Consider the following 55,072-nt stretch of genomic DNA (forward strand, 5'->3'; position numbering starts at 1 on the left):
CTTCAGAAGTCCCAACCGCGCCTCAGCGCCGCCGGTGAAGGGGGTTCTAAGGGGAGTGATGCATGGGCGCAAGCGGAAAATTTAAAAAACTTACACATTTTGCATTCAGCCCCATTCATGCACAAAAAAACGGCGGAATTGGGGTGGTAACACTGCGAAGTTAGTCTGTATTTCTCACAAAATACGAAAGTTCCGTCAGCCACTCACCCCAAGGTGGCTATGCGCCGCGAATCCAATCCCGAATCTAGTTTGCTTTGATTCCTCTCAGCATCGCGTGGTATCGGGGCCTCTATGATGATTTATACTATATATATAGGCGCTGCTTTAGCAGAGATCGCTGGATGCTACTGTATTTGGCTATGGATGCGGCTGGATCGCACGGTTTACTGGACGATTCCCGGCGTGGCCTTACTCATCGGATTCGCAATTTTACTGACACTCATTCCAAATGACGTCGCTGGCCGCGCATATGCAGCCTATGGCGGTGTATACATCACTGCCTCTGTGGCGTGGATGTGGTTAATCGAAGGACAGCGCCCGAGCGTGACCGACATATCAGGAGGGTTGGTTTGCCTTTTGGGCGCAACCATAATTCTGGTCGGAGCAGCGCGGGCTAGCTAAAGGCGGGGGTCAACAACCTGACCAGTTTGTGCGGCCTCTTTGACTGCGTTGATAACCGATAGGGCCGCCAACCCATCCTTCCCTGTCACGACAGGTGTAGCTGTACCGCGAATAACCTTGGCGAATTGCGCGGCTTGACGCACCAAAGGATCATCAAAGCCGTGAATCAATTTCACCTGAGAGATTGGCTGCCACCAAGACTGCGCACCATTGTCCGTCCATAGACCCAACTGCGGTAACGACAGACTGCCGTTTGTCCCGCCAATCCAATAGCAAGCTTCGTTGGTCGCCGGATAAGCGGGGTTTTCACGGGCGGTCAATTCCCAGCTGATCGGCGCGACAATCGTGTCGCTGACGTTGACGGTACCCAAGGCACCATTTTCAAACCGCAGCAAAACTACTGCTGTATCTTCCACCTCATTATTGCGAACGGCATTGGATTCGATTGCCCGCACTTCGGTGATCGGGCCACATAGAAATTGCAAAAGGTCGATGTCATGGATCAGGTTCAGATAAATTGGCCCTGCACCTTTGCGTCTGCGCCAGTCCACGTCATAATAATAGTCGGGCTTCATAAACCATGTGGAACATTGGACCGATACGATCTGGCCGATATCCCCGTCGTCGATTGACTGTTTGGCACGCGCGATTAGCGGATTGTGGCGTCGATGATGGCCGGCTGCGACGGGCACGCCTTTTGCATCTGCGCGCTGTAAAATGTCCCGACCTTCGGCAATGTCCGTAAAGATCGGCTTTTCGATCAACACAGGCAACGCGGCATCGATACACATATTCGCGCCGGCCGCGTGCAATGTGTTGGGGGTCGCCAACAACACGCCGTCAGCCGCACCCGCGGCAATCATGTCCGACAACTCGGCAAACCATGTCACGCCAATACTGTCAGCAAAAGCACGCCCTTCATCAGATGGATCCACCACCGCGGATAAAGTGGCGCCATCGGCAATCTGCACCGCGCGGCAATGGCGCTGGCCTATCAGACCAGCACCAACAACGGCAATTCTGGCGATCTCATTTGTCATGGTTTGTCCTCCCTCAAACGCAGACAATCCATGAAAGCGGGCCCTGTCTATAAAAACTCGCGGGAACCGATTATTCGGATAAGAACGCGGTATTAGGTCAGTGCAGCGATGGCTTTGCTTAACATGCGCAGGGCGGTGAAAATCAAAAACACCCCAAAGACCCGTTTCAGTTTTTTAGAATCTAGCTTGTGGGCAAGCGCCGCGCCTAAGGGCGCGAACACAAATGTAGTGCAGGCGATAATGAACACCGCACCCAAATTGACCTGCCCCAGCATCAGCGGTGGTGCGCCTACCGGTGTCGGCACAATCATAAATCCGATTGCGGACGGGATGGCGATCAACATGCCAATGCCCGACGACGTTGCAACCGCCTGATGGGTGGTTTTGCCGAAATAGGATAGGAACGGGACAAAGAACGATCCGCCGCCGATCCCCATCAAGGCAGACAATCCGCCGAACAGCGTCGCGCTGGCAAAGGTCACAGGCGGACGCGGCAGAGCTGCACCGTCGCGCGCAACGTTGGGCGATAACACCATATAGATACCGACGCAGGTGCCCAGGACGCCAAACACCGCCATCATATGCGCGGACTGCAACACCTGCGCCAGCGCTGTCCCTGACAAAGCGCCGATCGCAACGGGCGCGATCAACCGTTTTAGCAGGGTCAAATCCACCGCGCCGCGTTTCCAGTGCGCCTGAACTGACCGCATTGAAGTTGCTATGATTGTCGTCAGCGATGTCGCAACTGCGATTTGCATCGCGAATTCACCCGAATACCCGACAGAGTGCAGAATGATCAAAAAGGCAGGAACCAGAACCACGCCGCCACCAACGCCCAGCAGTCCAGCCAGTATCCCCGCGACTGCACCGGCAGAGATCAAAATGACCAGCATATATAAGATGTCCGCACCAGCCATCGCCCTGCCCTTTCGTCTTTTGACGATAGGACTGATCAATGCAGTTTCGTTTGGCAAGGTTTATTTACCGCAGCAGACGTGTTGAACTGGTCTATACCTTTACGACAGCGTCAATCGGGGCAAAACTGATCGGATTACAGGGGGCGTTTATAGTCCAGCGATAGCTCCCGCCCCGTTTAGGTACCAAACAAGCTTATGACTATTCAAGACATCCCAAAAGTTGACTGCCATTGCCACGTATTTGATCCGGACCGTTTTCCCTACGATCCTGCGTCGCCCTATCACCCAGCAGGACAAGAGATTGGCACAGCAGCTCAGTTGAAAAATGTATTTGCAGCATATGGGGTGCAGCATGCGCTGCTTGTCCAACCCAACAGTGGCTATGAATTTGACAACGCATGTATGCTGGACGCCATAGCGCACAGCGACGGCAAATGGAAAGGCATTGCAATTGCCGAAGCAGATACGTCGCTAGATCAGCTGGCAGAGCTTAAGGCGCAAGGGATCGTGGGAATTGCGGCAAATGTAACCTTCTACGACAAAGGGTATTACAAAGAGTTCGGACCATTGTTCGACCGCATTGCACAGCAAGACATGTTTTTGCAGGTTCAGGTAGCGGGTGATCTGCTAATGGATATCGTGCCAATGTTAAACGACACAGGCGCACGGTTGCTTTTCGATCACTGCGGGCGACCTGACACCGCGGCCGGCCTTAGCCAACCTGCATTTCAACAACTGCTGAAATTTGGGGAAACAAAACGGGCCGCTATAAAGCTGTCGGGTTATGCGAAATTTGCGGCCCTGCCTCACCCTTTTGATGACGCGTCGCCCTACATCAACGCGCTGATCAACGCATTCGGCACCGACAATTGCTTGTGGGGATCGGATTGGCCATTTTTGCGCGCTACATCGCGGGTTGATTACGGTCCGTTGTTAGACGTCTTCGCCCGTTTCGTTTCCGACCCAACAGCCCAGCGCAAAATTTTATGGGACAATCCCAAACGACTCTTCAGCTTTGAAAGTGTCTAATGATCATCGTTTGATACAGCAAAACATTGGCGGAAACTCGTGATCTGACAGTGCCACCACGGTAATAGCCATTGGTTTGCACGTTGTGAAAATGCGCCTTGGTTTTCCAATCGAATTCAGGCGGCATGTGGTTGCCTGTTTTTAGCCCCCTCCGATTACGGCAGTCAGATTGGGGCCAACGTCGCCGACCGCGTTCACCAGAATGTCAAACTGGGCAGCCCGCTGGGATTCGTTGGCGTTACTTTCTAGGTGAGTAGAGGCAACGCAGATAGACCCCTGTTCGGTGTCCACCTCGGCCACCTGCCACTCGCAGGCAATCATGGGATCTAGATGGCAACGATTCAAATGCAGATTCGACTGAACGTGTGATCAACGCAGAAATTACAAAATTGACAGTCTGAAGAACTTTTCATTCCCGACCAAGTAAGTTGGGGGAATAATGACAAAGTCGACTTTGTTCGGAATTTTTAAGGAAGTGTAAGTGGCGGACTGGGGAGGATTCGAACCCCCGACCCCTTGATTCGTAGTCAAGTACTCTATCCAACTGAGCTACCAGTCCGCGGAGAGTGAGCGCCGTATAGCCCCCACGTTTGGGGGCCGCAAGGGCGAAAATGAAAGTTTTTACATTTCTTTTGCAGAAAGTTTGATTTCGGCCTTTGGCAGGGTGATGACAAACGTCGTTCCGGTTGGATCCGTGGATTGCAATGTCAACGAACCACCGTGCCCCCGCACCAATTCAGAGGCAATCACCAATCCCAGACCAGACCCACCTTTGGTCGCACCGCCTTGAAAAGCTTGAAAAAGATGGTCTTGGGCACGTTTTGGCAATCCGGGACCGGTGTCTGAAACACGAATCTGCCATGCATCGTCTGCATCGGCTGCACAGATGTTAATTTCACCCGATTTCCCCGTTGCCATAATGGCCTGACGTGCGTTTCTCACCAGATTTGAAATCACGCGATAGATTTGTTCGCTATCGGCGCGCAACATCAGGCCGGATGGGACGTCCTCGGAAAAGGACAAGTCATAATCCCCTGCGGAGAGACGCTCGCTGTCGATAACATCCGAAACGATGCCAGAAAGTGAAAAACGCTCTAACTTGGGCGGGGCTTCTTCGGCACGTCCAAAAGCCAGAGTATTTTCACATAGATGAACCGCGCGCGTGATGGAATTTACCAATTTTGGTGCAAGCCGTTGGACGACGGGGTCGCTCGACACTTCGATACGGTCAGTGAACAGCTGCGCAGATGTCAGAATATTCCGAAGGTCGTGGCTGATTTTTGCAACGCCTTCGCCCAATTGCGCCAGTCGGTCCTTTTGGCGCAACGCGCTGGTCAATTGCGTCTGCATGGATTTGAGCGCCTCTTCGGCCTCTCGCAATTCATTGATTCCAGCAGATGGTTCGATAATCCGCCGCGCATCTTCGGGACTGTCGGCATACAGGGTGATGTGCCGCACAACACCGCGAATGGGTTTCACCAAAAACGCGCGAACAGCCACAAATAGCAACAACGCCGTGATGATCGATATAACCGCAGACAAAGCCAGAATGTTCAGCCCGTAATCAATCATAGCGGCGCGTAGGGGGCCTTGCTCCATCGTGACTTCGATCAACAAGCCACCATCTTGAACGGGATTGCCGATGACACGGATAATTGGGTTGGCTGTGTTGTTTAACACCATGATCGCATCACGGATCAGCGTCAAAGCGCCAGGATCACGCATGTCATAAGTGGCTTCGATCTGTGCGGGAATTGGCGATGAGAGGACCAACTGCCTGACTTCATCACGACGCAGAACGACGTTAAAGACCCCAGCGTTCTCTAACAGTTCGGATTCTAGGTCCGCTGAAATCATGTCATCAGCCAATAGCGCCAAGGATGCGATTTGCGCACGCTCCAAACGCAACAGCAGGTAATCCTGACGGAAACGCGCCACGGAAGGCAGAAAAATAAAGATCTCTGCCAGCATGACAAATATGACGGTGAGGATCAGGAAACGTCCTGATAGAGTTTTAAACATGCCCCCTCCGATTTTAGGTCAGGGCAGGAACCGCTGAACCAACCCCACAACCCGTTTCACATTCGGGTTTTCAAATAGCTTGGGGGTAAAATAGGCGCTCGCAGCACGTTTGTTAATCTCTGCCATTGTTGGATATGGCAAAACGGTGTTGGAAATCGCCGAAAGTTTCAGATTGTTGGCAATCGCCATTGACCACATCGCAATCAATTCACCCGCATCTGGACCAACAATTGTCACCCCAACAGGACGACCTTTGACCACCATCACTTTGATGAATCCAGTCGTATGCCCTGTGGCAATCGCGCGATCAGAGCCAGTATATTCAGCGCGCGCGACTGTCACTTTTGACCCATATTCCTTGCGTGCCTCGTCCTCGGTTGGGCCGATCTGGGCCAATTCAGGGGCCGTGTAGGTTACGCGCGGGATATGATGGGTTTTTGCCTTAGCGGGCAGAGCCAGCAGCATCGACCGAATTATAACGCCTGCATGGTATCCAGCCAGATGGGTGAATTGCATCCCGCCGGCAACATCCCCAATCGCGTATACCTTTTTATTCGACATTGACCGCAGATCGTCGCCAACGGTGATTCCTTTGGCAGTGTGCGCAACATTTGCATCGCGCAGGTTCAAACGGTCGATGTTGACTTTGCGACCTGCGGCAACCAACAGGTGGCTGCCAGTAATGGCGCCGTTCGAGGTGTAAACAGTCACGCCGTTTTCATTGCTAATTCGCTCAACTGCTGTGCCTTCGTGAACCGTGATCCATTGGTCGCGCAGCGATTTCACTACAACAGCGCGCGCATCAGCATCTTCGCGTCCTAACGCTTGCGCAGCTTCGATCACAGTAACGTCGCAGCCCAAACCGCGGTGAGCTTGCGCCATTTCCATACCAATCGGACCGCCACCAATAATGATCAGATGCTCAGGCTTTTCTGGCAGATCAAAGATCGTTTCGTTGGTGTAGGCCGTCACAGAATCAATTCCGTCGATGGGTGGCACCACGGGCGATGACCCTGTCGCAACCACAAACCGGCGGGCACGAACACGTGTTTCACCTGCCTGCACGATGTTGGGAGACGCGAAACGCGCCCAGTCGCGAATGACGGTGCAGCCCAAACCTTCGAACCGGTCTTCGCTGTCGTGTGGTTCGATCGTTTCGATTGTGGAACGGACATGGGCAATCGCATCGGCATAGGACATGCCAGAACGCGAGGCGTGCAACAGTGCCTTGGACGGTACGCAGCCATAGTTCAGGCAATCACCACCCATTTTGTGGCCTTCGATCAAAACGACCGACGCCCCCATTTGAACCGCCCCCGCAGCAACCGACAACCCGCCAGAGCCTGCTCCAATTACACATACATCGACGTTCAATTCGGTCACTGCGTGATGTCCTTTCCGCGGATCATTTTGATTATTACTGGCAACACAGCCAAACAACTTAGCCCGATTAAGGGCCAAAACACCGCAGGTTCAAAGATAATCCCCAAATCTGGCGTCCCGCCACGATCAAACACCGCGCCAAGCCCCGCCCCGACAGAGGTATAGACAACCGCACCTGGTACAATTCCCAGCGCAGTCGACACGACAAAACGATGCAAAGGCACGCCAACAAAGGCAGGGATAAGATTCGCGACGAAAAACGGTACAGCTGGCACCAGCCGGATCAGAAACAACATAGACCACTGGTTAGCGTCGATACCTTCTTTGATCTTTTTCACACGACCTTGGCTGACATCCATTTTGGCGGCCAAACGATCCCCCAGGCCCCAGCGCGCGGCCAGAAACAGAATAACAGCCCCGATTGTGGCGCCAGTGATGTTAAACAGCGCACCGGGGAATGTGTTAAACAGAAATCCGCCCGTCAGCGTGATGATCGTGGCACCTGGAATCGAAAACGCGGTCGCCATTGCGTAGATGCCGATAAAGACCGCGACCGAAAGAATCGGCGCAGCATCGCGATACCCGATCAACGCGTCCCGATTCTGTTTTAATGTTTCAAAAGACACGACGCCGCGCAGCAACCAAGCTGCCGCAACAACCCCTAAAACGATCAAAATCAGCGGCATTCGACGCAAAAACGGATGAGAGAGGGCCATTTGGTGCCTTTATTTGTAACTGCCCTACTTTATTGGACTTTTTCCGCTGCACATCATAGACACCTCACGTCAGGTTGATCTGGCCCCCGCGTCACCCCGCATTTCTGTAACAGAGTGCGGAAAATTATGTCGAAGTTGTAAAAAACTGGGCCTCAACCACGTTGACACAAAGCCAGAGCCGCCTTATTGGCAGGGCTTCGAATGTTATCGGCCTCGAATCCCTAGGGTTCGGCCCTATTGAACCGGAGAGAACGCGATGAAACGTACGTTCCAACCATCGAACCGTGTACGCAAAAACCGTCACGGCTTCCGTGCCCGCATGGCAACCAAAGCAGGACGTAAAATCCTGAACTCGCGCCGCGCTCAAGGCCGCAAAAAGCTGAGCGCCTAATTGGCGCAGCGGGGTCAGATATGACACCGCAACAGCATTGTGACACGACGACCGCCAAGGCTGCGCCTGTGGCGGTTTTCGTTCGCCCGCCTGTTGTCAAAAAACGGGCGGATTTTTTGCGTGCTGCAAATGCCCTACGGCAGGGCACGACTGGATTCCACCTGCAGGCCCGCAACCGCGGTGACGCCGATGCATTTCGCGTGGGCTATACCTGTTCAAAAAAGGTCGGAAATGCGGTTGCTCGCAACCGTGCGAAACGCCGCTTGCGTGAAATCGCGCGTCTGGTGATGAACCAGCACGGCCGCGCGGGGTGGGACTATGTCCTGATCGGCCGCAAAGACGTGACTGCCGACTACGATTTCGCCCGCATGCAAAAAGATCTGATTTGGGCGCTCAAAAAGGTGCATTCCAAATGACACCTCTGGCGTGGGTCATATCCCTGCCCGTTCGGTTCTACCGTTTGGTATTCAGCCCTTGGGTCGGTCATGCGTGCCGTTATCAACCCACCTGTTCGGCCTACGCGATGGAGGCCCTGCAGAAACATGGCGGGATCAAAGGCACATATTTGATCGTCCACCGCCTGATGCGCTGTCACCCTTGGGGTGGATCGGGCATCGACAATGTCCCTGACTGCAAACACCGCCACTAAGGTTTAGCCATGCTTGATGATGATCTGGACGATATCCACGCCCTGTTCCAAGGCTCGCCAAAAACGACCGAATTCAAAAAGCTGCGCAAACGCATTGTGCAAAACGTCCGCGAAGCGATCGAACAATACGGCATGATCGAACGCGACACGCGTTGGTTGGTCTGCCTGTCGGGCGGCAAAGACAGCTACACCATGCTGGCGATTCTATACGAACTGAAATGGCGCGGTTTGCTGCCTGTGGACCTACTGGCCTGCAATCTGGATCAGGGCCAACCGGGTTTCCCGTCGACCGTTCTGCCCAAATTCCTAGAGGATATGGGCGTCCCGCATCGCATCGAATACCAAGACACCTATTCAATCGTTAAAGAAAAGGTACCCGCTGGTCGCACTTATTGCGCCCTGTGTTCGCGCCTGCGCCGCGGCAACCTGTACCGCATCGCCCGCGAAGAAGGCTGTTCCGCCGTCGTTCTGGGCCACCACCGCGACGACATTCTGGAAACGTTTTTCATGAACATGTTCCACGGATCGCGCCTAGCTACGATGCCCCCCAAACTGGTCAACGAAGAAGGCGATCTGTTCGTCTATCGCCCGATGGCACATGTGGCCGAAATCGACTGCGAAAAATTCGCGAAATCAATGAATTACCCAATTATTCCATGCGACCTATGCGGGTCACAGGACGGCCTGCAGCGTCAGCAGGTCAAAATGATTTTGGACCAGTGGGAAAAGAACGCGCCAGGGCGTCGCCAAAAGATGTTCAAGGCGCTGACAAACACGCGCCCATCGCATCTGCTGGATACCGATTTGTTCGATTTCAAAGGTCTAACAATTTCTGAACGAAACGATTCAGATTGTTCGGATATTCCAAAGCTGCGTTAACACCTACGACAGCAATGTGTTCCAGATTGCCCCTGTTACGTTTGGGCAAAGGATTGGAACATGCATCTGTGGCAACAACTGAAATCGCCATTCGCCGCGCTGGGGCCGCGCCATTATCTGGTGTTGTTCATGGCGGTCGGGACGACAACCCTATTGTTCGGCGCCATTGCCGCAACAATTTCGGCCCTTACGGCTGCTCTGATTCTGATTGGGTTCTCTGATAAATCATCTGTTCAGCGTGATACCGATACGATCACAGGCCTGCTGACCCGCGATGCCATTGATGATGTGATGTCGAACCATCTGTCCAGCCTGACCAATAACACCCATTGCGGGGCGATCATGCTGGAAATCGACCGTTTTAAATTGATCGAAGAACGCCACGACCGACTTGGGGTGGAAACGATCTATCGCGCAATTGCCCAGCGCCTAACGGATATCCTGCGGACCGAAGATCAAATTAGCCGACTGGATGGACCCACCTTTGCCATCGCGCTCGCCCCATCGAAACGACTGGATCTAGAGGCTGCGATTCAACTGTCGTCGCGCATCCAACATGCGATGACCGATCCTGTCGAAATCGAAGGCGTAAATACGTATTTCACCGTATCGATTGGCTTTGCATTATCTGACCGGATCGACAGCGTTTTTGGCAGCACTTTGTTGCAAGCCGCGACCAACGCCCTGATCGAAGCCCAGCGCCACGCGCCCGCCGCTATTCGCAGCTATTCGCCCGCAATGCGCAGCCGGATCGCGACCTGTAACAAACTGGCTCAAATGGTTACGCACGCATTGGACAACGGCGAAATCACCGCTTTTTTCCAACCCCAAATCAGCACGCGCAGCGGTCAGCTCACTGGATTTGAAACACTGGCCAGATGGCACCACCCGTCGCGTGGGCTGGTTCCACCTTGTGAATTTTTACCTGCTTTGGCGCAAGCTGGCCAAATGCACCGTTTGGGACACAAGATGATCGATGACGCATTGTCGGCCCTACATCGCTGGGACGCCCAAGGGTTCAAAGTATCTCGCGTTGGCGTCAACTTTTCCAAAGACGAACTACGCGATCCAACACTGGTCAGCCACATCGAAACCAGCCTGATCAACTACGGTCTATCGCCCGACCGTTTGGCCGTCGAAGTATTGGAAACGGTCGTCGCCGATAACGCTGATGACGTGGTCATTCGGAATCTTGCTGGGTTAGCGGGACTAGGCTGCCGATTGGATCTAGACGATTTCGGCACCGGCCACGCGTCAATCACATCGATCCGCCGATACGCAGTGGAACGCATTAAAATCGACCGATCATTCGTGACCAACATCGACAATGATGACGAACAACAAAAAATGGTCGCGGCGATCCTGACCATGGCAGAACGACTGGGTCTAGACACCTTGGCAGAAGGAGTCGAAACCATCGAAGAACGCCGCATGCTGGCCAGTTTAGGGTGCGGCCACGTGCAAGGCTTTGGAATTGCGCGCCCCATGGCACCTTGGGACGTGGATAACTGGATCCACAATTACAGGGCACAATCCGTCAGAGGGGCAAAGATCCGTCAAAAGGTAGGGTAAAGGCCCGCCTGCGACCCTATAAAACAGGGAAAACCGCTTGACCTTTGGGCCTATGCCCTGTTGAACCTGCCTGACCTTTTACCATGCGACACGGCGGTTCAAATGGACAATCAAAACAAGAACCTCATTTTGGCGACGGTGCTTAGCTTCGTTGTGATTACTGTCTGGTTCTTCCTCTTCCCACCAGAGGAACAATCCCCGGCGGTTGCCGAAGAATTAGCAACCGAACAACTGGCCGACCCTTCGGCACCAGCAACCGGAACAGCGGCTACAACCACAGTTGCGATATCAGAACCGGTGCAGGATGCACCACGCGTTCCAGTCGAAACCCCTGAACTCACAGGCTCCATCAGCCTGCTGGGCGGACGTATCGACGATATTTCGCTGCTGAACTACAACATCGACATGGGCAGCGATGAAATCGTTCATCTGCTGAATCCTGTCGGCGGCGACCGCGACGGTTATTATGCGGCTTTCGGTTGGTCGCCTAACGCTGGCGTTGATACCGCCGGTGTTCCTGGCCCTGATACCCTGTGGTCGCTGGAATCAGGCGAAACCCTGACGCCAGACAGCCCGATTACTTTGGTTTGGGACAATGGCGCTGGCCTGACGTTCCGCAACACCTATTCGGTCGACGACAAATTCATGATGACCATCGATCAGACGGTCACCAACGCATCAGGCACCACGGCCACCATCACGCCTTATGGTGTGCTGCGCCGCTTTACCGAACCTGACGATCTAAAAGGCTTCTTTGTGCTGCACGAAGGTCTGGTTCGTATGTCCGACAGCGCGCTGCAGGAACTGTCCTACAAAGATATCCGCAACGAAGAGACCGCCGACCGTATCGAAGTGTTGGAATCCGGTTGGATCGGCTACACCGACCACTATTGGCTGACCACGATCATTCCCGATCAATCCCAGCCGTTCACATCGGTGTCGCGCCTTCAACCAGGTGAAGTCTACGAAGCAGACGCATTCATGCCGTCGCAGACTTTGGCTGATGGCACAGACGCAACCGTTTCGACCCGTTTCTTTGTTGGCGCAAAAGAATGGGAAACCCTGCGTGAATACGAAAACGAACAGGGCGTCACCGGCTTCATCAACGCCATCGACTGGGGTTGGTTCTTTTTCCTGACGAAACCGATCTTCTGGCTGCTGCACAACATCAATGCTGTCATCGGCAACATGGGCTGGTCCATTGTCGCACTGACCGTTGTGCTGAAAGCCTTGGTTCTGCCACTGGCGTATAAATCTTACGTTTCGATGGCAAAGATGAAAGAACTACAGCCGCAAATGGAAAAGCTGAAAGAGGAAGCCGGCGACGACCGCGCCAAACTTCAGCAAGGCATGATGAAGCTGTACCGCGACAACAAAGTGAACCCAGCATCGGGTTGTATGCCAATGTTGCTGCAGATCCCGATCTTCTTCTCGCTGTACAAGGTGATCTTTGTCACCCTCGAACTGCGTCACGCACCTTGGATTGGTTGGATCCGCGACCTGTCGGCACCTGATCCATCGTCGATCCTGAACCTGTTCGGCCTGCTGCCTTATTCGACACCAGAACCTGGTAGCCTGTTCTTCATCCTATCGCTTGGCATTTTGCCGATCTTCTTGGGTGTTTCGATGTGGCTGCAACAGAAACTGAACCCTGCCCCCACCGATCCATCGCAGAAAATGATCTTTGCTTGGATGCCATGGGTCTTCATGTTCATGCTGGGATCGTTCGCTTCGGGTCTGGTTCTGTACTGGATCACCAACAACGTGATCACCTTTATCCAGCAGTACGCCATCATGCGGAGCCACGGCCACAAGCCTGACGTTCTAGGCAACATCACCTCGGCGTTTAATCGCAACAAAGCCAAGGCCGAGGAATGATCGCCACGCTGAAAAGCATTCATCGCCATCCGATAAAATCGATTGGCGTTGAAACCCTAGCAAGCGCGTCCCTAGCACAGGGGCGCGCTATGCCTTTGGATCGTATGTGGGCTGTCTTACATAGCGTATCCAAAATTTCGCCCGAAAATGGCGTGGCCCCTTGGGCTAAAAAACCAAATTTCTTTATCGGCCGGTCCCATCCCGAATTGATGTGCGTGACCGCCGAAACCGATGGCGACACCATAACACTGCACCATCCCCGCGCTGCGTCGATCACCTTTGCCCCTGACACCCAAGGTGCGGACTTGATCGATTGGCTGAACGCTTTGGTACCTGACGCGGGCCACGGCCCCACTGAAATCGTACGCGCAGCCGACGCGCAGTTCACCGATCAGGCGGACCAATACGTCTCCGTTCTGAACACCGCCTCATTGGCCGACCTAAGCGCGAAAACGGGCCGCGATCTATCGCCCGCTCGTTTTCGCGGAAACCTATGGGTCGATGGTTGGGCGCCCTTTGCCGAAACAGACATTATCGGCAAAGACATCAAAATTGGCGACGTCACACTGACCACAGTCACGCCGATCGAACGCTGCCGCGCCACCGATACCAATACGGTCACAGGCGAGCGCGATATTGATATACTGCGCGCATTGGGCGAACACTATAACACCCGTGACTTGGGTATATTCTGCAAAGTAACCCACAGCGGCACAGTAGCCGTGGGTGACAAAGTCGAGGTTCTATAAATGGAAATCCCTTTCAACATTGTCGAAGAACCCGATGACATGGCCCGCGAACGCGGCCGCCTGATGTTTGCAGGCGAAGTCGAGTTCCTGAAAGGCGTCGTTGCTATGAACGGTCTGCCTCCTGCGGACCGCGCCGAGGTATGCTTTGCCGGTCGGTCGAACGTCGGCAAATCCAGCCTGATCAATGCGCTGACTGGCCGCAAAGGGATCGCACGTACGTCCAACACGCCGGGCCGCACGCAGGAAATCAACTACTTCACGGTTGGCACAGATCACTATGTCGTCGACGTGCCAGGATACGGTTTTGCCAACGCGCCGGTTGCGGTCGTCGAAAAATGGCAAAACCTACTGAAAAACTATCTATCGGGGCGCCCTACGCTGCGCCGCGTTTTCGTTTTGATCGACAGCCGCCACGGCCCGAAAAAAGTAGACGAAGAAATTATGACACTGTTGGACAAAGCAGCTGTCACATTTCAGGTCGTGATGACCAAAACCGATAAGGTACGCAAAACCCACCTAGAGGAATCGCTGGCAGTCACCCGCAAGGTGCTGCAAAAACACCCAGCCGCCTATCCAGAGCTGATCCTGACCAGCTCGGAAAAGGGCGAAGGCATTTCGACCCTGCGTGCCATTATTGCAAATATTGACTGACCCTTATTCGAACGGGACCGGACATGAGGAAACAAGATATGAACCGTGACTGGATCGCAACCGCCCGGACCCTGTCCGAAGCTCTGCCCTATTTGCAGCGCTATGCCGGATCGATCGTTGTCGTGAAATTCGGCGGCAACGCGATGGGCGATGACGAAGCGATGGCAGATTTCGCCCGCGACATCGTTCTGATGCGTCAGGTCGGCGTGAACCCCGTTGTCGTCCACGGCGGTGGCCCGATGATCAACGAAATGTTGGACAAACTGGGCATCGAATCCGAATTCGTCCGCGGCAAACGCGTGACGGATAAAAAGACCGTCGAAGTGGTCGAAATGGTTCTGACAGGCCTTGTGAACAAACGTATCGTTCAGGCCATCATGGACGAAGGTGGCCGCGCCGTTGGCCTGTCGGGCAAAGACGACGACCTGATGGTCTGCGTGGCGGACGATCCAGAACTGGGCTTTGTCGGCAAACCAGTGGAGATGAACGTGCAGGTTCTGCACGATCTGTTCGCCGCAGGTATCATTCCTGTAATCGCCCCTGTCGCGACTGGCATGAATGAAAATGAAACCTTCAACGTGAACGGCGACACCGCAGCAGGTGCGATCGCTGGGGCGCTAAAGGCCGATCGCCTGTTGCTGCTGACGAACATCACGGGCGTCAAAAACAAAGATGGCGAAGTGATCACGCAAATGACACCAACAGAAGTCCGCGACATGATCGCCGATGGCACTATCGCTGGTGGCATGATCCCAAAAACCGAAACCGCGCTACAAGCCGTCGAAGAAGGCGTGCGCGGTGTCGTTATTCTGGACGGCCGTGTTGCGAACGCCTGCTTGTTGGAACTTTTCACCGAACACGGCGCGGGGTCGATGATCCGCAGCACGGAACCCAGCGTAAAGCCACGCGGTGCCTAACCTGATCGATCAGTTGGCGGAACATGGGCTCCGAATTTCGGGGCTGGTTTCGCCAACTGAAAACGACGCAGTGCCTGACTGGGTAAAATGCATCGCACTCATTTCCCCTGCAGAACCTGAATTTTGGCCCATCTTCACAGCCTCTGATGAATGGCGCGATGGCGGCGCTGATCCGCTGGATCGCTGGTCTAGACGGACGATTGGCCGGATTGCCTGCGATCACAAGGCCAAAGCCTACTTCCCTTTCGGCGGCCCTCCGTTTCATCCGTTTTACAGCTGGGCAATTAGGTCTGGATCAGTAATCGCATCACCCGTAACGCTGTTGGTCGACGGGACATCGGGATTATTCATTTCCTATAGGGGCGCTATCGCACTGCGAACGCGACCAGATATCGAACTCCCGCCGCCACCCTGTTCAGACTGCATGTCAAAACCTTGCCTCACATCATGCCCCTGTGAGGCACTGAATGCAGAGGGCTATGATGTTGAGCGCTGCCAAGAATATTTGGACACCAGAGACGGTCAAACATGCCTTTTAAACGGTTGTGCTGTGCGCCGCGCTTGCCCCATTGGGTCAGATCATCGTCCAGCGGCGCAATCGGCCTATTCCATGGCCCAATTCAAACGCTAACGCGTTCGCGCACCCAATCATCCAGCTCCGCTATTTGATCGGCCGTTAAACGTAGACCCAATTTACTGCGCCGCCAAACAATGTCCTCGGCTGTTCGGGCAAACTCTTTTTCGATCAACCAAACGACCTCGCGCTCGGTCAATGTCTCCCCGCAATCCGTACCCAAATCATCGAACGTCTTTGATCCGCTAAGAATATCGAACGCCTCTGTTCCATACGCGCGAACCAAACGGTAGGCATGATCATGCGTCAAATATGGAAATTCTATTTCCAGCTTTGACACCAATGCATCAAAACAACCGACTTCGAAATCACCGCCGGGTAGAGGCACTCCTGCGGTCCAATCGGTGCGATCTACACCGCAATGGTCCGTAATATGTTTCATCGCGCTTTCGGCCAGCTTGCGATAGGTCGTGATTTTGCCACCAAAGATATTCAGCACGAACGCACCGCCCGTTGTGTCTGCCTTTAGCGTATAATCACGTGTCGCAGCCGACGCATTTTCCGCACCGTCATCATGCAGCGGGCGCACGCCAGAATAGGTCCAAACGACGTCTTCGGCCGCGATTTGCTGTTCGAAGTACTGGTTCGCAAAATTGATCAGATAATCCCGTTCTTCATCAGTGCAAACGGGCGGTGAAGATGGGTCCGCGTGATCCGCGTCAGTGGTCCCGATCAAAGTGAAATCCCGCTCATAGGGGATCGCGAAAATGATCCGCCCGTCGGCTCCTTGAAAGAAATAGCATTTGTCGTGATCGTACAAACGTTTGGTCACGATATGACTGCCGCGCACCAGACGGACATTATCGCGGCTGTCCAGATCCAATGGTCCATGGATAAGATCGCCCACCCACGGTCCCGCTGCATTCACCAACATTTTCGCGCGGATCACTTTGGTGCCGCTATGGTCTTGAACGGTAATTTCCCAATGGTCCGCATGGCGGGTCGCGCCGATTACTTTGGTGCGAGTCAAAATCTCTGCGCCACGCTGCTGCGCATCACGAGCGTTCAAAACAACAAGACGGGAATCTTCGACCCAGCAATCTGAATATTCATATGCTTTTGCAAACTTTGACTGCAGAGGTTTCCCTTCGGGCGCGGCAGTCAGGTCCAACGTTTTGGTCGCTGGCAGAATTTTTCGTCCGCCCAGATTGTCGTACAAAAACAACCCCAGTCGGATCAGCCACGCAGGGCGGCGCCCTTTGGTCCAAGGCATAACTGCATTCAACAATTTTGATGTCGGTGTTGTCGATTCAAACCGCATATCTTTGTGGTAGGGCAGCACAAAACGCATTGGCCATGAAATATGAGGCATCGCCCGCAGCAGTGTTTCGCGTTCGATCAATGCCTCGCGCACCAATCTGACTTCGAAATATTCTAGGTATCGTAGTCCGCCATGAAATAGCTTGGTCGAGGCGCTGGACGTCGCCGAAGCTAGGTCATCCATTTCCGCCAAACCAACCGACAAACCGCGGCCAGCTGCGTCCCGTGCGATACCACATCCGTTAATGCCACCGCCGATGATAAATAGATCAAATTCTTTGGTCACAGCACCAACCCCTCAAAATCGAAACAAAGCGAACATAAAAATTGTTCGGTTTACGGTGAAATATCACGCATAAGATAAAAATCCAGCCTCAAACACCGCAAAGCCTAGCCAAAAGGAACAAAATCGTCGAATAACGATCAAAATCGCGCGTTACGTGGGGGAAAACATGGTTCAGTCTTTTCGTGCATCCGAAATTATTGATATCGCCCGCCGTGAAGGCAAAGTCACCGTAGAAGGACTGGCGGCCCATTTTGGCGTAACTTTACAAACGATCAGACGGGATCTGACGGAATTGGCGGATTCGGGCAAATTGGATCGCGTGCATGGCGGTGCGGTATTGCCATCAGGCATCAACAACATCGGCTACGAAGACCGCCGCACGCTGAACCAAGCCAGCAAGGTCGATATCGCCCGCAAATGCGCGCATGATATTCCCGAAGACTGTTCGCTATTCCTGAATATTGGAACAACGACCGAAGCTGTCGCGGCCGAGCTCAAATCACATCGCAACCTAATGGTCGTCACTAACAATATGAACGTCGCCACGACACTGGTTGCGAATGAAACCTGTCAGGTCATTGTCGCCGGTGGACGGTTGCGGCGCACGGATGGCGGATTGGTAGGCACGCTGACCACGGAAACCATCCGGCAGTTTAAATTCGACATCGCGGTGATCGGATGTTCAGCCGTCGACGCCGATGGTGACATCATGGATTTCGATGTGGACGAAGTGGGTGTCAGTCAAACAATCATCAATCGTGCGCGTAAAGTGATACTGGTCGCAGACCATACCAAATTTCAACGATCCGCCCCCGCCCGCATTGGCACGTTGGAAATGGTCGATGCGATCTACACGGATAGGCCGCTGAACGATGAACTGATGCAGCGCTGCGACGAATGGAACACCGCCGTAATCATTTGCGAACCAACCGAATAAAAAAGGGCCGCCCGACACAACGTCAGGCGGCCCATATAATTTCTAACCTATCAGTTAGTGACCCAAAATCTGGCTCAAGAACAGTTTGGTGCGTTCCGACTGAGGGTTGTTAAAGAACTCGGTCGGTTCGTTCTGTTCGATGATCTGACCTTGGTCCATGAAAATCACGCGGTTCGCAACAGCCTGAGCAAAGCCCATTTCGTGCGTCACGCACAGCATGGTCATGCCTTCTTCGGCCAGTTCGATCATGGTATCAAGAACCTCTTTGATCATCTCTGGGTCCAGAGCCGATGTTGGTTCGTCGAACAGCATGATGCGTGGTTTCATGCACAGCGAACGCGCGATAGCAACACGCTGCTGCTGACCACCCGAAAGCTGGCCTGGGTATTTGTGGGCCTGATCAGGGATCTTCACCTTTTCCAAGAAATGCATCGCTGTTTCCTCGGCTTCTTTTTTGGGGACCTTACGAACCCAGATCGGCGCCAGCGTGCAGTTTTCCAGAATGGTCAGGTGCGGGAACAGGTTGAAGTGCTGGAAACACATGCCAACCTCGGACCGGATTTTATCGATGTTTTTCAGGTCCGACGACAGTTCGGTCCCATCCACGATGATGCTGCCCGCCTGATGTTCCTCTAGGCGGTTGATGCAGCGGATCAGGGTCGATTTACCCGAACCCGATGGGCCACAGATAACGATACGTTCGCCACGGTTGACGGTCAGGTTCACATCCCGAAGGACGTGAAACTGGCCATACCATTTGTTCATATTCGTGATCTGGATCGCCACCTCGTCAGAGACAGTCATGGCGCTGCGATCGATTGTACGTTCAGTTGCAAGTTCAGACATGTCAGTCTCCTTAGCGGTGTCCACGTTGGAGTTTTTTCTCCAACCAGAGCGAGTAGCGGCCCATGCTGTAGCAAGATACGAAGAACAGCAGACCGATAAAGACGAAGAGTTCATAGTAAACGCCGTTCCAGTCGGTCGATGCACGGATCGAATTCGACAGGTTCAGCGGGTCCAACAGGCCAATGATGCCGACCAGCGTGGTATCTTTGAACAGGCCGATGAAGGTGTTCACGATACCCGGGATCGAAATCTTTAGGGCTTGAGGCAGGATGATCAGGCGCATGGATTTCCAGTAATCCAGACCCAATGCATCTGCGGCCTCGTATTGGCCTTTTGGCAACGCTGCAAGACCACCGCGGATCACCTCGGCGATGTATGCGGCAGAGAACAGCGTGACCATGATCACAACGCGTAGGACAAGGTCAAAGTTGGTGCCCGGAGGCAGGAAGTAGTTCAGCAGCAAAGATGCGGTGAACAACCACACGATCAACGGCACGCCGCGGATCACCTCGATAAAGACAACCGAGAAACCTTTGACGATCGGCAGGTTTGCCTGACGACCCAGCGCCAGCAAAATGCCCAGCGGCAAGGAAATCACGATTCCTGCGATACCGATGATCAGCGCCAGCATGAAACCACCGAATTCACGGCTGGTCACAGGCTCTAGCCCCACAAGACCGATGCGTTCGTATGCGCCATCAATGTTGCGTTTCAACGCGGCCAAGGATGATTCAGCATCCAATGCTGCCTGCAAGGCTGCGATGTCAGCCGACGAAGTGCCTTCTGGCGCTTGGTTCGGCGAAATCAGACCCTTGAGTTCCGAAGGAAGGTTATCCTGCATCTCTTTCAGAGCGGCAGTTGCGGCAGGCAGTTCAGCTTCCCATGTTGGCAGACCTTCAATCGACGCAATCAGACCATTCGCCGTTGAGACCTGTTGCTGCAAAGCAAAGATTTCGCGGCTATAGGCCTGATGGATTTCACGTTCGACGTACAGTTCTTCCATCACGGCTTCGAACCCTGCGATGGTTGCATCGTCTGGTTCTTGGCCAGCGTCACGGGCGGCTTCCGCAGTCGCGACAAAGGCATCTTTGGTCGCAACCAATTCCGCAATCAGATCAGATTGCGCAGCCTGTGCTGCTTCTGCGGCAGCAATCATATCTGGCGTTACAACCAACACTTCTTGCTGTTCAGCCAGTGTCGCTTCCATACGGGTCGACGCAACCAGTTTATGCAGACCGCCATTGATCGCCGGCATGGCAAAGAACCACCATAGCACAGCAGCCAAAACAGCTGCGATCACCGCGAATGTTCCGCCAATAGACGCCACGACGCGATAGGCAACAACAGCTACAACAAAACCGCCAATCACCAACAACGGCAGCCAGAACGATCCGCCCCACAGCAACCAGGTCGCCAAGAACGGATAAGCCGCAGTGAAGATCATCAATTTTGCTGGGACTTTGTCTGCAAAAAGGATCGGCGCCAATGCAACGAACATCAGGATGAACGCTAGAATCGGGCGCCAGTACAGTTCGGGTGGATAGAACCCAAACATCAGCTGTGTCCAACGGTCGGAAATAACCGCAAAACAGGCGCCGTCATGTGACCCTCCGCCGATGGTTACCATCAGCGCTTCGCGGCACTCGCTCAACGAACCTGTGTTCCAAACGGAATTCCACAGCCAAGGCAGAACGCCCGCCAACACGGTGTAGATTACGTACAGCGCGATCAGTGTCAGCACGGTATTCAACCAGCCCGAAAACAGGTTTTCACGCATCCATTTGACCACACCCGTTTCTGAAACAGGCGGAGCCGAAGGATCAATCATTGTGTCACGCACGTAGCGGACGGTTTGCGCATGTGTATCAGACATCTTAGCGCTCCTTCAGCTTAACGCGGTTATTGAACCAGTTCATACCGGTCGAGATGATCAGGCTGAGCAGTAGGTAGAAAATACCAACCAGCAAAATACCCTCAAGCTCGCGGCCTGTTTGGTTCACGGTGATGCCGCCCAGTGTCGAACGCACGTCCATGTAACCAATTGCAATCGCCAGCGACGAGTTTTTGGCAAGGTTCAGGAACTGCGAAATCAGTGGTGGAATAATCACGCGCATCGCTTGCGGCAGAATGATCAGGCTCATCGTGCGGTTAGCACGCAGGCCCAATGCAAAGGCCGCTTCGCTTTGACCTTTGGACACGGACTGAATGCCGCCGCGCACGATTTCCGCGATAAACGCACCGGTGTACAGCGACAGCGACAGCCACAGCGCAAGCAACGAGTTACGAATGTGTGTGCCACCTTGGAAATTAAAGCCCTTCAGCTCTGGATAGCCCAGATAGAAACCTAGCACCCATAGCAACAATCCAGTTGGCACGACGATGATAGCTAGGTTTGTCCAGAACGTGTTCGGGCGATCACCTGTAGCATTCTGTATCCGTGCTGCCCGACCATTTACCAGTTTCACGACCAAAAAGCTGGCGATCAGGGTCAGAACGATGACAACTAGGTCAAGGCTGATTTCAAAATACAGGTCCGAAAACACACCTGGCGGATTCACGGCCACATCACCCAAACCGTTCGCAAATAGTGGTTCAGGGACGTATGTACCGCGGTTTGTAACAGCCACGGTATCACCAAGCAGCATAGACGCCGCCGGATCGTCGCCGCGGAAATCGCGTGGCGATGGCGTTGCTTCTGTCATCACAGCGAAAATTGCGATGATCCACAGCAGCAACGGCACGTTACGGAAACCTTCGACGTAGACCGATGCCAAACGCGACACGATCCAGTTATTCGACAATCGCAAGACGCCAAAAAAAACGCCTAAGATCAATGCGGTCACACAGCCTAATACGGCGACCAGCAAAGTGTTCAGGATACCAACCAGCGCCGCACGTCCGTGGGTCGAGTTGGAATCGTATTCAATAAGTCTTTGGTTAATATCGTACCCAGACCGTTTACCTAGGAAATCCAAGCTAAAGGATTTGCCCAGTGCGGTTAGGTTTTCGACCGTGTTTGAGGCCAACCAAGACAGGCCCAGAACGATCAAAATCGCTGCGATAACCTGAATGGTGTAGGACCGATAACGCGTATCATAGATAAGCTGACTGAGCCGAAACCCTTGGGTCGGCGGGTCGGTGGAAATGGTCATGATGTCTCCCCGGCTCCTACAAACCGATTAGTCGCCGGTTATCCAGCTGTTGGTTATCGAAATTGTAGGGCTGCGATAATTGGAAAAAGGGCGCGGAAAGACCGCGCCCTTTTAGAGTTGTGAAACTTAGCGGAAAGGTGGTGCGTAGATCAGGCCGCCTTCGGTCCACTGTGCGTTCAGACCGCGTGCCAGACCGATTGGGGTGTTCACACCGATGTTTTTCTCGAACAGTTCGCCGTAGTTGCCACCAGCAGCAATCGCACGAGCAGCCCAGTCAGCGTCCAGACCGATCATTGCGCCCAGTTCACCTTCGGTGCCCAGCAGACGGTTAACTTCTGGGTTCGAAGTAGGAGCAGCGCCCAGTTCAGCAACGTTTGCCGAAGTTACGCCCAGCTCTTCTGCTGCGATCAGTGCGTTCAGGGTCCAACGAGCAATGTCTGCCCAGTCGTTGTCGCCGTGGCGTACTGCAGGGCCCAGAGGCTCTTTGGAGATGATTTCAGGCAGAATCACGTGATCGCTTGGGTTTTCAAACGATGCGCGGGTCGATGCCAGGCCCGATGCGTCGGTGGTGAAAACGTCACAAGCGCCAGCCAGGTACTGCTGCTGTGCTTCTGCGTTGGTTTCGATTGGGATCGGCTCGTAGCTGATGTTGTTGGTGCGGAAGAAGTCCGCCAGGTTCAGCTCGGTGGTGGTGCCGGTTTGGATACAAACGGTCGCGCCGTCCAGATCTTTTGCCGAAGTCACGCCCAGTTCTTTTGGAACCATGAAGCCTTGACCGTCGTAGTAGTTAACGCCGATGAAATCCAGTTTCAGGTCGGTGTCACGCGAGAAGGTCCAGGTGGTGTTACGTGCCAGAATGTCGATTTCGCCCGACGCCAGCGCGGTGAAACGTACCTGAGTGGTCAGTGGTACAAATTCAACAGCGGTTGGATCGCCCAGAACAGCAGCAGCCAGAGCGCGGCAAACTGCAACGTCGAAACCTTGCCAAACGCCGTTCGCGTCAGGCTGCGAGAAGCCGGTCAGACCGGACGACACGCCACAGTTCAACGAACCGCGTGCTTTCACATCGTCCAGCGTCGCTGCCGATGCACCAGCAGCAGCCAGACCAGCAACGGTCAGCGCGCCGAGAAATACGGATTTTTTCATTTTTACCTCTTCCTGAGTCTCCGACACATCGGTCGGAATTTTTATCGCTTTGGATTAGCGGTTTTGGCTCAGCCGCAGTCACCCGCGGCCGTGCTACCCTTAGATTGGTCGTATTCTGAGCAATTGGTCAAGAGGTGAGCAAAATTACTTTTGCATTTTTGCGTGGTCGTTTTTCCCGCATTTTATTAGGATCGCAGGACAATAAACCAACGCTAAGCGCTTTGAAGGTGCTGCCAGATTTTTGCCGCCGTCAGGAACTCGCCTTTTTTACGGGTCGCAAGGGCGGTTGCTTCGTCGTCTTCGCCCCACTGTTCTTCTTGCCAGCGTTCATCAATGCGCGACAAATCCCACCCATCTTCTGGGGAAATTCGGCCCTCGATTACAGCCAAAGCGATTACCAAAGAGCCTGAAAGCGACACTAAATCGTGAAAAGCCGCCATTTCAAACGGTGTGAGCTGTCGCACGCGATCATGCAGAACTTCTTGCCCTTTTTCGTCCTGCGCGACTGGCATTACGCCCGCCTGAAGCGCCAGACGAACACCAAACGTTTCGTCCAACCAGTCCAGCAAAGGGTCCCAGCTTTTTGCCTGCCGTTCAATTAGGGCATCGGGGTGATCTGCACGATAACATAGCAGATCGCTGCCACCGTAGGCAGAAAGCATCGCAGCCACTTCGTCAAATTGGGTCGCGACCTTGTCCAACGCGGCGTTTGCGCTGCGCGTTACTGGCATAGATTCGGGGTTGATTTGTTCAACCTGTGCGTCCCATTCCGCCGCAATCTCGGCTGCCATGGTGCGCGTTGGAACAACGACCAGCGTTTTGGCAGGCGTGCGAACGGGACGTCCATCCAATTCAATGCGGAATCCGTTTTCATCTTTGGCGATCGACGCTTCTTTCCAGAAACGTTTTGCAGTCCAAGCGCTCATATCAGTCTCTTATCAGTAATCTTCAGCATCAGGATCGAACGGATCGATCGGCGCGTCTTTTGGGTCCCAACCGACGAAATCCCATGTGTTTTGCATGTGATCGGGCAGCGGAGCCTCTAGCGTGATGATTTTTTTGGTGATGGGATGTTCGAACGACAGCATTCGCGCGTGCAAATGCAAACGACGGCTGATGCCATCACCACCAACGCCCGCGCCCCAACCGTCACCCATGTTTTCCGTGCCCGATCCGCCGTATTTCCCGTCGCCCAGAATGGGGTGGCCAAGTTCGGCGATGTGCGCGCGCAACTGGTGGGTGCGGCCCGTAATTGGCGTCATCGCAACCCAAGCCATGCGGTTTGCCAGCGCCGATAGAGTCACAAATTCGGTATGGGCGCGCTTTGCGCCTTCGAATTCATCCAAACGCGCGGGGTGCACGCAGACCATTTTTTCGCCTTCGCCGCCGCGGCCGCGACCGGGGGCCTTCATCAGGCCATATTTGATCGTGCCAGCTCGAGGGTGCGGAACGCCAGCGACGGCGGCCCAATACACTTTGCGGACGTTACGGTGGCGCAAGGCTTCGGACAGACGGCGGGCAATACGGTCAGTCCGCGCCAGCAGCAACAGGCCAGAGGTGTCTTTGTCCAGACGGTGCACCAGTTTGGGCTTGTCTTTGTAGCCAAACATCAACGCCTCGGACAGGGCATCGACATGGCGATCCCCCTGCCCTGATCCGCCCTGCGATGGTAGGCCAGACGGCTTGTTCAGCGCAATAATATGTTCGTCTTTCCAGATGACCGCGTTTTGGATCATCTGCACATCATTGCGCGTCAGTTTGCGGTTTACCTTTGGCGCAGGTTTCACGGCAGCATCGCCCAGCGGCGGGATGCGCACCTTTTGCCCAGCTTCCAAACGGCTGTTCGGTTTGACCCGCCCGCCGTCCACACGCAATTCGCCCTTACGGCACATCTTTTCGATGCGCCCTTGGGTCAGCATCGGAAATTGTTTGCGCAGCCAACGGTCAACCCGCTGCTCTGCGTCGTCTTCTGTCACGGTTACAGTTTGAACACCGCTCATTGTAATACCAATCGGCCTATGGCCATTCCCGCGACCAATGCCGCAATTCCTATGATGACCGTGCCCGCCACATAGATAGCGGCTGTCACGATCTCTCCGCGTTCGTACAGGGTGATGGTATCCAGCGAAAACGCCGAAAACGTCGTAAACCCACCCAAAAAGCCCGTCATAATCAGTGGTGCGTATCGGGTGCCGCCTTTTTCAGCCAGCACAATCACCAACAGCCCCATCAAGAACGAACCTAATATATTGACGATCACGGTACCGGCCGGAAACCCCAACCCAAATAGGCGCCCCGCGCCCACGTTTGTCAGATACCGCATGGATGCGCCGACCGCGCCGCCAACTGCCACCATCAATACATTCGAAATCATCTGCGCTCCTTGGCGGTTTGAGGCTAAAGAGTCAATTCTGGCTCGCATTTCGTTTCGCGCGTAGGCCCGCGAAATATTCGGTCCGTTTTTTCAAATCCCGTTCGAACCCGCGATCAACCGGTTTGTAAAACGTGGGTCGCTGCATCGTGTCAGGGAAATAGTTTTGCCCTGAAAATCCGTCTTCGGCGTCATGGTCATAGGCATAGCCAGCGCCATACCCCTGATCTTTCATCATCGATGTCGGCGCGTTTAGGATATGTTTGGGGGGTGGTTCACTGCCCGACTGGCGGGCGGCATTCCGCGCGGCTTTATACGCCACATAGCCCGCATTGGTTTTGGGTGCGAGCGCCAGATAAATCACCGCTTGCGCGAGCGCCAATTCGCCTTCGGGGCTGCCCAGACGTTCATATGTTTCCCACGCGTGCAGGCAAATCGACTGCGCTTGCGGATCAGCGAGTGCGATATCTTCGACCGCCATGCGTAGTAGTCGACGGGCGAGGTAACGGGGATCCTCTCCGCCCTCTAGCATACGCGAATACCAATACAGCGCCGCATCAGGGTCAGATCCGCGAACAGATTTATGCAATGCGGATATAAGGTTATAGTGTTCTTCGCCGGATTTGTCGTATTTCGCAGCGCGGCGCATCAACCGTTTTGTTAATGCATCGACATCCAAAGGCGCGCCCGTTTTCCACGCCAAAACCTGTTCAATCAGGTTCAAAAGAGTCCGCCCATCCCCGTCGGCCATTTCGACCAACGCTCGGCGCGCCTGATCCGTCAGGTTTAACGTTCGCCCCATTTCGGTTTCGGCACGTAGCGCCAATTTTTCCAGCTCTTCAATGGTGAGCCGTTCCAGAACCAACACCTGCGCACGCGACATTATCGCTGCGTTCAATTCGAACGAAGGATTTTCGGTGGTCGCGCCGACCAACACGATCGTGCCGTCTTCCATGTGGGGCAGAAAACTGTCCTGTTGCGCTTTATTGAAACGATGGATTTCATCGACAAACAACAGTGTGCCGCGTCCGTTTTGACGCCTCAATTTCGCGGCATCGAATACTTTGCGCAGATCAGGAACACCTGTAAAAATCGCGCTGATCTGTTCAAAGTACAAATCAGTTTCATGGGCCAGCAGACGCGCGATAGTCGTCTTTCCAACCCCTGGCGGGCCCCATAGAATCAGCGACGACAACGACCCAGACGCCAGCATGACGCCTAATGGACCTTCGTCCCCTAATATATGACTTTGGCCTATCACCTGTGCCAAACTTTGCGGGCGCAAACGATCCGCAAGTGGGCGCGGTGCTGTCGTTTCGGTTGGCGTATCGGTGTCAAAAAGATCGGGCATGGGCGCAACCTACGCCCAGCCCGAACATTTGAAAAGCGTCAGTGCAGTTTGTCCGCCAAATCGAACCAAACGGCTTGATATTCGATGCCGCCCATATCCATAACACGTCCCGCAGGACTGATGTCTAGCTTGGCCCGTTTTGACCAACGGCTCCAGTTTGCGGGCAGTAAGGCCACCATTTTGCGTGCGTTCAATTCACGACCCGCTTTGACAATTTGCCCCGTCAACAAAAGCCGCACACGTAGGCGGATGCTATTGGGGATATCATGGCCAATAAAGCCCCGCGTGACTTCCCAAATACCAGGATCGACAGGCGCTGTTTCATATAGCAAATCCTGAGGAATGGTATCTAACACCCCACGCTGGGCATCGCGCACCATATAGCTGTAGATCCCACACTGCGCAGTCGTAGGCGTCAGGCGCGCGCCCGCCAAAACCCGCCCTGTATCATCGTGAACCGCAACCCAACGCGATGCTGGCGTATCATATTGGTCGTATTCCATCCCCATGGTTTCGGGCAAATCCCATGCGCGCTTTACAATAAATGAATCGCGACGCGCCCGCAGGACGTTAGCAAATAATTCACCATGGTTATGCATATTCGCAAAGGAAAGTACGGTGCTGTGCATCTGGCCCTCCAGTTTGGCCCATCAATTTATCCCGCATAAGTTGTGCGACTGGAGTAGTTTACAAATCCCTAATAAGAATAATTTTCATTAAGTTTTTGCAAATTAGACAAACAAAAACCCCGCTGGCACTGCCAACGGGGTTCACATTCAAACCTGAAATGAGGTCTTATTCTTCGGCGTCTGCCAGAGCTTCTTCAGCTTCCAGACGTGCGCGGTCTGCTGCGCCTTTTGCGTCAACATCGCGGTCAACCAGTTCGATGATCGCCATTGGCGCCATGTCACCGTAACGGAAGCCAGCTTTCAGAACGCGAGTGTAACCACCCTGACGTTCTGCGTAGCGTGGGCCAAGCACTTCGAACAGTTTCGCAACGTGCTGGTCTTGCTTCAGCTGAGCAACTGCCTGACGACGTGCGTGCAGGTCACCACGTTTGCCCAAAGTGATCAGCTTGTCCATGACGCGCTTCAGTTCTTTTGCTTTAGGCAAGGTGGTTTTGATTTGTTCGTGTTCGATCAACGAACCAGCCATGTTAGCAAACAGGGCCTTACGGTGTTCGTGAGTACGATTCAGACGGCGGTATCCGCGAGCGTGACGCATTTTAATTCTCCTAGCGTTTTATGCTTTGTCCGGTGGCCTATGCGTGTTGGCCACTCTCCTTGGGGCGGGATTGCCCGAGTAGTAACGGGGCGGTATTGCCCGCCCCGTCGTACGAAAACCTTAGAACTGGTCTTCGAATTTCTTTGCCAGATCTTCGATGTTGTCTGGTGGCCAGTCCTCGACATCCATGCCAAGGTGCAGCCCCATGCCGGACAGCACTTCTTTGATCTCGTTCAGCGACTTGCGGCCAAAGTTTGGCGTACGCAGCATCTCTGCTTCGGTTTTCTGGATCAGATCGCCGATGTAAACGATGTTGTCGTTCTTCAGGCAGTTTGCCGAACGTACGGACAATTCCAGTTCGTCCACTTTCTTCAACAGAAGTGGGTTGAACTCTAGACCATCGTCGTCAGCACCAGCCGAAGCTGCTTCTGGCTCGTCGAAGTTGACGAAGATCGACAGCTGATCCTGCAGGATGCGTGCAGCGTATGCAACAGCGTCCTCAGGGGTAATCGAACCGTCGGTTTCGACTTTCATGGTCAGTTTGTCGTAGTCCAGAACCTGACCTTCACGGGTCGGCTGTACGTCGTACGACACTTTCTTGACCGGCGAATAGATCGCATCGATCGAGATCAGGCCGATTGGCGCATCTTCTGGTTTGTTTTTGTCTGCCGAGACATAGCCCTTACCGGTGTTAACGGTCAGTTCCATGTACAGATCAGCGCCATCATCCAGGTGACAGATCACGTGATCTTTGTTCAGCACTTCGATGCCAGCCGATTCCGAGATGTCACCAGCGGTAACAACACCAGGGCCTTTGGCCTGAACCGAAAGACGCTTTGGACCTTCGACTTCCATGCGGATGGCAACGCCTTTGAGGTTCAGAACGATGTCGGTGACATCTTCGCGAACGCCAGAGACGGACGAGAATTCGTGCAGGACGTTGTCAATGTGAACAGCGGTAATTGCTGCACCTTGCAACGACGACAGCAGAATGCGGCGCAGAGCGTTACCCAGAGTCAGGCCAAAGCCACGCTCCAGAGGTTCTGCGACGACAGTTGCCTGACGCTGTGGGTCAATGCCCGGTTTCACGTCAAGCTGGGTAGGCTTGATCAATTCGGCCCAGTTCTTGTGGATCATGCGTCCCTCCATACTTGTCTGCCTTCCATGTCCAAAAAGGCAAACGCCCGAGGTTTCAAATGACGGACTGGGGCCGTGGAAAAAACCACAGCCCCAGCGGGAAAATCTTGATTATACGCGGCGGCGCTTTGGTGGGCGGCAGCCGTTGTGTGCCAGAGGGGTCACATCACGGATCGAGGTGATGTTGAAACCTGCAGCAGCCAGAGCGCGCAGAGCCGATTCACGACCCGAACCTGGGCCCTGTACTTCGACTTCTAGCGTCTTAACACCGTGTTCCTGCGCTTTTTTGCCTGCGTCTTCTGCAGCCATCTGAGCAGCGTATGGGGTCGATTTACGCGAACCGCGGAAACCCATGGTGCCAGCGGACGACCAAGAAATCGCGTTGCCCTGTACGTCAGAGATCAGGATTTTGGTGTTGTTGAAGGTGGAGTTTACGTGAGCAACGCCAGATGCGATGTTCTTGGAAACTTTTTTCTTACCACCACGACGGGTATCACGAGCCATTGTCTATGCCCTCCCTTACTTCTTCTTACCAGCGATGGCCTTTGCAGGGCCTTTGCGGGTACGAGCGTTGGTGTGAGTACGCTGACCGCGTACAGGAAGGTTACGACGGTGGCGCAGACCACGGTAGCAGCCCAGATCCATCAGACGTTTGATGTTCATCTGGGTCTCGCGGCGCAGGTCACCTTCGACGGTGATGTTCGCGTCGATGTATTCACGAATCGCCAAGACTTCTGCGTCCGACAGTTCGTTTACACGGCGAGTAAGATCGATGTTGTTTGCTTCGCAAACCTGCTGTGCAGTGTGCGAACCAATACCGGTAATGTATGTAAGTGCGATAACAACCCGCTTACCAGTCGGGAGGTTTACGCCGGCGATACGTGCCACGATAGCGTTCCTTTCGTTGCGGTTCCGTAATACCGGAACCTTTTTTCACAACGGAGGCCCGAAGGCAGAAACCAGCGGGCCGCGTTAATGAGGTGATCGTGATGTCTGGGAGCGACCCATAACCACGGATGATTCCCCAACAGGGATGGGGCTGTGTATTGGCGGTTTTCCGAATGGTCAACCCCCAGAACGATAAAGGCCCGCGTTTGATGTCGCGGGCCTTACCGTAATGCCCATTCAGGCGATTAGCCCAATATGTCTGCGATGCTTTTTGCAACGTCATCCATAGATGCCAAACCATCCACAGATTTCAGTTCGCCTTTGGCATGGTAGTAGCCGATCAGCGGGCTGGTCTGTTTATAGTAGGCAGTCAGACGCACGCGCAGCGCGTCCTCGTTGTCGTCAGCGCGTACTGGCTGACCAGCAGCAGCAGCTTCGGCTGCGCGACCAACAATACGGCCCACCAGAACTTCGTCATCGACTTGTAGTTCGATAACGGCGTCCAGCGTTTGGTTCATTTCTGCTAGCAGTTCACCCAAGGCATCTGCCTGAGCCAAAGTACGTGGGAAGCCATCAAAGATGAATCCACCCTCTGCGCCTTGCTCCAGCTTTTCGCGGATCAGACCGATAACGATCTCGTCCGTGACAAGGTTGCCTGCGTCCATGACGGCTGCAACCTTTTTGCCCATCTCGGTGCCGCTTGTGCGTGCTTCGCGCAGCATGTCACCAGTGGACAGCTGCACCATGTTTCTCTCCTCCACAAGCCGTTTGGCCTGCGTTCCCTTACCCGCACCTGGCGGTCCAAGCAGAATAATATTCATCGACGAGCCGGTCCCCTATTCCGTTTCTTTGCACCACGTTTACCACGCAGTTGCGATTTTTCGATGAGTCCTTCGTATTGGTGCGCAAGCAAATGCGATTGGATCTGCTGGATGGTGTCCATCCCCACCGACACGATGATCAACACCGATGTGCCGCCAAAATAGAAAGTGAAGCCGGAAAAGCTACGAATAATCTCTGGCATGAGACAAACTAGCGCAAGGTAACCCGAACCCAGAACCAACACGCGGGTGACCACGTAGTCCAGATATTCGGCGGTACGTTTGCCCGGACGGATGCCAGGAACGAAACCATTCTGGTTCTTCAGGTTTTCAGCAACGTCTTCGGTCTTGAACGCAACTTCTTTGGTGTAGAAGTAGGTGAAGAACACGATCATCGCTGTGAAGAACAGCAGGTACAGTGGCTGGCCTGGTCCAAAGTAAGCCAAGATCCAGCTAAGCGCCGCATTCGACGTTTGTTCGGTGAAGGTTGCGATTGTGGTCGGCAAAAGCAGCAAAGCCGAGGCAAAAATCGCAGGAATCACACCAGCTGGGTTCACTTTGATAGGCAGGTGCGACGACCCACCGTCGTACACTTTCATGCCGCGCTGTTGGCGCGGGTACTGAATGTGGATCTTACGTAGCGAACGCTCCATGAATACAACGAATGCCAGAACCGCAGCCAGCATTACAGCAACGCCAACAACCAGCATCCAGTTCGATGTCTGCTGTGCAGTCGTCAGGAATTGCGCAGCGGCAGCAGGCAGTTCTGCGACGATACCGACAAAGATAATCAGCGAAATACCGTTGCCAATACCGCGGCTGGTGATCTGTTCACCCAACCACAGCAGGAACATGGTGCCACCCAGAATGGTGATCATGGTCGAGATACGGAAGAACAGACCCGGATCATGTGCCATATCGCCCGATTCCAGCGATACAGCCAGACCGTAGGCTTGGAACAGCGCCAGAACAACGGTGCCATAACGGGTGTATTGCGTCAGTTTCTGACGGCCTTTTTCGCCTTCTTTTTTCAGCTGTTTCCAAGGTTCGTACATCGAACCCATCAGCTGAACGATAATCGAAGCCGAAATATAAGGCATGATACCTAAGGCAAAGATGCCCATACGGCTAAGCGCGCCGCCAGTGAACATCGCCAGCATGCCACCGATACCGGTGTTCTGGGATGCAAAGAAATTCGATAGCGCTTCGACGTCGATACCTGGAACTGGGATATAGGTACCCAGACGGTAAACAATCAAAAGCCCGATGGTGTAGAAAATGCGCTGGCGTAGCTCTTTGGCCTTCCCGATGGTCGACCAGTTGAGGTTTGCCGCCATTTGCTCTGCTGCTGAAGCCATTTTGCGGTGTCTCTTTTAACGAATAACGCCGCCCTTCGGTGTCCCGAACGGCGGCGTAAGGAAATCAATTGGATAAGTAAGGGGCCAAAGGCCCGCTCACAACCCTTATTCCGCCGCAGCTGCGACGTTCAGTTTGCCGCCAGCTTTCTCAACTGCTTCGACAGCGCCTTTGGAAGCGCCGGTAACAGTGATGGTTACTGCTGCAGTCAGTTCGCCTTTGGCCAGAACGCGGATACCGTCCAGTTTGCGGCGGATAACACCCGATTCGACCAAAGTGTCTTCGGTGATGTTCGCTGCGTCCAGTTTGCCCAGATCGATGAACTTCTGGATCAGGCCAAGGTTGATGATCGCGTATTCTTTGGCGTTTGGTTTGTTGAAACCGCGCTTAGGAAGACGCTGATACAATGGCATCTGACCGCCTTCGTAGCCTTTGATCGCTACACCCGAGCGGGATTTCTGACCTTTGATACCACGGCCACCCATTTTACCTTTGCCGGAACCTGGACCACGGCCAACACGCATGCGTTTTTTGGCTGCACCTGGGTTATCGCGAAGTTCGTTCAGTTTCATGTCGCTTCTCCTTGCCGGAACTGACCCCCAAGCGACCGGTGGGCCAAACACGGCGTGTTAAATGATTCTTGACCCACTGCGGGCCACTGGGCGCGTATAGTCCCCCGCCCCAATGAATGCAAGCAATAGCTACAAACACAAAAGCCCCAGCAAACGCCAGGGCCTTGTCAGGTCTTTTGGGCTGCGATTACGCTTGCAGCGACGCTTCACGAGCAACTGCAGTGATCATCGAACGTGCGATACCGATGTCTGCCAGTTCACGATCGGTCATGCTGTTCAGTTCGGTTACGCATTCTACGTATTTTGCGCGACGCGCACGTGCATCAGCGATCGATGCGAAGGTGTTGCGAACTGCTGCACCAAAGTTGAAAGCGCGGACGGTGTTGGTGGTCATGGTTGCCATGGTGTGTATTCCTTTTGCGATGTGAGGCCGAGTTGCCTCAGCAGGAGTTGTTCTAATTCCTCTTCCTGATCCCTATTTAGGCCCAAAAGATTGCGCTAACAATTTCCAGTTTTATCTGCCCGATATGCATTTTCTGCATAACGCTGCGCCGCAGCAAAAACGCGAATCTGCACCCACTCCAAACGTAAAAAGGCCCCACCAAATGGCAGGGCCTTTCTAATTCATATGCTTTGGCGAATTAGCCGCGCTCTTCGATGATCTCAACGAGGTGCGGGATGCTTTCGACCATGCCACGTACCGAAGGAGTATCTTCCAGTTCGCGGGTTTTGTGCATTTTGTTCAGGCCCAGGCCAACCAGCGTTGCGCGCTGTTTAGCAGGACGACGGATCGGGGAACCGATCTGTTTGACCACGATGGTTTTTGCCATTGTACAGTCTCCTTACGCTTCAGCTTCGGCTGCTTGTTCATCCTTACGCAGGATGTCAGCAACTTTTTTGCCGCGACGTGCTGCAACCGAACGAGGCGAGCCTTCTTTTTTCAGGCCGTCCAGGGTTGCGCGGATCATGTTGTATGGGTTCTGCGAACCGATCGATTTCGAAACAACGTCTTTAACGCCCAACATTTCGAAAACAGCACGCATAGGACCACCAGCAATGATACCAGTACCTTCAGGTGCGGTGCGCATGACCACTTTACCAGCGCCGTGACGGCCCTCGATATCGTGGTGCAGGGTACGACCGTCACGCAGAGGAACGCGGATCATTTGGCGTTTGGCTTGTTCGGTTGCTTTACGGATCGCCTCAGGGACTTCCTTAGCTTTACCTTTACCAAAGCCTACGCGGCCTTTCTGGTCACCGACAACTACCAGAGCAGCAAAGCCAAAACGCTTACCACCCTTAACAGTTTTCGAAACACGGTTGATCGCTACAAGACGATCGGCGAATTCCGGAGCTTCGTCGCGTTCGCGGCGATCCCGGCGCTTTTCACGTTCTGCCATTCTCTCGTCTCCTTAGATCTTCAGGCCAGCTTCACGCGCAGCGTCGGCCAGAGCCTTCACTTTGCCGTGGAACAAGAAACCACCGCGGTCGAAGTAAGCTTCGGATACGCCAGCTGCTTTCGCGCGCTCTGCGATAACCTGACCAACTTTGGTTGCGGCTTCGATGTTGTTCTTTCCGACGAAGCCCAGATCCTTTTCCAAGGTCGAAGCCGCAGCCAGGGTGGTGCCCTGGATGTCGTCGATCAGCTGGACGCTGATGTTTTTGCTCGAACGATGAACCGACAGACGTACGCGGCCAGCGTTCACTTTGCGAAGTTTGTTCCGGACGCGCAGGCGGCGCTTTAGGAACAGTTCCCGTTTGCTTTTTGCCATTTTCGCTATCCTTACTTCTTCTTACCTTCTTTGCGGAAGATGTACTCACCCTTGTAGCGAATACCTTTGCCTTTGTACGGCTCAGGCTTACGCCATTCACGGATGTTAGCAGCAACTTGGCCAACCAACTGTTGGTCAGTGCCTTCCACAACGATTTCGGTTTGCTTCGGAGCGGTGACGGTAACGCCAGCCGGTACTTCGAAGTCAACGTCATGCGAGTAACCCAGAGCAAGCTTCAGGGTGTTGCCCTGCATGTTTGCGCGGTAACCCACACCGGTGATTTCCAGCTCTTTTTTGAAGCCTTCGGTCACACCGATTACTAGGTTTTCTACCATCGAACGGGACATGCCCCACTGTTGGCGAGCGCGCTTCGAAGTGCCGCGAGGGGTCACTTTTACAGCGTTTTCTTCAACAGCAATGGTCACGTCGTCGGTCGCGGTGAAGGAACGAGCGCCTTTAGGGCCCTTAACTTCGATGGTCTGACCCGACACAGTGGCAGTAACGCCGCTGGGCAGCTCGACCGGTTTTTTACCAATACGAGACATCAGACCCTCCTTAGAAGACGGTGCAAAGCACTTCGCCGCCAACATTCTGGCTGCGAGCGTTTGCGTCCGACATCACACCCTTAGGTGTGGAGACAATCGACACACCCAGGCCCTGACGGACCGAAGGGATGTCCTGAACACCCATGTATACGCGACGACCAGGTTTCGAAACCCGCTTCAGTTCGCGAATGACAGGAGTGCCTTCGTAGTATTTCAGTTCGATTTCGATGGTTGGGTGACCACGTTCATCCGAGCCTTTTTCATAGCCACGGATGTAACCTTCGTCAGCCAGTACATCTAGAACCCACGCGCGCAGCTTGGATGCTGGGGTCGACACGGTCGACTTACCACGCATTTGAGCGTTGCGGATACGGGTCAGCATATCACCAATAGGATCATTCATTATCTAACCCTCCTTACCAGCTGGACTTAACCAGACCAGGAATCTCACCGTTCGAACCTAGTTCGCGCAGTGCGATACGGCTTACCTTTAGCTTACGGTAGTAAGCGTGAGGACGGCCGGTCAGCTGGCAGCGGTTGTGAAGACGAGTGGGCGAGCTGTTGCGTGGCAGTTCAGCCAGCTTCAGGCGAGCCTTGAAGCGCTCTTCCATCGATTTCGATTCGTCGTTCGCGATTTCTTTCAGCTCAGCGCGTTTCGCAGCGTATTTCGCTACCAGACGCTCACGCTTTTTCTCGCGTTCGATCATGGATTTTTTAGCCATAATTCTCTCTCTCCCGCGCTTAGCTGTTGAAAGGCATGTTGAAGTGCTTCAACAGCGCTTTTGCTTCAGCGTCGGTGTTAGCGGTGGTCGCGATGACGATGTCCATACCCCAAACTTCATCAACTTTATCAAAGTTGATTTCTGGGAATACGATGTGTTCCTTCAGACCGGTGGCGTAGTTGCCACGACCATCAAACGAAGTGCCAGGAACGCCGCGGAAGTCGCGGATACGAGGCATTGCGATGGTGATCAGACGATCCAGGAATTCGTACATGCGGTCGCCACGAAGAGTGACTTTTGCGCCCATTGGCATGTCTTCACGAACGCGGAAACCAGCGATGGATTTCTTTGCTTTCGTGGTGACAGCTTTTTGGCCTGCAATCGCAGTCAGATCCTCAACTGCGGATTTTGCTTTCTTGCTGTCACGGACAGCTTCAGCACCACAGCCGATGTTCAGAACGATTTTATCCAGACGAGGGATCTGCATGTCGTTTTTGTATCCGAACTCTTCCTTCATGGCAGCGCGGATAGTCGACTTGTACAGGTCCTTCAGACGCGGGGAGTAGTTTGCAGTATCCAACATTAGATTGCGTCCCCTGTGGTTTTTGCAAAACGCACTTTTTTGCCGTCTTCCTCACGGAAGCCAACGCGCGATGCTTTGCCGTTTGCGTCTACGATCGCCAGGTTCGACAGCTGGATTGGCATTGCCTTTGGCAGGCGGCCACCTTGGCTGTTTTGGCTCTGGCGGGTGTGGCGGATAGCGACGTTCACGCCATCAACGATTGCTTTGCCAGCAGCAGGGTCAACCGAAGTGATTTCACCGGTTTTGCCTTTGTCTTTGCCAGCCAGCACGATGACGGTGTCACCTTTACGGAGTTTCGCAGCCATTACAGCACCTCCGGAGCAAGCGAGATGATTTTCATGAAGTTCTTAGCGCGCAGTTCGCGAACCACTGGGCCAAAGATACGAGTACCTACAGGCTCGCCGTTGTTATTCAGGATAACAGCAGCGTTGCGGTCAAAACGAATTGCGGTGCCGTCTTCACGACGTACTTCTTTAGCGGTGCGAACAACAACGGCCTTACGGACGTCGCCTTTTTTCACACGGCCGCGCGGAATGGCTTCTTTCACCGATACAACGATGATGTCACCTACCGACGCGTAACGACGGTGCGAACCGCCGAGAACCTTGATGCACTGAACACGGCGAGCGCCAGAGTTATCAGCAACATCCAGGTTAGTCTGCATCTGGATCATGGGTTACTCCCGACCTTTGGGGGGACTTGCAGTATCGTCCTGATCCCCAGGGTTTCGATTAAACTGGGAACACTACCATTAGGCAGTGATCACTTCCCAGCGTTTGGTCTTCGACTTAGGTGCACATTCCTGAATGCGGACAGTGTCACCTACGTTGAATTGGTTTGCCTCGTCGTGAGCGCGATATTTTTTCGACTTACGAACGGTTTTTTGCAGCAGAGGGTGCTTGAAGCGACGCTCGACCAGTACGGTTACGGTTTGTTCGTTCTGGTTCGAGGTGACAACACCCTGAAGAATACGCTTAGGCATCTGATTAGGCCTCCGAAGCAGCTTTTTCGTTTAGGATGGTCAAAACACGAGCAGCATCACGCTTTACAATGCGCATACGTGCAGTGTTTTCCAGCTGACCAGTTGCCTGCTGAAAGCGCAGGTTGAACTGCTCTTTTTTCAGGGCGGTCAGGTCTTCCCGAAGCTGTTCCGGGGTCTTCTCGCGAAGTTCGTTGGCGTTCATAGCCTTTTCCTTTCCTTTCACCAGAGGGCCCTGCTCATGTTTAAATGCGGGTTACCCTGTGCCTGGTGGGCGAATATCAAAACACACGAATCCCGCGGACGGGAATCGTGAGATGCCGCCGTATACGTGACTGACTATGTTGGGGCAAGGGAAAAGGCGGCAATTCCCAATAAAACTTGGGGTGCCTTCGGATACAGGTATGCTAAACGGGGATCAGATCTGGGATCAAGAATTTTCTGCAGGAGCCAACCATGGCCGCAATCGACACATTGTTTGTCACCCGCCTGTATCAGGGCAAATTGAATGAATTCGGCGAAACCATCGACGCCGAAGAGCTGCACGACAACTGCTATGCCATCATGGAAGACGACGATGCCGGCATGGAGTGGTGCGAAGAAAACGGTTATCCGGGCTACACGTCCTATGCGTCGCTAACCGATCTGCCATGGCGTTCGCCCATTTTCGCTGCCGTCAAAGAGGCGCTGGACAAACACGTCGCGGCCTTTGCCAAGGATCTGGAATTCAATCTGGACGGCCGCAATCTGGTGCTAGAAGACCTGTGGATCAACATCCTGCCCGAAGGCGGAAACCACGGATCGCACATCCACCCGCATTCGGTCATCTCTGGCACCACCTATGTGTCGATGCCCGACGGGACCTCTGCCCTGAAACTAGAGGACCCGCGCCACGCGATGATGATGGCCGCCCCGCCCCGCGTCAAAGACTGCCGCAAAGAGCTAAAGGCGTTTATCTACTGCAAACCCGAAATTGGCGACGTTCTACTGTGGGAAAGCTGGCTACGCCACGAAGTGCCCGCTAACACATCCGAATACGACCGCGTCTCGGTTAGCTTTAACTACAAGTGGGAGTAAGGCTGTTTTAATTTAGGGTGACGATTGTAGCCGAACTTCGGGTCATTAGCTTTTTCGGCTACGATCAATTCCATTTCTTTTTTTGAAACCTCGCTCTTATCAAGGCTCTCAAAAACGATCTCCCGCCGAATAGAGAAATCACTCAACTGCGCTTTAGTAAAATCAGCTTCGACCCGCTTATAATCCCAACTACCAAAGTATCTAATAGTGTGCCCATCACTTCCCACATCCTTGCCGATGTAGATTTTGCCATTTGGGAAAGTGAGACGATAAACAACGTAAGCAAACTTTTTTCCAAACATCTTCTCACTTCCAACCGTGATTACTTCAGCCGTTGTTCGATCCGTTCTAGCCGTGCCAAAACATCGTCGCGATAGGTATCTGTCGCGGCGTTTTCTTCTTCGGCGTGGGCGTCTTGCATCGTGCTGACGATCAAACCCACGACAAGGTTCATCACCGCAAAGGCTGTGATCAGGATGAACGGGATAAAGAACAGCCACGATGTCGGATGCACCTCCATCACAGGGCGGACGATCCCCATCGACCAGCTTTCCAGCGTCATGACCTGAAACAGCGAATACAGCGACGCGCCAAGGCTACCGAACCATTCGGGGAATGTATCGCCATATAGCTTTGTCGCGATCACGCCGCCGATGTAAAAGATGATCCCTGTCAGAAGGAATACCGATCCCATCCCAGGTAGCGCCATAATGAATGCTTCGACCACGCGGCGCAGCGATGGCACGGTCGACACGACACGCAGCAAACGCAAAATCCGCAGCGCCCGCAGGACCGATAGACCTGCCCCCGCTGGGGACAGCGAAATCCCAACGATCGCGAAATCGAACAGGTTCCAACCATCACGGAAAAACCGCCCGCCTTGAGCGTACATTTTCAGCGCCAGTTCCACGACAAATATCGTGAGGCACAGATTATCCAGCGCTGTAATCACGCCACCAGCCGACGCCATAATCCGATCAGACGTCTCAAACCCCAAAACGACAGCGTTAAACAGGATGACCCCCATGATGAAATTGCGGGTGATCTGTAAATCCAGCAGGTCAGAAATTCTTTGGCGCATGAAAATGTCCCTCGTCATCAATGGTGCCTATATGTTGCCTCGACACCCAATCCGCAAGTTGGCCAGCGCACTTTCAAGGCGATGCAGGATCGAACTGAGCGAGGGCAGCAAGCGACGCCATGCCCTCCACGGATGATGGGTCGTAGGTTTGGAATATATTCATGATCTTTGTAAGGTCGTCGGACGGCACCAACACACGTGGGCTATCATCAGATTGCCCCGATGTGGACAAACGGTCCAACGCTGACACAAACATCGCTTCCGCCAAGCCGAATTCGTTTCGATAGGCCAATGCCTCGGCATAGCTAATGCGCAACCACACATAGGTGGAGGCTGACAATTGTTGTTCACGATCCTGACTGCGGAACCACGTATTCTCGACGGCAGTACGGCAAGCACTGTAGGTCGCGTAATCTTCATGGGCCCCAGACAAGCATCGGTCGTCCGCACGCTCCAAACGTACCGAGTAACCAAACACCATCAGCAACGCGCCCAGCAACAGTGCCGCCACCCCAGAACGCCACTTGCGTTCTGTATGCTCAAACGAAAAAGCCACAACCTAAATTCCTAAATCTATACCGAAACGATAGCGCAGCCGGACCAAAGAAAAACCCCCGCAGCGCGAGCCACGGGGGTTTTCGAATTTTCTAAAAGGCTGGGATTACCAGTCTTCGCGAACCACTGTGCGGGTTTTAACTGGCAGCTTCATAGCAGCCAGACGCAGGGCTTCACGTGCGATATCTTCGTTTACACCGTCGATTTCGAACATGACGCGGCCTGGTTTAACCTTACAGGTCCAACGGTCCACAGAACCTTTACCTTTACCCATACGAACTTCGATTGGTTTCGCAGTTACAGGCAGGTCAGGGAAAATACGGATCCATACACGGCCCTGACGTTTCATGTGGCGGGTCATCGCGCGGCGTGCTGCCTCGATCTGACGAGCCGTGATACGCTCAGGTTCTACAGCTTTCAGGCCATAGGTGCCAAAGTTCAGGTCGCTACCGCCTTTTGCTTGACCGTGGATACGGCCTTTGTGCATTTTGCGGAATTTTGTACGCTTTGGTTGAAGCATCTTACTTTACTCCCTTAGCGGCCGCGGCGATCGCCACCGCGTGGTGCGGGTGCGTCTTGCAGCTCTGCCTGACGGCGTTCACGTGCCGATGGGTCATGCTCCATGATCTCGCCTTTGAAGATCCAGACCTTGATACCGATGATACCATATGGGGTCATCGCTTCGTACAGAGCATAGTCGATGTCAGCGCGCAGGGTGTGCAGAGGAACGCGACCTTCGCGGTACCATTCGGTACGTGCGATTTCCGCGCCGCCCAGACGGCCAGCTACGTTAACACGGATACCTTGAGCGCCCATACGCATTGCGTTCTGAACAGCACGCTTCATTGCGCGACGGAACGACACACGGCGTTCCAGCTGCTGACCGATGGATTCACCAACCAGCTGAGCGTCCAGTTCAGGCTTGCGTACTTCTACGATGTTCAGGTGCAGTTCGCTGTCGGTCAGGTTCGACAGTTTCTTGCGCAGAACTTCGATGTCAGCACCTTTTTTACCGATGATCACACCAGGACGTGCAGCGTGGATAGTTACGCGGCATTTCTTGTGTGGACGCTCGATGATAACACGAGCGATACCGGCTTGCTTGGCTTCTTTCTTGATGAAGTCCTTGATTTTCAGGTCTTCAAGCAGAAGGTCACCGTAGTCTTTGGTGTCTGCGTACCAGCGGCTGTCCCAGGTGCGGTTGACCTGAAGACGCATACCGACGGGATTTACTTTGTTACCCATTAGGCTTGCTCCTCAATCTGACGCACCTTGATGGTGAGCTCCGAAAACGGCTTGATGATACGACCGAAACGACCACGTGCACGAGGGCGACCGCGTTTCATGGTCAGGTTCTTACCGACGTATGCTTCGGCAACAACCAGTTCATCAACGTCTAGGTTGTGGTTGTTCTCAGCGTTAGCGATTGCCGACTGAAGGCATTTCTTCACGTCAACTGCGATACGCTTTTTCGAGAAGGTCAGATCGGACAGAGCCTTGTCTACCTTCTTGCCGCGGATCATCGCTGCAACCAAGTTCAGTTTCTGCGGGCTGGTGCGAAGCATGCGCAGTTTTGCCATTGCTTCGTTGTCTGCCACGCGGCGGGGATTTTGTGCCTTGCCCATGACTTACTTCCGCTTCGCTTTTTTGTCAGCTGCGTGACCGTAATAGGTACGAGTTGGCGCATATTCACCAAACTTCTGACCGATCATGTCTTCAGTGACGTTAACTGGGATGTGCTTCTGACCGTTGTAGACGCCGAACGTCAGACCAACGAACTGAGGCAGGATTGTCGAACGACGCGACCAGATTTTGATCACTTCGTTGCGGCCACCTTCACGAGCTGCTTCGGCTTTTTTAAGCACATAAGCATCAACGAATGGGCCTTTCCATACAGAGCGAGACATATCTTAGCGCCCTTTCTTCTTAGCGTGACGCGAACGCAGGATAAGGTTCGACGACGCTTTTTTCTTGTTGCGGGTACGGGCACCTTTGGTTGGCTTACCCCATGGAGTCACTGGGTGACGACCACCGGAGGTACGGCCTTCACCACCACCGTGTGGGTGGTCGATCGGGTTCATCGCAACACCACGAACGGATGGGCGAATACCTTTGTGGCGCATACGGCCAGCTTTACCAAAGTTCTGGTTCGAGTTGTCAGGGTTCGAAACCGCACCAACGGTTGCGATGCATTCCTGACGTACCAGACGCAGTTCGCCGGACGACAGACGGATCTGGGCGTAGCCGCCGTCACGACCTACGAACTGTGCGTAGGTGCCAGCAGCACGAGCGATCTGACCGCCTTTGCCAGGCTTCATTTCGATGTTGTGTACGATCGTACCGATAGGCATGCCCGAGAACGGCATTGCGTTACCAGGTTTGATGTCTGCCTTAGCGGACGCGATCACCTTGTCGCCAACAGCCAGACGCTGAGGAGCCAGGATATAAGCCTGCTCGCCGTCTTCGTATTGGATCAGGGCGATGAATGCGGTCCGGTTAGGGTCGTATTCGATGCGAACAACAGTTGCGCTGACGTCAAATTTGTTACGTTTGAAATCAACAATACGGTAGAGGCGCTTTACACCACCACCACGACGACGTGCAGTAATCCGTCCGGTGTTGTTCCGGCCGCCGTTACCAGTCAGACCCTCGGTCAGGGCTTTAACTGGGCGACCTTTCCAAAGCTCCGAACGGTCGATCAGTACCAGTCCACGCTGGCCTGGCGTCGTCGGTTTATACGACTTGAGTGCCATGTTCTCTGTCTTCCGTAGCTTTGAGGGAGGTAAATCCCTGCGTTATAGGGCCCCGAAGGTCCCCGATTCTGACACCGCAAACGCACAAAGCGAAAGCCCCGGACGAATCCGGGGCGTTTGCGGATGGGCTCTCTTAGGTGGATGGGGGCCAAAGGTCAAGCGCTGAAACAAATCGCCAGCCCGATGGCCAGCCGATGCGCGTATTAACAGCTCAAACGGATCGGAATTGCGCCGCCAAACTGACGATAGTGACCATCCGACACAGGCGTCGTTTTATCAATACCCATCAGCTGAGTGATGTTGGTCGCAGCCTGTGCGCTGCAACCTGTGTGCGCGGCAACTGCAGATTCCATCTGTGCAACCGTCGTTACGCCCGGCACGCCTGTGACCATCGCGATGACGCCCGAATTATTGACGTTGATCCGCATTGGCCCCGCTGCACTTTGCACCATGGTTGCGTTTTCGGCGACAACTGCGTTGCGTGCGATATTGGCCTCCAGCTCTGGCGACATTTCGGACGACATGCATGCAGACAGCAGTAATACGACGGCAAAACAGGCGATTTTCTTCATCAAACTCTCCTTAAAGAATGAATCACACACATTAATCGCCCTAAAGGAGAACATCCACCCACTGAAAACAAAAAGGCCCCCGCACAGCGAGGGCCTTTCCGAAATTGCTAGCCTATCGACTTACAGACCGGTGGTCACGTCGATGGTGTTGCCCTCAACCAGGGTAACGTAAGCTTTTTTAACGTCGTTGCGGGTACCAACGGTGCCGCGGAAACGCTTAACTTTACCTTTGGTGATAACGGTGTTGACCGCTTTCACTTTCACGCCAAACAGAGCTTCAACAGCCTCTTTGATCTGTGGTTTGTTTGCGCCCATTGCCACTTCGAAAACCACTGCGCCGTTTTCGGACGCCATGGATGCTTTCTCGGTGATGATCGGCTTGCGGATCACGTCGTAGTGTTGTGCTTTTGCGCTCATTTCAAACGAGCCTCCAGAGCTTCAACACCTGCTTTGGTGAGCACCAAGGTGTCACTGCGCAGGATGTCGTAAACGTTCGCGCCCATCGAAGGCAGAACGTTAACGGTTTCGATGTTGCGAGCAGCCTGAGCGAAGTTCTCGTTAACTGCTGCGTCGATGACCAGCGCGCGCTTCCAACCCAGCGAAGCAACCTGCTTTGCCAGTGCCGAAGTTTTTGCTTCGTTCAGGTCGGTGTTCTCGATCACAACCAGTTCGCCAGCTTTTGCTTTCGCGGACAGCGCGTGGCGCAGACCCAGCTTGCGGAACTTTTTGGTCAGCTCGTGTGCGTGCGAACGTACAACTGGACCTTTGTAAACACCACCGTGACGGAAGATCGGTGCCTTTTTGGAACCGTGACGTGCGCCACCGGTGCCTTTTTGGCGGTAGATCTTCTTGGTCGAGTACGAAACTTCCGACTTTGTCAGAACTTTGTGCGTACCAGCTTGTGCTTTTGCACGCTGCCAGCGAACAACACGGTGCAGAATGTCTGCGCGTGGCTCTAGACCAAAGATTTCGTCGTTCAGTTCGACGGAACCTGCGGCAGCACCATCAAGTTTGATAGCTTCAGCCTTCATTGTTTTCGCCTCCTTCAGCAGCAGCCTCTACAGGCGCAGCATCCGATTTCAGACCAGCTGGCAGAACCAGACCTTCAGGAGTTGGTTTCTTAACCGCATCCTTAATGGTTACCCAGCCACCTTTGGAGCCAGGAACAGCGCCTTTAACCATGATCAGGCCACGGTCGGAATCGGTGCGTACAACTTGCAAGTTCTGGGTAGTTACACGAGCTGCGCCCATGTGACCTGCCATTTTCTTGCCTTTGAAAACGCGACCTGGATCCTGACACTGACCGGTCGAACCGTGCGAACGGTGCGAGATCGACACACCGTGTGTCGCGCGCAGACCGCCGAAGTTGTGACGCTTCATCGCACCTGCGAAACCTTTACCAATCGAGGTACCGGAAACGTCTACGTACTGACCTTCAAAGTAGTGATCAGCAACGATTTCCGCACCAACTGGCAGGATGTTTTCAGGAGCAACACGGAATTCCGCAACTTTACGCTTTGGTTCAACTTTAGCAGCTGCAAAGTGACCGCGCATAGCTTTGGATGTGTTTTTGGCTTTAGCAGTACCTGCACCCAGCTGAACAGCCGAGTAGCCGTCTTTTTCAACGGTACGCTGCGAAACGACCTGCAGGTTGTCCAGTTGCAGAACGGTTACAGGGATCTGTTTACCGTCTTCCATGAACAAGCGTGTCATGCCGACTTTTTTTGCAATAACGCCAGAGCGCATAATCAATGCCCCCTTATACTTTGATCTCGACGTCTACGCCAGCGGCGAGGTCGAGCTTCATCAGTGCGTCTACGGTTTGCGGGGTCGGATCCACGATATCAAGCAGACGCTTGTGGGTGCGGATTTCGAACTGGTCACGCGACTTTTTGTCGACGTGTGGACCACGCAGAACGGTGAATTTTTCGATCTTGTTCGGCAGAGGAATCGGACCGCGCACGGATGCGCCAGTACGTTTCGCAGTGCTTACGATTTCCTGAGTGCTGGCGTCCAGCACACGGTAATCGAAAGCCTTCAGCCGAATGCGAATGTTTTGGCTTTGTGCCATGTCATTTGCCTTTCGCGGCTTTGATTCGGTTGAGAGGTCGAGATCGCACCATTGCGTCCCCACGTCGAACCTAGATAAGGAACGAATCCCCTATCGGTCGTTCGCCAATAGCGAACCCGCGCCAACTACACGGGCGCGGGGTAGTAATCAACAAAAAAGTTGGGGACTCCTGCAGAACGATCAAATCCCTGCCCACATTAGCCGAAATCATCACCCTATTCAGCTATTAGAGCCGTATTAGCGTCAACAAAACTGCTCAATACCCTCGATAAAGGCGTTGGTTTCCGCCATGCTGGTCAGCCGATATTTCGGTCCGTCGAATTCTTCGAAAATTTCAAGATGCGCCGCATATGAGGAATTCGAAGATCTGCTCCAATACTCACTTGACCAAGCCTCAAGTTCAGCGAAATTCCCCGTGGTGCCAAGCGCGGCTTCTCGCTTGAATAAATTAGCCCGACTTTCCGACCACGGGATGTCCGTCCAAATCAAGCATGTGGTGCGTTCAAGAATGGGCCGGATGAGCCAACCATAGACCCCTTCTATAACCCACCTATCCTGTTTCGCTATGTCCGAGGTCTTTGAAACAACGTTTGCGACGGTTTCCTTGCGGCTAAAGTCACCGCCGATCCAGCGTATCTGGTCGAGGTCCACAACATTCAAACAACGCGCTTTGCCTAATCGTTTGGAAAGCCGGCTTTTGCCCGATGCCGTGTTCCCAATGATAGCTGTCCGGTCAAACTCGACCCCTTGGAAACTATGCACACAGAACCCTCCACCACGAACTTAAGCCAACCCGCGGACGCGAAAAAAGCCTTTCTCAAAAAACCTTACAACGCCTGACACCGCCAAAGCAAAAGGGCCGCCTTTCGGCGACCCTTTCAGTAGTCTGATTGTTAGATCAGATTACTCGATGATTTTGGACACAACGCCCGAACCAACGGTACGGCCACCTTCGCGGATCGCGAAGCGCAGGCCTTCTTCCATTGCGATAGGAGCGATCAGTTCAGCCGACAGTTTCAGGTTGTCGCCTGGCATGACCATCTCGGTGCCTTCTGGCAGAATGCAAGTACCGGTGACGTCAGTTGTACGGAAGTAGAACTGTGGACGGTAGTTTGCGAAGAATGGGGTGTGACGACCACCTTCTTCTTTGGTCAGGATGTAGACCTCTGCTTCGAATTTGGTGTGTGGCTTAACCGAACCTGGCTTACACAGAACCTGGCCACGCTCAACGCCTTCACGGTCAACACCACGCAGCAGCGCACCGATGTTGTCGCCTGCTTCACCGCGGTCCAGCAGTTTGCGGAACATCTCAACACCAGTACAGGTGGTTTTCGAGGTGTCACGGATACCAACGATTTCGATTTCGTCGCCAACGTTGATCACGCCGCGCTCAACACGACCGGTTACAACAGTACCACGGCCCGAGATCGAGAACACGTCTTCGATTGGCATCAGGAATGGCTGGTCGATCGCGCGCTCTGGCTCTGGAATGTACGAGTCAACAGCTTCCATCAGCTCTTTGATCTTGTTTTCGCCGATGTTTTCGTCACGGCCTTCCATAGCAGCCAGTGCCGAACCTGCGATGATTGGAATATCGTCGCCTGGGAAGTCGTATTCGGACAGCAGCTCGCGGATTTCCATTTCAACCAGTTCCAGCAGCTCTTCGTCGTCTACCTGGTCAACTTTGTTCATGAAAACAACCAGCGCAGGAACGCCAACCTGACGTGCCAGCAGGATGTGTTCACGAGTCTGAGGCATAGGGCCGTCAGCTGCGTTAACAACCAGGATGCCGCCGTCCATCTGCGCCGCACCGGTGATCATGTTTTTCACGTAGTCAGCGTGACCTGGGCAGTCAACGTGAGCGTAGTGACGGTTCTCGGTCTCGTACTCAACGTGAGCGGTCGAGATGGTGATGCCGCGTGCTTTTTCTTCTGGTGCGCCGTCGATCTGGTCGTAGGCTTTGAAGTCACCAAAGTATTTGGTGATCGCTGCGGTCAGCGTGGTTTTACCGTGGTCAACGTGGCCGATGGTGCCGATGTTGACGTGTGGTTTGGAACGTTCAAACTTTTCCTTAGCCATAATGGCCTCCTTAGTCTTGGTCTAACGGGTCGGCATGACCCGCTTGATAATTGGAAGTGGCGGGACCAAAGCCCCGCCACACCGCCATTAGGCGAATTTCGCTTGGATCTCTTCCGAGATGTTCGATGGCACTGGTTCGTAGTGGTCGAACTGCATGGTGAACTGTGCACGGCCCGACGACATCGAACGCAGGGTGTTGATATAGCCGAACATGTTCGCCAGAGGGACGAACGCGTTGATTGCAACAGCGTTACCACGTGGTTCCTGACCAGTTACCTGACCGCGACGCGATGTCAGGTCGCCGATGATGCCACCGGTGTACTCTTCAGGAGTGATAACTTCGACCTTCATGGTTGGTTCCAGAAGTTTCGCACCAGCTTTTTTCATGCCTTCGCGCATACACATACGGGATGCGATTTCGAAAGCCAGAACGCTGGAGTCAACGTCGTGGTATTTACCGTCGACCAGAGCAACCTTGAAGTCGATCACAGGGAAGCCTGCCAGAGGGCCGCTGTCCATAACCGAGTTGATGCCTTTTTCAACGCCTGGGATGTATTCCTTAGGAACAGCACCACCGACGATGCGGCTTTCGAACGAATAACCTTCGCCTGGCTCGGTTGGAGTGATCTCCAGCTTAACCTCACCGTACTGACCCGAACCACCCGACTGTTTCTTGTGGGTGTAGGTGTGCTCTACAGCGTGCGAAATGGTTTCACGGTATGCAACCTGTGGCGCACCGATGTTCGCCTCAACCTTGAATTCACGCTTCAGGCGGTCAACAAGAATGTCGAGGTGAAGTTCGCCCATGCCCTTCATGATGGTCTGGCCCGATTCCAGGTCAGTTTCCACACGGAAGGATGGGTCTTCGGCTGCCAGACGTGCCAGACCAGCGGACATCTTCTCTTGGTCGCCCTTGGTTTTAGGCTCGACCGCGATTTCGATCACTGGCTCTGGGAAGGTCATGGTTTCCAGAACGACTGGTTCTTTCTGATCACACAGGGTGTCACCGGTGGTGGTGTCTTTCAGACCCGCCAGCGCGATGATGTCGCCTGCGAATGCTTCCTCGATTTCCTCACGGTTGTTCGAGTGCATCATCATCATACGACCAACGCGCTCTTTCTTACCTTTGGTCGAGTTCAAAAGCGTGTCGCCTTTGTTCAGGACACCCGAGTAGATACGGGTAAAGGTCAGCGAGCCAACGAATGGGTCGTTCATGATTTTGAACGCCAGACCCGAGAACGCCATCTCGTCGTCTGCACGACGCGCGATGTTACGCTCTTCGGTTTCGTCACCTGGTGCAAAGCCCATGTAGTCAACAACGTCCAGCGGCGATGGCAGGTAGTCCAGAACTGCGTTCAACAGAGGCTGAACACCTTTGTTTTTGAACGCCGAGCCGCCCAGAACAGGAACGAACTGCAGGTCCAAGGTACCTTTACGCAGCAGAGCGCGCAGGGTTGGAACGTCAGGCTCGTTGCCTTCCAGGTATTCCATCATGGCATCATCGTCCTGCTCAACAGCAGCTTCGATCATTTTGCCACGCCATTCGTCGGCCATGTCTTTCAGTTCGTCACGGATGTCGACTTTAACCCAGGATGCGCCCAGGTCTTCGCCTTTCCACAGCCATTCTTTCATGGTGACCAGATCGATCAGGCCTTCCAGCTCGGATTCTGCACCGATTGGAATACCAACAGGTACAGCGCGCGCGCCGGTACGGTCTTCGATCATGTTCACGCAGTTAAAGAAGTCTGCGCCGATCTTGTCCATTTTGTTAACGAACACGATACGTGGAACTTTGTAGCGGTCAGCCTGACGCCATACGGTTTCAGTCTGAGGCTCAACACCAGCGTTTGCGTCAAGAACACAAACAGCACCGTCAAGAACCGCCAGCGAACGTTCAACTTCGATGGTGAAGTCAACGTGGCCAGGGGTGTCGATGATGTTCAGGCGGTGTTTAGGAGTGTCAGCGGTTTCGCCGTCTTCGGTGCGTTCCCAGAAAGTGGTCGTCGCAGCCGAAGTGATGGTGATACCACGTTCCTGTTCCTGTTCCATCCAGTCCATGGTGGCTGCACCGTCGTGCACCTCACCAATGTTGTGGGATTTACCAGTGTAGTACAGGATGCGCTCGGAACAGGTGGTTTTACCTGCATCGATGTGCGCCATGATACCAAAGTTACGATACCGGTCGAGAGGATATTCGCGTGCCATTGGGCTTCGTCCTTCAGACTAAAATTACCAGCGGTAATGGCTGAACGCTTTGTTTGCGTCTGCCATCTTGTGGGTGTCTTCGCGTTTTTTCACGGCGGAACCGCGACCGTTAACAGCATCCAGAAGCTCACCAGCCAGGCGCTCTTCCATGGTGTTTTCGTTACGCGAACGCGAAGCCGAGATCAGCCAGCGAATTGCCAGGGCTTCACGACGTTCTGGGCGAACTTCGACAGGAACCTGGTAGGTTGCACCACCAACACGGCGCGAACGAACTTCGACCGATGGTTTTACGTTGTCCAGTGCTTCGTGGAACACTTCAACAGGTGCTTTTTTCAGTTTCGCTTCAACGCGGTCAAATGCGTTGTAAACGATTTTTTCTGCGACCGATTTCTTACCATCGATCATCAGGTTGTTCATGAATTTAGTGACAACGCGGTCACCGAACTTTGCGTCCGGCAGAACTTCACGTTTTTCAGCAGCGTGACGACGCGACATAGTGTGATCTCCTTACTTAGGACGCTTCGCGCCGTATTTCGAACGGCGTTGTTTACGGTCTTTGACGCCTTGGGTATCCAAAACACCACGCAGGATGTGGTAACGGACACCCGGAAGGTCTTTTACACGACCGCCACGGATCAGAACCACAGAGTGTTCCTGAAGGTTGTGGCTTTCACCTGGGATGTACGAAATCACTTCGTAACCGTTGGTCAGGCGTACCTTCGCAACTTTACGCATAGCGGAGTTCGGTTTCTTAGGCGTGGTGGTGTAAACACGGGTGCAAACGCCACGCTTTTGTGGGCAGCGCTCAAGGTGCTGCGACTTGGATTTGACGACTTTAGGCTGACGCGGCTTGCGGATCAGCTGTTGGATCGTTGGCATAAGGTAAATCCCCTATCCTACTGTTTAGCGGCCCCTTAGGTCCGCGGTTCACGACGAATGCGCGACGCATACGCCGCAGCACAAAAAGCCCGCATCCGAACCCTTACCGGAGGTTCGCAGCGGTTAAAGTTACAGAGGAACAGGACGACAAAATTGTCCGGTTCTTGTCCACTTCAGCTCTGATTTCGGGTGAGAGGGGAATCCCCCTAATGACCCGGATGGTGGGCGTATAGGCAGAGTCGCCTATCGTGTCAACACTAACCCTTTATGGCTTGGTTAATGCGCGCCATGCGGCCTTGAGTTCAGGTGGCTGAACGTTGAACCGGGTCTTGATCCGATAGGCTGTCCGGTCCCGCATTTTGCCGCCCTGCCCTTCTTTGATCACGCGTTCTAGTAGATTGCTGTCATTCATGGAATGCGCCCCGCGTAAGAACATTGGGCGGTTTGGAACGCTGACGACGGGCATATGCAGCCAAACGCGGGTGTGGTTCATATCCAATAGGCTGGACGGATCAACAGGGTTACGACAGATCACTTGCCCAGGGGTCCATAACCGTTCCGTCACCTGTACCGCCCGCACGCCCCAGTCAGGACTAAAGGCAACGACATAGCCGCGGCAAAAATCAACGCACAACATTTCGCGTTCTTTGAACATCGGCATGTTTGCCGAAATCACCTTACGGCTACGTTCGATAAATTCGGTCGCCACGGCATCGTCATCATCCAACCGGAATTCGCCAATCACATCGGCCGTGTCATCGCGACCCGCGATCATCACCTCGCGGCATAATTCACGCGGCTTTTGTCCCTCTGGATGAAATTGCACATCTATTTGCGGAACTTTGGAACAGATATCTAGTAATCTAGCTTTTTGGTGATCCGGCATTTGATCACCCGCCAAAACGATGAGTTTAAAATCTGCGTCGGTTTGGACGGTCAAAGACGGAATGCTTAGCTGTTCGAAAAAACAAAAGCGCTGATCAATGCGGTCATCATCGTAAAGGTGTGCGCGCAAGTCCGCGTCAGACTGAAAATCATGATTAAAAGCTTCGAGATGCCCAGGATACGAAAACCGACACAACCCCAGCATCTGTATCTTTGGTTTGGCCATCAGATTTTTACAAATACTCGTTTTCCCATGCCTTTGGCATAGCAACTGCCGCCCAGGATTGCCAACCCAAAGAAAAAGGCCCCCGCTTTCGCAGGGGCCTTTTCAATTCCATTGCTGCGAACTTATTCTTCGCGGCTTTCTGGTGCGTCAGCGGCAAAGCTGTCTTCGGCCGAAGGTGCCGACAGGGCCAGCGCCTGTTCGGCTTCTTCGCGGCGCGCTTCTAGAACTACGTTGTCGCGATCTGCTGCGATACGGCGGACTTTGCTTGTCGCGCCACCGGTACCGGCTGGGATCAGACGACCAACGATGACGTTCTCTTTCAGGCCAACCAGTTTGTCGCGCTTACCCTGTACCGAGGATTCGGTCAGAACGCGGGTGGTTTCCTGGAACGACGCAGCCGAGATGAACGAACGTGTCTGCAGCGATGCTTTGGTGATACCCAGCAGGATTGGTTCACCCTGTGCTGGACGATCGCCACGTGCCAATGCCTTGGCGTTTGCTTCGTCGAACTCGACCTTATCAACGGTCTCGCCCTTCAGCAGCGTGGTGTCACCCGAGTCAGAGATTTCCCATTTCTGCAGCATCTGACGAACGATAACTTCGATGTGTTTATCGTTAATCTTCACACCTTGCAGACGGTAAACGTCCTGAACTTCGTCGATCATGTAGTCAGCCAGAGCCTCGACACCCATAATTGCTAGGATGTCATGCGGCGCTGGGTTGCCGTCCATGATGTAGTCGCCCTTCTGGACAAAGTCGCCTTCTTGGACCGGGATGTGTTTCCCTTTTGGTACCATGTATTCGACTTTGTGATCTGGATCCGATGCGGATTCGATCGCGATACGACGCTTGTTCTTGTAGTCCTTACCAAAGCGGACATAGCCATCGATTTCGGCAATGATCGCGTGGTCTTTTGGACGACGTGCTTCGAACAGTTCAGCAACGCGCGGCAGACCACCGGTAATGTCCTTGGTCTTAGCGCCTTCACGCGGAATACGCGCAACAACGTCACCAGCCGATACATCCTGACCGTCTTCGACCGACAGAATTGCATCTACCGACATTGGGTAGGTGACAGGGTTACCGTCGTCCTTGCGAACTGGTTCGCCATCAGCACCAACAACGATGATCTCTGGTTTCAGATCGCCACCGCGTGGAACCGAACGCCAGTCGGACACGATTTTCTGTGTCATACCGGTCGCATCGTCGGTGTCTTCGCGAACAGAAATACCCGAAATCAGGTCGACCAGACGAACTTTGCCGCCTTTTTCCGCGATGATCGGCAGGGTGTATGGATCCCATTCGAACATCTTGTCGCCGCGTGCGATGTCTGCACCGTCTTTGACAAAGACTTTGGAACCGTAGCCAACTTTATGTTGCGCACGTTCTTCGCCGTCTTCGCCCATGATGGCTAGGATCATGTTGCGGCCCACAACAATCTGGTCGCCACTGGCGTTTTCCAGAATGTTTGCGTTGCGGAATTCAACCTTACCGGCTGCCGAAGCTTCTAGGAACGACTGCTGGCCACCTTGTGCAACACCACCGATGTGGAATGTACGCATCGTCAGCTGTGTACCAGGTTCACCGATCGACTGTGCAGCGATAATACCGACAGCTTCACCGATGTTCACTTTGGTACCGCGTGCAAGGTCACGACCGTAACACTGGGCACAAACGCCATCGTCTGCTTCACAGGTTAGCGGGCTGCGGATACGCATTTTCGCGATGTTCGCAGTTTCGATCATGTCTGCACGACGTTCGTCGATCAGCTCGCCTGCTTTGACAATGACTTCGTCAGTGCCAGGACGCAGAACGTCATCTGCCGAAACACGGCCCAGAACGCGTTCAGATAGCGATGCAACAACTTCACCATCGTTCACAGCTGCTTCTGCAGTGATCGCGCGGTCGGTGCCACAATCGTCCATACGAACGATGCAGTCCTGTGCCACGTCAACCAGACGACGGGTCAGGTAACCCGAGTTCGCTGTTTTCAACGCCGTATCCGACAGACCCTTACGAGCACCGTGGGTGGAGTTGAAGTACTCAAGAACGGTCAGACCTTCTTTAAAGTTCGAGATGATCGGCGTTTCGATAATCTCGCCCGAAGGTTTCGCCATCAGGCCGCGCATACCGCCCAGCTGTTTCATCTGAGTAACCGAACCACGCGCACCAGAGTGAGCCATCATGTAAACCGAGTTTGGTTCCATAACAGCGCCGGCATCGTCACGTTTCTCAGCCGAGATGGTACCCATCATAGCGTCGGTGACTTTGTCGTTACACTTCGACCATGCATCGACGACTTTGTTGTACTTTTCGCCCTGAGTAATCAGACCGTCCATGTACTGCTGTTCAAAGTCTTTCACCTGATCGCGGGTTTCTTCGACCAAATTCCATTTGGTGTCAGGAATGACCATGTCATCCTTACCGAACGAAATACCGGCCTTGAACGCTTCGCGGAAGCCCATGGTCATGATCTGGTCACAGAAGATGACCGACTCTTTTTGACCACAGTAACGGTATACGGTGTCGATGACCTGCTGCACTTCTTTCTTACGCAGCAGACGGTTCACTAAGCTGAACGGCGCCTTTGCATTCAACGGCAACAGGTTACCCAAACGCAGACGACCAGGGGTGGTTTCACAACGAACGGTCACTTCTTGACCGGTCTCATCAATCTGCTTGATGCGTGCGTT

68 protein-coding genes, 1 tRNA gene and 1 pseudogene (1 of these 70 cut by a window edge) are annotated in these 55,072 nt (G+C 53.8%); 14 read left to right on the top strand and 56 right to left on the bottom strand.

From position 1 onward, the window contains the following. The first annotated feature begins 294 nt into the window (after nt 1-294). A complete protein-coding gene (locus BVC71_RS05760; protein ID WP_086451234.1) occupies nt 295-621 on the top strand; it encodes a YnfA family protein in 327 nt (108 codons plus the stop codon). On the opposite strand, the gene BVC71_RS05765 is transcribed toward BVC71_RS05760, so the two are convergent. Both BVC71_RS05765 and BVC71_RS05770 read right to left on the bottom strand, forming a co-directional pair. Continuing rightward, nucleotides 618-1,661, bottom strand: a complete 1,044-nt coding sequence (locus BVC71_RS05765) for a Gfo/Idh/MocA family protein (RefSeq protein ID WP_086450719.1) — start codon at nt 1,659-1,661, stop codon at nt 618-620. The two genes, BVC71_RS05760 and BVC71_RS05765, sit on opposite strands and share 4 nt — an antisense overlap. Before the next feature lie 92 nt (nt 1,662-1,753). Continuing rightward, nucleotides 1,754-2,578, bottom strand: a complete 825-nt coding sequence (locus BVC71_RS05770) for a sulfite exporter TauE/SafE family protein (protein ID WP_086450720.1) — start codon at nt 2,576-2,578, stop codon at nt 1,754-1,756. Nucleotides 2,579-2,773: 195 nt separating this feature from the next. On the opposite strand from BVC71_RS05770, the gene BVC71_RS05775 reads away from it, so the two are divergent. Further along, entirely contained in the window at nt 2,774-3,607 is an 834-nt protein-coding gene (locus BVC71_RS05775) for an amidohydrolase family protein (protein WP_086450721.1), read from the top strand. Nucleotides 3,608-3,748: 141 nt separating this feature from the next. On the opposite strand, the gene BVC71_RS05780 is transcribed toward BVC71_RS05775, so the two are convergent. The 5 genes from BVC71_RS05780 to BVC71_RS05800 form a co-directional block, all read right to left on the bottom strand. Next, the gene (locus BVC71_RS05780) at nt 3,749-3,898 is read right to left on the bottom strand and encodes a hypothetical protein (protein ID WP_165767732.1); all 150 of its coding nucleotides are present in this window, start codon (nt 3,896-3,898) and stop codon (nt 3,749-3,751) included. A 191-nt stretch (nt 3,899-4,089) separates the two neighbouring features. Next, a tRNA-Arg gene (locus BVC71_RS05785) sits at nt 4,090-4,166 on the bottom strand. Nucleotides 4,167-4,228: 62 nt separating this feature from the next. After that, a complete protein-coding gene (locus tag BVC71_RS05790; RefSeq protein WP_086450723.1) occupies nt 4,229-5,629 on the bottom strand; it encodes a sensor histidine kinase in 1,401 nt (466 codons plus the stop codon). A gap of 18 nt (nt 5,630-5,647) precedes the next feature. Further along, complete coding sequence (locus BVC71_RS05795; protein ID WP_086450724.1) at nt 5,648-7,012, bottom strand: dihydrolipoyl dehydrogenase family protein; 1,365 nt, start codon at nt 7,010-7,012, stop codon at nt 5,648-5,650. Then, nucleotides 7,009-7,728: a TVP38/TMEM64 family protein gene (locus BVC71_RS05800; RefSeq protein WP_086450725.1), complete on the bottom strand. Its 720-nt coding sequence runs from the start codon at nt 7,726-7,728 to the stop codon at nt 7,009-7,011. Before BVC71_RS05800 ends, BVC71_RS05795 begins: the two co-directional genes overlap by 4 nt. 256 nt (nt 7,729-7,984) lie before the next feature. On the opposite strand from BVC71_RS05800, the gene rpmH reads away from it, so the two are divergent. The 10 genes from rpmH (at nt 7,985) to BVC71_RS15445 (ending at nt 15,716) form a co-directional block, all read left to right on the top strand. Then, complete coding sequence (gene rpmH / locus BVC71_RS05805) at nt 7,985-8,119, top strand: 50S ribosomal protein L34 (protein WP_086450726.1); 135 nt, start codon at nt 7,985-7,987, stop codon at nt 8,117-8,119. Nucleotides 8,120-8,139: 20 nt separating this feature from the next. Then, complete coding sequence (rnpA, locus tag BVC71_RS05810; protein ID WP_086450727.1) at nt 8,140-8,535, top strand: ribonuclease P protein component; 396 nt, start codon at nt 8,140-8,142, stop codon at nt 8,533-8,535. After that, entirely contained in the window at nt 8,532-8,768 is a 237-nt protein-coding gene (gene yidD / locus BVC71_RS05815; protein ID WP_086450728.1) for a membrane protein insertion efficiency factor YidD, read from the top strand. The genes rnpA and yidD overlap by 4 nt, the downstream gene beginning before the upstream one ends. Before the next feature lie 9 nt (nt 8,769-8,777). Then, nucleotides 8,778-9,647 carry a tRNA 2-thiocytidine(32) synthetase TtcA gene (gene ttcA / locus BVC71_RS05820; protein WP_086450729.1) on the top strand — a complete coding sequence of 290 codons (870 nt, stop codon included), beginning with the start codon at nt 8,778-8,780 and terminating at the stop codon, nt 9,645-9,647. A gap of 60 nt (nt 9,648-9,707) precedes the next feature. Further along, nucleotides 9,708-11,219: a putative bifunctional diguanylate cyclase/phosphodiesterase gene (locus BVC71_RS05825; RefSeq protein WP_086450730.1), complete on the top strand. Its 1,512-nt coding sequence runs from the start codon at nt 9,708-9,710 to the stop codon at nt 11,217-11,219. 102 nt (nt 11,220-11,321) lie between these two features. Then, the gene (gene yidC / locus BVC71_RS05830) at nt 11,322-13,097 is read left to right on the top strand and encodes a membrane protein insertase YidC (RefSeq protein ID WP_086450731.1); all 1,776 of its coding nucleotides are present in this window, start codon (nt 11,322-11,324) and stop codon (nt 13,095-13,097) included. After that, the gene (locus tag BVC71_RS05835) at nt 13,094-13,846 is read left to right on the top strand and encodes an MOSC domain-containing protein (RefSeq protein ID WP_086450732.1); all 753 of its coding nucleotides are present in this window, start codon (nt 13,094-13,096) and stop codon (nt 13,844-13,846) included. The genes yidC and BVC71_RS05835 overlap by 4 nt, the downstream gene beginning before the upstream one ends. Then, nucleotides 13,847-14,497, top strand: coding sequence for a ribosome biogenesis GTP-binding protein YihA/YsxC (gene yihA / locus BVC71_RS05840; RefSeq protein ID WP_086450733.1), 651 nt, complete (start codon nt 13,847-13,849; stop codon nt 14,495-14,497). 23 nt (nt 14,498-14,520) lie between these two features. Continuing rightward, on the top strand, nt 14,521-15,414 hold the full coding sequence (gene argB / locus BVC71_RS05845; RefSeq protein WP_086450734.1) for an acetylglutamate kinase: 894 nt from the start codon (nt 14,521-14,523) through the stop codon (nt 15,412-15,414). 146 nt (nt 15,415-15,560) lie between these two features. Continuing rightward, a complete protein-coding gene (locus BVC71_RS15445) occupies nt 15,561-15,716 on the top strand; it encodes a hypothetical protein (protein ID WP_165767733.1) in 156 nt (51 codons plus the stop codon). Nucleotides 15,717-16,034: 318 nt separating this feature from the next. Here BVC71_RS15445 and glpD read toward each other — a convergent pair whose 3' ends face one another. Then, entirely contained in the window at nt 16,035-17,594 is a 1,560-nt protein-coding gene (glpD, locus tag BVC71_RS05855) for a glycerol-3-phosphate dehydrogenase (RefSeq protein WP_086450735.1), read from the bottom strand. A gap of 166 nt (nt 17,595-17,760) precedes the next feature. Here glpD and BVC71_RS05860 point away from each other — a divergent pair, with 166 nt between their 5' ends. Then, a complete protein-coding gene (locus BVC71_RS05860) occupies nt 17,761-18,531 on the top strand; it encodes a DeoR/GlpR family DNA-binding transcription regulator (RefSeq protein WP_086450736.1) in 771 nt (256 codons plus the stop codon). A gap of 54 nt (nt 18,532-18,585) precedes the next feature. Here BVC71_RS05860 and BVC71_RS05865 read toward each other — a convergent pair whose 3' ends face one another. From BVC71_RS05865 to rpmC, 28 genes and pseudogenes are all read right to left on the bottom strand, one after another. After that, on the bottom strand, nt 18,586-19,377 hold the full coding sequence (locus BVC71_RS05865) for an amino acid ABC transporter ATP-binding protein (protein ID WP_086451236.1): 792 nt from the start codon (nt 19,375-19,377) through the stop codon (nt 18,586-18,588). Between the two features lie 10 nt (nt 19,378-19,387). Further along, nucleotides 19,388-20,044: pseudogene (locus BVC71_RS15545) on the bottom strand (amino acid ABC transporter permease); the annotation flags it as partial. A gap of 1,207 nt (nt 20,045-21,251) precedes the next feature. Further along, on the bottom strand, nt 21,252-22,529 hold the full coding sequence (locus tag BVC71_RS05875; protein WP_086450738.1) for an amino acid ABC transporter permease: 1,278 nt from the start codon (nt 22,527-22,529) through the stop codon (nt 21,252-21,254). A gap of 126 nt (nt 22,530-22,655) precedes the next feature. Next, nucleotides 22,656-23,675, bottom strand: a complete 1,020-nt coding sequence (locus BVC71_RS05880; protein ID WP_086450739.1) for an amino acid ABC transporter substrate-binding protein — start codon at nt 23,673-23,675, stop codon at nt 22,656-22,658. Between the two features lie 212 nt (nt 23,676-23,887). Continuing rightward, the gene (locus BVC71_RS05885) at nt 23,888-24,601 is read right to left on the bottom strand and encodes an ATP12 family chaperone protein (protein ID WP_086450740.1); all 714 of its coding nucleotides are present in this window, start codon (nt 24,599-24,601) and stop codon (nt 23,888-23,890) included. A 12-nt stretch (nt 24,602-24,613) separates the two neighbouring features. Next, nucleotides 24,614-25,675, bottom strand: coding sequence for an RluA family pseudouridine synthase (locus BVC71_RS05890; RefSeq protein WP_086450741.1), 1,062 nt, complete (start codon nt 25,673-25,675; stop codon nt 24,614-24,616). Further along, a complete protein-coding gene (gene crcB, locus BVC71_RS05895) occupies nt 25,672-26,049 on the bottom strand; it encodes a fluoride efflux transporter CrcB (RefSeq protein ID WP_086450742.1) in 378 nt (125 codons plus the stop codon). The genes BVC71_RS05890 and crcB overlap by 4 nt, the downstream gene beginning before the upstream one ends. A 31-nt stretch (nt 26,050-26,080) precedes the next feature. Beyond that, nucleotides 26,081-27,397, bottom strand: coding sequence for a replication-associated recombination protein A (locus BVC71_RS05900; protein ID WP_086450743.1), 1,317 nt, complete (start codon nt 27,395-27,397; stop codon nt 26,081-26,083). Between the two features lie 38 nt (nt 27,398-27,435). After that, nucleotides 27,436-28,026, bottom strand: a complete 591-nt coding sequence (locus tag BVC71_RS05905; RefSeq protein ID WP_086450744.1) for an acyl-homoserine-lactone synthase — start codon at nt 28,024-28,026, stop codon at nt 27,436-27,438. A gap of 166 nt (nt 28,027-28,192) precedes the next feature. Then, complete coding sequence (rplQ, locus tag BVC71_RS05910; protein ID WP_086450745.1) at nt 28,193-28,621, bottom strand: 50S ribosomal protein L17; 429 nt, start codon at nt 28,619-28,621, stop codon at nt 28,193-28,195. Between the two features lie 120 nt (nt 28,622-28,741). After that, nucleotides 28,742-29,758: a DNA-directed RNA polymerase subunit alpha gene (locus BVC71_RS05915; RefSeq protein WP_165767734.1), complete on the bottom strand. Its 1,017-nt coding sequence runs from the start codon at nt 29,756-29,758 to the stop codon at nt 28,742-28,744. Nucleotides 29,759-29,869: 111 nt separating this feature from the next. Beyond that, nucleotides 29,870-30,262, bottom strand: coding sequence for a 30S ribosomal protein S11 (rpsK, locus tag BVC71_RS05920; protein ID WP_086450747.1), 393 nt, complete (start codon nt 30,260-30,262; stop codon nt 29,870-29,872). Between the two features lie 15 nt (nt 30,263-30,277). Continuing rightward, complete coding sequence (gene rpsM / locus BVC71_RS05925; protein WP_086450748.1) at nt 30,278-30,646, bottom strand: 30S ribosomal protein S13; 369 nt, start codon at nt 30,644-30,646, stop codon at nt 30,278-30,280. A 245-nt stretch (nt 30,647-30,891) separates the two neighbouring features. After that, a complete protein-coding gene (locus BVC71_RS05930) occupies nt 30,892-31,467 on the bottom strand; it encodes an adenylate kinase (RefSeq protein ID WP_086450749.1) in 576 nt (191 codons plus the stop codon). Further along, nucleotides 31,464-32,825 carry a preprotein translocase subunit SecY gene (gene secY, locus BVC71_RS05935; protein ID WP_240516797.1) on the bottom strand — a complete coding sequence of 454 codons (1,362 nt, stop codon included), beginning with the start codon at nt 32,823-32,825 and terminating at the stop codon, nt 31,464-31,466. Before secY ends, BVC71_RS05930 begins: the two co-directional genes overlap by 4 nt. A gap of 105 nt (nt 32,826-32,930) precedes the next feature. Then, a complete protein-coding gene (gene rplO / locus BVC71_RS05940) occupies nt 32,931-33,395 on the bottom strand; it encodes a 50S ribosomal protein L15 (RefSeq protein WP_086450750.1) in 465 nt (154 codons plus the stop codon). A 187-nt stretch (nt 33,396-33,582) separates the two neighbouring features. Further along, nucleotides 33,583-33,798 (bottom strand): DUF1127 domain-containing protein, encoded by a 216-nt coding sequence (locus BVC71_RS05945; RefSeq protein WP_086450751.1) that lies wholly within the window; start codon nt 33,796-33,798, stop codon nt 33,583-33,585. A gap of 238 nt (nt 33,799-34,036) precedes the next feature. Then, on the bottom strand, nt 34,037-34,225 hold the full coding sequence (gene rpmD / locus BVC71_RS05950) for a 50S ribosomal protein L30 (protein WP_086450752.1): 189 nt from the start codon (nt 34,223-34,225) through the stop codon (nt 34,037-34,039). 12 nt (nt 34,226-34,237) lie between these two features. Further along, nucleotides 34,238-34,795, bottom strand: a complete 558-nt coding sequence (gene rpsE / locus BVC71_RS05955; RefSeq protein WP_086450753.1) for a 30S ribosomal protein S5 — start codon at nt 34,793-34,795, stop codon at nt 34,238-34,240. A gap of 12 nt (nt 34,796-34,807) precedes the next feature. Further along, complete coding sequence (gene rplR, locus BVC71_RS05960; RefSeq protein ID WP_086450754.1) at nt 34,808-35,167, bottom strand: 50S ribosomal protein L18; 360 nt, start codon at nt 35,165-35,167, stop codon at nt 34,808-34,810. Nucleotides 35,168-35,178: 11 nt separating this feature from the next. Next, nucleotides 35,179-35,712, bottom strand: coding sequence for a 50S ribosomal protein L6 (rplF, locus tag BVC71_RS05965; protein ID WP_086450755.1), 534 nt, complete (start codon nt 35,710-35,712; stop codon nt 35,179-35,181). 10 nt (nt 35,713-35,722) lie between these two features. Next, nucleotides 35,723-36,115, bottom strand: a complete 393-nt coding sequence (rpsH, locus tag BVC71_RS05970) for a 30S ribosomal protein S8 (RefSeq protein ID WP_086450756.1) — start codon at nt 36,113-36,115, stop codon at nt 35,723-35,725. 13 nt (nt 36,116-36,128) lie between these two features. Continuing rightward, nucleotides 36,129-36,434, bottom strand: a complete 306-nt coding sequence (rpsN, locus tag BVC71_RS05975) for a 30S ribosomal protein S14 (protein WP_086450757.1) — start codon at nt 36,432-36,434, stop codon at nt 36,129-36,131. A 19-nt stretch (nt 36,435-36,453) separates the two neighbouring features. Next, on the bottom strand, nt 36,454-37,017 hold the full coding sequence (gene rplE, locus BVC71_RS05980) for a 50S ribosomal protein L5 (RefSeq protein ID WP_086450758.1): 564 nt from the start codon (nt 37,015-37,017) through the stop codon (nt 36,454-36,456). Continuing rightward, nucleotides 37,017-37,322, bottom strand: a complete 306-nt coding sequence (rplX, locus tag BVC71_RS05985; protein WP_086450759.1) for a 50S ribosomal protein L24 — start codon at nt 37,320-37,322, stop codon at nt 37,017-37,019. The genes rplE and rplX overlap by 1 nt, the downstream gene beginning before the upstream one ends. Next, nucleotides 37,322-37,690 (bottom strand): 50S ribosomal protein L14, encoded by a 369-nt coding sequence (rplN, locus tag BVC71_RS05990; protein WP_067550492.1) that lies wholly within the window; start codon nt 37,688-37,690, stop codon nt 37,322-37,324. Before rplN ends, rplX begins: the two co-directional genes overlap by 1 nt. A gap of 78 nt (nt 37,691-37,768) precedes the next feature. Beyond that, a complete protein-coding gene (rpsQ, locus tag BVC71_RS05995; RefSeq protein WP_086450760.1) occupies nt 37,769-37,999 on the bottom strand; it encodes a 30S ribosomal protein S17 in 231 nt (76 codons plus the stop codon). Nucleotides 38,000-38,003: 4 nt separating this feature from the next. Next, entirely contained in the window at nt 38,004-38,201 is a 198-nt protein-coding gene (rpmC, locus tag BVC71_RS06000) for a 50S ribosomal protein L29 (RefSeq protein ID WP_086451238.1), read from the bottom strand. 251 nt (nt 38,202-38,452) lie between these two features. Between rpmC and BVC71_RS06005 the strand changes: the two genes are divergently transcribed. Continuing rightward, a complete protein-coding gene (locus tag BVC71_RS06005; RefSeq protein WP_086450761.1) occupies nt 38,453-39,073 on the top strand; it encodes a TIGR02466 family protein in 621 nt (206 codons plus the stop codon). On the opposite strand, the gene BVC71_RS06010 is transcribed toward BVC71_RS06005, so the two are convergent. The 20 genes from BVC71_RS06010 to rpoC form a co-directional block, all read right to left on the bottom strand. After that, the gene (locus BVC71_RS06010) at nt 39,058-39,375 is read right to left on the bottom strand and encodes a GIY-YIG nuclease family protein (RefSeq protein ID WP_086450762.1); all 318 of its coding nucleotides are present in this window, start codon (nt 39,373-39,375) and stop codon (nt 39,058-39,060) included. The two genes, BVC71_RS06005 and BVC71_RS06010, sit on opposite strands and share 16 nt — an antisense overlap. Nucleotides 39,376-39,395: 20 nt before the next feature. Further along, the gene (locus BVC71_RS06015; RefSeq protein ID WP_086450763.1) at nt 39,396-40,154 is read right to left on the bottom strand and encodes an ion transporter; all 759 of its coding nucleotides are present in this window, start codon (nt 40,152-40,154) and stop codon (nt 39,396-39,398) included. Between the two features lie 73 nt (nt 40,155-40,227). Next, the gene (locus tag BVC71_RS06020) at nt 40,228-40,710 is read right to left on the bottom strand and encodes a hypothetical protein (RefSeq protein ID WP_086450764.1); all 483 of its coding nucleotides are present in this window, start codon (nt 40,708-40,710) and stop codon (nt 40,228-40,230) included. A 105-nt stretch (nt 40,711-40,815) separates the two neighbouring features. Next, on the bottom strand, nt 40,816-41,229 hold the full coding sequence (rplP, locus tag BVC71_RS06025; RefSeq protein ID WP_086450765.1) for a 50S ribosomal protein L16: 414 nt from the start codon (nt 41,227-41,229) through the stop codon (nt 40,816-40,818). 14 nt (nt 41,230-41,243) lie between these two features. Further along, nucleotides 41,244-41,954 (bottom strand): 30S ribosomal protein S3, encoded by a 711-nt coding sequence (gene rpsC, locus BVC71_RS06030; protein WP_086450766.1) that lies wholly within the window; start codon nt 41,952-41,954, stop codon nt 41,244-41,246. After that, nucleotides 41,954-42,334: a 50S ribosomal protein L22 gene (rplV, locus tag BVC71_RS06035; RefSeq protein ID WP_086450767.1), complete on the bottom strand. Its 381-nt coding sequence runs from the start codon at nt 42,332-42,334 to the stop codon at nt 41,954-41,956. Before rplV ends, rpsC begins: the two co-directional genes overlap by 1 nt. 3 nt (nt 42,335-42,337) lie before the next feature. After that, a complete protein-coding gene (rpsS, locus tag BVC71_RS06040) occupies nt 42,338-42,616 on the bottom strand; it encodes a 30S ribosomal protein S19 (protein WP_086450768.1) in 279 nt (92 codons plus the stop codon). A gap of 3 nt (nt 42,617-42,619) precedes the next feature. Then, nucleotides 42,620-43,462 (bottom strand): 50S ribosomal protein L2, encoded by an 843-nt coding sequence (gene rplB, locus BVC71_RS06045; RefSeq protein WP_086450769.1) that lies wholly within the window; start codon nt 43,460-43,462, stop codon nt 42,620-42,622. 203 nt (nt 43,463-43,665) lie between these two features. After that, on the bottom strand, nt 43,666-44,034 hold the full coding sequence (locus tag BVC71_RS06050; protein ID WP_086450770.1) for a hypothetical protein: 369 nt from the start codon (nt 44,032-44,034) through the stop codon (nt 43,666-43,668). 120 nt (nt 44,035-44,154) lie between these two features. Continuing rightward, entirely contained in the window at nt 44,155-44,451 is a 297-nt protein-coding gene (locus BVC71_RS06055) for a 50S ribosomal protein L23 (protein ID WP_086450771.1), read from the bottom strand. After that, entirely contained in the window at nt 44,448-45,065 is a 618-nt protein-coding gene (rplD, locus tag BVC71_RS06060; protein ID WP_086450772.1) for a 50S ribosomal protein L4, read from the bottom strand. Before rplD ends, BVC71_RS06055 begins: the two co-directional genes overlap by 4 nt. After that, nucleotides 45,055-45,783, bottom strand: coding sequence for a 50S ribosomal protein L3 (rplC, locus tag BVC71_RS06065; RefSeq protein ID WP_086451239.1), 729 nt, complete (start codon nt 45,781-45,783; stop codon nt 45,055-45,057). The genes rplD and rplC overlap by 11 nt, the downstream gene beginning before the upstream one ends. 10 nt (nt 45,784-45,793) lie before the next feature. After that, complete coding sequence (gene rpsJ, locus BVC71_RS06070; RefSeq protein ID WP_086450773.1) at nt 45,794-46,105, bottom strand: 30S ribosomal protein S10; 312 nt, start codon at nt 46,103-46,105, stop codon at nt 45,794-45,796. A gap of 243 nt (nt 46,106-46,348) precedes the next feature. Further along, a complete protein-coding gene (locus BVC71_RS06075) occupies nt 46,349-46,867 on the bottom strand; it encodes a P-loop NTPase family protein (RefSeq protein ID WP_086450774.1) in 519 nt (172 codons plus the stop codon). A gap of 141 nt (nt 46,868-47,008) precedes the next feature. Beyond that, entirely contained in the window at nt 47,009-48,184 is a 1,176-nt protein-coding gene (tuf, locus tag BVC71_RS06080; protein ID WP_086450775.1) for an elongation factor Tu, read from the bottom strand. Between the two features lie 87 nt (nt 48,185-48,271). Then, complete coding sequence (fusA, locus tag BVC71_RS06085) at nt 48,272-50,389, bottom strand: elongation factor G (RefSeq protein ID WP_086450776.1); 2,118 nt, start codon at nt 50,387-50,389, stop codon at nt 48,272-48,274. 24 nt (nt 50,390-50,413) lie between these two features. Then, entirely contained in the window at nt 50,414-50,884 is a 471-nt protein-coding gene (rpsG, locus tag BVC71_RS06090; RefSeq protein ID WP_086450777.1) for a 30S ribosomal protein S7, read from the bottom strand. Between the two features lie 12 nt (nt 50,885-50,896). Continuing rightward, entirely contained in the window at nt 50,897-51,268 is a 372-nt protein-coding gene (rpsL, locus tag BVC71_RS06095; protein ID WP_086450778.1) for a 30S ribosomal protein S12, read from the bottom strand. Between the two features lie 265 nt (nt 51,269-51,533). Then, entirely contained in the window at nt 51,534-52,379 is an 846-nt protein-coding gene (locus tag BVC71_RS06100; protein WP_086450779.1) for a glycosyltransferase, read from the bottom strand. Nucleotides 52,380-52,501: 122 nt separating this feature from the next. Further along, nucleotides 52,502-55,072: the 3' portion of a DNA-directed RNA polymerase subunit beta' gene (gene rpoC / locus BVC71_RS06105; RefSeq protein ID WP_086450780.1), read on the bottom strand. It continues 1,653 nt past the right edge of the window; 2,571 of the gene's 4,224 nt are visible here — the last part of the coding sequence; its start codon lies off the right edge, out of view; its stop codon occupies nt 52,502-52,504.

It is taken from the genome of Marivivens niveibacter (assembly GCF_002150005.2).
Classification (GTDB): domain Bacteria; phylum Pseudomonadota; class Alphaproteobacteria; order Rhodobacterales; family Rhodobacteraceae; genus Marivivens; species Marivivens niveibacter.

What these genes read in the sequence shown, in the direction of transcription:
- rpsH (WP_086450756.1), bottom strand. Translation starts at nt 36,115, where the DNA reads ATGAATGATCCTATTGGTGATATGCTGACCCGTATCCGCAACGCTCAA.
- rpmD (WP_086450752.1), bottom strand. Translation starts at nt 34,225, where the DNA reads ATGGCAAAAACCATCGTGGTCAAACAGATCGGTTCCCCGATCCGTCGT.
- BVC71_RS05800 (WP_086450725.1), bottom strand. Translation starts at nt 7,728, where the DNA reads ATGGCCCTCTCTCATCCGTTTTTGCGTCGAATGCCGCTGATTTTGATC.
- BVC71_RS05875 (WP_086450738.1), bottom strand. Translation starts at nt 22,529, where the DNA reads ATGACCATTTCCACCGACCCGCCGACCCAAGGGTTTCGGCTCAGTCAG.
- rpsL (WP_086450778.1), bottom strand. Translation starts at nt 51,268, where the DNA reads ATGCCAACGATCCAACAGCTGATCCGCAAGCCGCGTCAGCCTAAAGTC.
- BVC71_RS05945 (WP_086450751.1), bottom strand. Translation starts at nt 33,798, where the DNA reads ATGGCAACCATGACCACCAACACCGTCCGCGCTTTCAACTTTGGTGCA.
- BVC71_RS05890 (WP_086450741.1), bottom strand. Translation starts at nt 25,675, where the DNA reads ATGAGCGGTGTTCAAACTGTAACCGTGACAGAAGACGACGCAGAGCAG.
- BVC71_RS06010 (WP_086450762.1), bottom strand. Translation starts at nt 39,375, where the DNA reads ATGTTTGGAAAAAAGTTTGCTTACGTTGTTTATCGTCTCACTTTCCCA.
- BVC71_RS05865 (WP_086451236.1), bottom strand. Translation starts at nt 19,377, where the DNA reads ATGTCTGAACTTGCAACTGAACGTACAATCGATCGCAGCGCCATGACT.
- BVC71_RS05885 (WP_086450740.1), bottom strand. Translation starts at nt 24,601, where the DNA reads ATGAGCGCTTGGACTGCAAAACGTTTCTGGAAAGAAGCGTCGATCGCC.
- rplF (WP_086450755.1), bottom strand. Translation starts at nt 35,712, where the DNA reads ATGTCTCGTATTGGTAAAAAACCGGTCGAGCTGCCCAGCGGCGTTACT.
- rplR (WP_086450754.1), bottom strand. Translation starts at nt 35,167, where the DNA reads ATGGCAAAAAGCAAACGGGAACTGTTCCTAAAGCGCCGCCTGCGCGTC.
- BVC71_RS05900 (WP_086450743.1), bottom strand. Translation starts at nt 27,397, where the DNA reads ATGCCCGATCTTTTTGACACCGATACGCCAACCGAAACGACAGCACCG.
- BVC71_RS05790 (WP_086450723.1), bottom strand. Translation starts at nt 5,629, where the DNA reads ATGTTTAAAACTCTATCAGGACGTTTCCTGATCCTCACCGTCATATTT.
- rplE (WP_086450758.1), bottom strand. Translation starts at nt 37,017, where the DNA reads ATGTTGGATACTGCAAACTACTCCCCGCGTCTGAAGGACCTGTACAAG.
- rplD (WP_086450772.1), bottom strand. Translation starts at nt 45,065, where the DNA reads ATGAAGGCTGAAGCTATCAAACTTGATGGTGCTGCCGCAGGTTCCGTC.
- yidD (WP_086450728.1), top strand. Translation starts at nt 8,532, where the DNA reads ATGACACCTCTGGCGTGGGTCATATCCCTGCCCGTTCGGTTCTACCGT.
- argB (WP_086450734.1), top strand. Translation starts at nt 14,521, where the DNA reads ATGAGGAAACAAGATATGAACCGTGACTGGATCGCAACCGCCCGGACC.
- BVC71_RS05770 (WP_086450720.1), bottom strand. Translation starts at nt 2,578, where the DNA reads ATGGCTGGTGCGGACATCTTATATATGCTGGTCATTTTGATCTCTGCC.
- BVC71_RS05860 (WP_086450736.1), top strand. Translation starts at nt 17,761, where the DNA reads ATGGTTCAGTCTTTTCGTGCATCCGAAATTATTGATATCGCCCGCCGT.
- rplV (WP_086450767.1), bottom strand. Translation starts at nt 42,334, where the DNA reads ATGGGCAAGGCACAAAATCCCCGCCGCGTGGCAGACAACGAAGCAATG.
- BVC71_RS06100 (WP_086450779.1), bottom strand. Translation starts at nt 52,379, where the DNA reads ATGGCCAAACCAAAGATACAGATGCTGGGGTTGTGTCGGTTTTCGTAT.
- BVC71_RS05915 (WP_165767734.1), bottom strand. Translation starts at nt 29,758, where the DNA reads ATGATCCACAAGAACTGGGCCGAATTGATCAAGCCTACCCAGCTTGAC.
- rpsS (WP_086450768.1), bottom strand. Translation starts at nt 42,616, where the DNA reads ATGTCTCGCTCTGTATGGAAAGGCCCATTCGTTGATGCTTATGTGCTT.
- rplQ (WP_086450745.1), bottom strand. Translation starts at nt 28,621, where the DNA reads ATGCGTCACGCTCGCGGATACCGCCGTCTGAATCGTACTCACGAACAC.
- BVC71_RS05760 (WP_086451234.1), top strand. Translation starts at nt 295, where the DNA reads ATGATTTATACTATATATATAGGCGCTGCTTTAGCAGAGATCGCTGGA.
- BVC71_RS06050 (WP_086450770.1), bottom strand. Translation starts at nt 44,034, where the DNA reads ATGAAGAAAATCGCCTGTTTTGCCGTCGTATTACTGCTGTCTGCATGC.
- rplO (WP_086450750.1), bottom strand. Translation starts at nt 33,395, where the DNA reads ATGAAACTGAACGAACTTCGCGATAACCCAGGTGCAGCCAAAAAACGC.
- BVC71_RS15445 (WP_165767733.1), top strand. Translation starts at nt 15,561, where the DNA reads ATGAATGGCGCGATGGCGGCGCTGATCCGCTGGATCGCTGGTCTAGAC.
- BVC71_RS06055 (WP_086450771.1), bottom strand. Translation starts at nt 44,451, where the DNA reads ATGAGCGCAAAAGCACAACACTACGACGTGATCCGCAAGCCGATCATC.
- rplB (WP_086450769.1), bottom strand. Translation starts at nt 43,462, where the DNA reads ATGGCACTCAAGTCGTATAAACCGACGACGCCAGGCCAGCGTGGACTG.
- BVC71_RS05765 (WP_086450719.1), bottom strand. Translation starts at nt 1,661, where the DNA reads ATGACAAATGAGATCGCCAGAATTGCCGTTGTTGGTGCTGGTCTGATA.
- rplN (WP_067550492.1), bottom strand. Translation starts at nt 37,690, where the DNA reads ATGATCCAGATGCAGACTAACCTGGATGTTGCTGATAACTCTGGCGCT.
- rpsG (WP_086450777.1), bottom strand. Translation starts at nt 50,884, where the DNA reads ATGTCGCGTCGTCACGCTGCTGAAAAACGTGAAGTTCTGCCGGACGCA.
- BVC71_RS06005 (WP_086450761.1), top strand. Translation starts at nt 38,453, where the DNA reads ATGGCCGCAATCGACACATTGTTTGTCACCCGCCTGTATCAGGGCAAA.
- rplP (WP_086450765.1), bottom strand. Translation starts at nt 41,229, where the DNA reads ATGCTTCAACCAAAGCGTACAAAATTCCGCAAAATGCACAAAGGCCGT.
- BVC71_RS05775 (WP_086450721.1), top strand. Translation starts at nt 2,774, where the DNA reads ATGACTATTCAAGACATCCCAAAAGTTGACTGCCATTGCCACGTATTT.
- yihA (WP_086450733.1), top strand. Translation starts at nt 13,847, where the DNA reads ATGGAAATCCCTTTCAACATTGTCGAAGAACCCGATGACATGGCCCGC.
- BVC71_RS05825 (WP_086450730.1), top strand. Translation starts at nt 9,708, where the DNA reads ATGCATCTGTGGCAACAACTGAAATCGCCATTCGCCGCGCTGGGGCCG.
- rpsQ (WP_086450760.1), bottom strand. Translation starts at nt 37,999, where the DNA reads ATGCCTAAGCGTATTCTTCAGGGTGTTGTCACCTCGAACCAGAACGAA.
- tuf (WP_086450775.1), bottom strand. Translation starts at nt 48,184, where the DNA reads ATGGCTAAGGAAAAGTTTGAACGTTCCAAACCACACGTCAACATCGGC.
- rpsE (WP_086450753.1), bottom strand. Translation starts at nt 34,795, where the DNA reads ATGGCAGAACGTGAAAAGCGCCGGGATCGCCGCGAACGCGACGAAGCT.
- rpmH (WP_086450726.1), top strand. Translation starts at nt 7,985, where the DNA reads ATGAAACGTACGTTCCAACCATCGAACCGTGTACGCAAAAACCGTCAC.
- BVC71_RS05835 (WP_086450732.1), top strand. Translation starts at nt 13,094, where the DNA reads ATGATCGCCACGCTGAAAAGCATTCATCGCCATCCGATAAAATCGATT.
- ttcA (WP_086450729.1), top strand. Translation starts at nt 8,778, where the DNA reads ATGCTTGATGATGATCTGGACGATATCCACGCCCTGTTCCAAGGCTCG.
- BVC71_RS05880 (WP_086450739.1), bottom strand. Translation starts at nt 23,675, where the DNA reads ATGAAAAAATCCGTATTTCTCGGCGCGCTGACCGTTGCTGGTCTGGCT.
- BVC71_RS05905 (WP_086450744.1), bottom strand. Translation starts at nt 28,026, where the DNA reads ATGCACAGCACCGTACTTTCCTTTGCGAATATGCATAACCATGGTGAA.
- fusA (WP_086450776.1), bottom strand. Translation starts at nt 50,389, where the DNA reads ATGGCACGCGAATATCCTCTCGACCGGTATCGTAACTTTGGTATCATG.
- rpsK (WP_086450747.1), bottom strand. Translation starts at nt 30,262, where the DNA reads ATGGCTCGTGATACCCGTCGTGGTGGTAAGAAAAAAGTTTCCAAGAAC.
- rpsJ (WP_086450773.1), bottom strand. Translation starts at nt 46,105, where the DNA reads ATGGCACAAAGCCAAAACATTCGCATTCGGCTGAAGGCTTTCGATTAC.
- rpmC (WP_086451238.1), bottom strand. Translation starts at nt 38,201, where the DNA reads ATGAACGCCAACGAACTTCGCGAGAAGACCCCGGAACAGCTTCGGGAA.
- crcB (WP_086450742.1), bottom strand. Translation starts at nt 26,049, where the DNA reads ATGATTTCGAATGTATTGATGGTGGCAGTTGGCGGCGCGGTCGGCGCA.
- yidC (WP_086450731.1), top strand. Translation starts at nt 11,322, where the DNA reads ATGGACAATCAAAACAAGAACCTCATTTTGGCGACGGTGCTTAGCTTC.
- rpsN (WP_086450757.1), bottom strand. Translation starts at nt 36,434, where the DNA reads ATGGCTAAAAAATCCATGATCGAACGCGAGAAAAAGCGTGAGCGTCTG.
- secY (WP_240516797.1), bottom strand. Translation starts at nt 32,825, where the DNA reads ATGGCTTCAGCAGCAGAGCAAATGGCGGCAAACCTCAACTGGTCGACC.
- rplX (WP_086450759.1), bottom strand. Translation starts at nt 37,322, where the DNA reads ATGGCTGCGAAACTCCGTAAAGGTGACACCGTCATCGTGCTGGCTGGC.
- rpsC (WP_086450766.1), bottom strand. Translation starts at nt 41,954, where the DNA reads ATGGGTAACAAAGTAAATCCCGTCGGTATGCGTCTTCAGGTCAACCGC.
- BVC71_RS05930 (WP_086450749.1), bottom strand. Translation starts at nt 31,467, where the DNA reads ATGAATATTATTCTGCTTGGACCGCCAGGTGCGGGTAAGGGAACGCAG.
- rnpA (WP_086450727.1), top strand. Translation starts at nt 8,140, where the DNA reads ATGACACCGCAACAGCATTGTGACACGACGACCGCCAAGGCTGCGCCT.
- BVC71_RS06015 (WP_086450763.1), bottom strand. Translation starts at nt 40,154, where the DNA reads ATGCGCCAAAGAATTTCTGACCTGCTGGATTTACAGATCACCCGCAAT.